The 57,376-nt window shown below is 73.7% G+C and carries 45 protein-coding genes and 1 pseudogene (2 of these 46 running past the window's edge); 23 read left to right on the top strand and 23 right to left on the bottom strand.

Going from position 1 to position 57,376, the window contains the following annotated elements:
- Together MET2598_RS0106435 and MET2598_RS36045 are read right to left on the bottom strand one after the other, a co-directional pair.
- Positions 1-1,744, bottom strand: the 5' portion of a protein-coding gene (locus tag MET2598_RS0106435) for a TonB-dependent siderophore receptor (protein WP_018260268.1). The gene continues 740 nt to the left of window position 1, outside the view; only the first 1,744 of its 2,484 coding nucleotides appear in the window; its start codon is at positions 1,742-1,744; its stop codon lies beyond the left edge, outside the window.
- Between the two features lie 249 nt (positions 1,745-1,993).
- Positions 1,994-4,072: a S8 family serine peptidase gene (locus MET2598_RS36045; protein WP_018260267.1), complete on the bottom strand. Its 2,079-nt coding sequence runs from the start codon at positions 4,070-4,072 to the stop codon at positions 1,994-1,996.
- 349 nt (positions 4,073-4,421) lie between these two features.
- On the opposite strand from MET2598_RS36045, the gene hemA reads away from it, so the two are divergent.
- The 3 genes from hemA (at position 4,422) to MET2598_RS0106415 (ending at position 7,935) form a co-directional block, all read left to right on the top strand.
- Positions 4,422-5,723, top strand: coding sequence for a 5-aminolevulinate synthase (hemA, locus tag MET2598_RS0106425; RefSeq protein WP_012333227.1), 1,302 nt, complete (start codon positions 4,422-4,424; stop codon positions 5,721-5,723).
- 67 nt (positions 5,724-5,790) lie between these two features.
- Positions 5,791-6,480, top strand: a complete 690-nt coding sequence (locus MET2598_RS0106420; RefSeq protein WP_012333228.1) for an NnrU family protein — start codon at positions 5,791-5,793, stop codon at positions 6,478-6,480.
- Positions 6,481-6,561: 81 nt separating this feature from the next.
- Positions 6,562-7,935, top strand: a complete 1,374-nt coding sequence (locus MET2598_RS0106415; protein WP_018260266.1) for a molybdopterin molybdotransferase MoeA — start codon at positions 6,562-6,564, stop codon at positions 7,933-7,935.
- A 117-nt stretch (positions 7,936-8,052) separates the two neighbouring features.
- Here MET2598_RS0106415 and MET2598_RS0106410 read toward each other — a convergent pair whose 3' ends face one another.
- Positions 8,053-8,379, bottom strand: a complete 327-nt coding sequence (locus MET2598_RS0106410) for an antibiotic biosynthesis monooxygenase family protein (protein WP_018260265.1) — start codon at positions 8,377-8,379, stop codon at positions 8,053-8,055.
- Positions 8,380-8,869: 490 nt separating this feature from the next.
- Here MET2598_RS0106410 and MET2598_RS0106405 point away from each other — a divergent pair, with 490 nt between their 5' ends.
- Both MET2598_RS0106405 and MET2598_RS0106400 read left to right on the top strand, forming a co-directional pair.
- Positions 8,870-11,023: a TonB-dependent hemoglobin/transferrin/lactoferrin family receptor gene (locus MET2598_RS0106405; RefSeq protein ID WP_018260264.1), complete on the top strand. Its 2,154-nt coding sequence runs from the start codon at positions 8,870-8,872 to the stop codon at positions 11,021-11,023.
- Positions 11,024-11,655: 632 nt separating this feature from the next.
- Positions 11,656-11,931, top strand: a complete 276-nt coding sequence (locus tag MET2598_RS0106400; RefSeq protein WP_012333232.1) for a hypothetical protein — start codon at positions 11,656-11,658, stop codon at positions 11,929-11,931.
- Positions 11,932-11,962: 31 nt separating this feature from the next.
- Here MET2598_RS0106400 and MET2598_RS0106395 read toward each other — a convergent pair whose 3' ends face one another.
- Positions 11,963-12,817 (bottom strand): alpha/beta hydrolase, encoded by an 855-nt coding sequence (locus MET2598_RS0106395; protein ID WP_012333233.1) that lies wholly within the window; start codon positions 12,815-12,817, stop codon positions 11,963-11,965.
- Between the two features lie 103 nt (positions 12,818-12,920).
- Positions 12,921-13,226 (bottom strand): annotated as a pseudogene (locus tag MET2598_RS0106390) (LLM class flavin-dependent oxidoreductase); the annotation flags it as partial.
- Between the two features lie 253 nt (positions 13,227-13,479).
- Between MET2598_RS0106390 and MET2598_RS0106385 the strand changes: the two are divergent.
- The 6 genes from MET2598_RS0106385 to MET2598_RS0106360 all read left to right on the top strand — a co-directional run bounded on the left by MET2598_RS0106385 (position 13,480) and on the right by MET2598_RS0106360 (position 19,177).
- Entirely contained in the window at positions 13,480-14,511 is a 1,032-nt protein-coding gene (locus tag MET2598_RS0106385; protein WP_012333234.1) for an ABC transporter substrate-binding protein, read from the top strand.
- Between the two features lie 13 nt (positions 14,512-14,524).
- On the top strand, positions 14,525-15,391 hold the full coding sequence (locus MET2598_RS0106380; protein ID WP_018260261.1) for an ABC transporter ATP-binding protein: 867 nt from the start codon (positions 14,525-14,527) through the stop codon (positions 15,389-15,391).
- On the top strand, positions 15,388-16,260 hold the full coding sequence (locus tag MET2598_RS0106375; RefSeq protein WP_018260260.1) for an ABC transporter permease: 873 nt from the start codon (positions 15,388-15,390) through the stop codon (positions 16,258-16,260). Before MET2598_RS0106380 ends, MET2598_RS0106375 begins: the two co-directional genes overlap by 4 nt.
- A gap of 40 nt (positions 16,261-16,300) precedes the next feature.
- Positions 16,301-17,644, top strand: a complete 1,344-nt coding sequence (locus tag MET2598_RS0106370) for an LLM class flavin-dependent oxidoreductase (protein WP_012333236.1) — start codon at positions 16,301-16,303, stop codon at positions 17,642-17,644.
- A gap of 83 nt (positions 17,645-17,727) precedes the next feature.
- On the top strand, positions 17,728-18,894 hold the full coding sequence (gene metB, locus MET2598_RS0106365) for a cystathionine gamma-synthase (RefSeq protein WP_012333237.1): 1,167 nt from the start codon (positions 17,728-17,730) through the stop codon (positions 18,892-18,894).
- Positions 18,895-18,943: 49 nt separating this feature from the next.
- Positions 18,944-19,177 carry a hypothetical protein gene (locus MET2598_RS0106360; protein WP_018260259.1) on the top strand — a complete coding sequence of 78 codons (234 nt, stop codon included), beginning with the start codon at positions 18,944-18,946 and terminating at the stop codon, positions 19,175-19,177.
- Between the two features lie 124 nt (positions 19,178-19,301).
- On the opposite strand, the gene MET2598_RS0106355 is transcribed toward MET2598_RS0106360, so the two are convergent.
- The 7 genes from MET2598_RS0106355 to MET2598_RS0106325 form a co-directional block, all read right to left on the bottom strand.
- Positions 19,302-19,604, bottom strand: coding sequence for a hypothetical protein (locus MET2598_RS0106355; protein WP_026190555.1), 303 nt, complete (start codon positions 19,602-19,604; stop codon positions 19,302-19,304).
- Positions 19,605-19,747: 143 nt separating this feature from the next.
- A complete protein-coding gene (locus MET2598_RS0106350) occupies positions 19,748-20,506 on the bottom strand; it encodes an ABC transporter ATP-binding protein (protein ID WP_012333240.1) in 759 nt (252 codons plus the stop codon).
- Positions 20,494-21,249: an ABC transporter permease gene (locus MET2598_RS0106345; RefSeq protein ID WP_018260257.1), complete on the bottom strand. Its 756-nt coding sequence runs from the start codon at positions 21,247-21,249 to the stop codon at positions 20,494-20,496. The genes MET2598_RS0106350 and MET2598_RS0106345 overlap by 13 nt, the downstream gene beginning before the upstream one ends.
- Positions 21,246-22,283 carry an ABC transporter substrate-binding protein gene (locus MET2598_RS0106340; protein WP_018260256.1) on the bottom strand — a complete coding sequence of 346 codons (1,038 nt, stop codon included), beginning with the start codon at positions 22,281-22,283 and terminating at the stop codon, positions 21,246-21,248. The genes MET2598_RS0106345 and MET2598_RS0106340 overlap by 4 nt, the downstream gene beginning before the upstream one ends.
- Positions 22,284-22,496: 213 nt before the next feature.
- Positions 22,497-22,907, bottom strand: coding sequence for a carboxymuconolactone decarboxylase family protein (locus MET2598_RS0106335; protein ID WP_012333243.1), 411 nt, complete (start codon positions 22,905-22,907; stop codon positions 22,497-22,499).
- Positions 22,908-22,987: 80 nt separating this feature from the next.
- The gene (locus tag MET2598_RS0106330; RefSeq protein ID WP_012333244.1) at positions 22,988-23,959 is read right to left on the bottom strand and encodes a D-2-hydroxyacid dehydrogenase; all 972 of its coding nucleotides are present in this window, start codon (positions 23,957-23,959) and stop codon (positions 22,988-22,990) included.
- A 22-nt stretch (positions 23,960-23,981) separates the two neighbouring features.
- Positions 23,982-24,560, bottom strand: a complete 579-nt coding sequence (locus MET2598_RS0106325) for a TIGR00730 family Rossman fold protein (protein WP_012333245.1) — start codon at positions 24,558-24,560, stop codon at positions 23,982-23,984.
- Positions 24,561-24,740: 180 nt separating this feature from the next.
- On the opposite strand from MET2598_RS0106325, the gene MET2598_RS0106320 reads away from it, so the two are divergent.
- The gene (locus MET2598_RS0106320) at positions 24,741-25,220 is read left to right on the top strand and encodes a RidA family protein (RefSeq protein WP_018260255.1); all 480 of its coding nucleotides are present in this window, start codon (positions 24,741-24,743) and stop codon (positions 25,218-25,220) included.
- Between the two features lie 111 nt (positions 25,221-25,331).
- On the opposite strand, the gene MET2598_RS0106315 is transcribed toward MET2598_RS0106320, so the two are convergent.
- Both MET2598_RS0106315 and MET2598_RS0106310 read right to left on the bottom strand, forming a co-directional pair.
- Positions 25,332-26,333, bottom strand: coding sequence for a 4-hydroxyproline epimerase (locus MET2598_RS0106315; RefSeq protein ID WP_018260254.1), 1,002 nt, complete (start codon positions 26,331-26,333; stop codon positions 25,332-25,334).
- Between the two features lie 25 nt (positions 26,334-26,358).
- Positions 26,359-27,600, bottom strand: coding sequence for an NAD(P)/FAD-dependent oxidoreductase (locus tag MET2598_RS0106310; protein WP_026190554.1), 1,242 nt, complete (start codon positions 27,598-27,600; stop codon positions 26,359-26,361).
- Between the two features lie 359 nt (positions 27,601-27,959).
- Here MET2598_RS0106310 and MET2598_RS0106305 point away from each other — a divergent pair, with 359 nt between their 5' ends.
- Entirely contained in the window at positions 27,960-29,093 is a 1,134-nt protein-coding gene (locus MET2598_RS0106305) for an iron-containing alcohol dehydrogenase (protein ID WP_018260252.1), read from the top strand.
- Positions 29,094-29,156: 63 nt separating this feature from the next.
- Here the strand turns inward: MET2598_RS0106305 and MET2598_RS0106300 are convergent, their stop codons facing one another.
- Positions 29,157-33,221 carry a PAS-domain containing protein gene (locus MET2598_RS0106300; protein ID WP_018260251.1) on the bottom strand — a complete coding sequence of 1,355 codons (4,065 nt, stop codon included), beginning with the start codon at positions 33,219-33,221 and terminating at the stop codon, positions 29,157-29,159.
- 337 nt (positions 33,222-33,558) lie between these two features.
- Positions 33,559-34,080 (bottom strand): hypothetical protein, encoded by a 522-nt coding sequence (locus MET2598_RS0106295; RefSeq protein WP_012333251.1) that lies wholly within the window; start codon positions 34,078-34,080, stop codon positions 33,559-33,561.
- Positions 34,081-34,242: 162 nt separating this feature from the next.
- On the opposite strand from MET2598_RS0106295, the gene MET2598_RS0106290 reads away from it, so the two are divergent.
- From MET2598_RS0106290 to MET2598_RS0106255, 8 genes are all read left to right on the top strand, one after another.
- The gene (locus MET2598_RS0106290; RefSeq protein WP_018260250.1) at positions 34,243-35,034 is read left to right on the top strand and encodes an aldolase; all 792 of its coding nucleotides are present in this window, start codon (positions 34,243-34,245) and stop codon (positions 35,032-35,034) included.
- A gap of 67 nt (positions 35,035-35,101) precedes the next feature.
- Entirely contained in the window at positions 35,102-36,382 is a 1,281-nt protein-coding gene (locus tag MET2598_RS0106285; protein ID WP_012333253.1) for a replication initiator protein A, read from the top strand.
- Positions 36,383-36,506: 124 nt separating this feature from the next.
- Positions 36,507-36,890, top strand: a complete 384-nt coding sequence (locus MET2598_RS0106280; protein WP_018260249.1) for a hypothetical protein — start codon at positions 36,507-36,509, stop codon at positions 36,888-36,890.
- An 81-nt stretch (positions 36,891-36,971) separates the two neighbouring features.
- Positions 36,972-38,666: an efflux RND transporter periplasmic adaptor subunit gene (locus MET2598_RS0106275; RefSeq protein WP_012333254.1), complete on the top strand. Its 1,695-nt coding sequence runs from the start codon at positions 36,972-36,974 to the stop codon at positions 38,664-38,666.
- A 13-nt stretch (positions 38,667-38,679) separates the two neighbouring features.
- On the top strand, positions 38,680-41,811 hold the full coding sequence (locus tag MET2598_RS0106270; RefSeq protein WP_018260248.1) for an efflux RND transporter permease subunit: 3,132 nt from the start codon (positions 38,680-38,682) through the stop codon (positions 41,809-41,811).
- A gap of 41 nt (positions 41,812-41,852) precedes the next feature.
- Entirely contained in the window at positions 41,853-42,248 is a 396-nt protein-coding gene (locus MET2598_RS0106265; RefSeq protein WP_012333256.1) for a hypothetical protein, read from the top strand.
- Complete coding sequence (locus MET2598_RS36040) at positions 42,235-42,612, top strand: hypothetical protein (RefSeq protein ID WP_018260247.1); 378 nt, start codon at positions 42,235-42,237, stop codon at positions 42,610-42,612. The genes MET2598_RS0106265 and MET2598_RS36040 overlap by 14 nt, the downstream gene beginning before the upstream one ends.
- Before the next feature lie 511 nt (positions 42,613-43,123).
- Positions 43,124-45,217 carry a methyl-accepting chemotaxis protein gene (locus MET2598_RS0106255; protein ID WP_051086504.1) on the top strand — a complete coding sequence of 698 codons (2,094 nt, stop codon included), beginning with the start codon at positions 43,124-43,126 and terminating at the stop codon, positions 45,215-45,217.
- Between the two features lie 688 nt (positions 45,218-45,905).
- Here MET2598_RS0106255 and MET2598_RS0106250 read toward each other — a convergent pair.
- The 6 genes from MET2598_RS0106250 to MET2598_RS0106225 all read right to left on the bottom strand — a co-directional run bounded on the left by MET2598_RS0106250 (position 45,906) and on the right by MET2598_RS0106225 (position 53,903).
- Positions 45,906-47,555: a porin gene (locus tag MET2598_RS0106250; RefSeq protein WP_026190551.1), complete on the bottom strand. Its 1,650-nt coding sequence runs from the start codon at positions 47,553-47,555 to the stop codon at positions 45,906-45,908.
- 288 nt (positions 47,556-47,843) lie between these two features.
- Positions 47,844-48,431: an MFS transporter gene (locus tag MET2598_RS42040; RefSeq protein ID WP_198293000.1), complete on the bottom strand. Its 588-nt coding sequence runs from the start codon at positions 48,429-48,431 to the stop codon at positions 47,844-47,846.
- Positions 48,314-49,048, bottom strand: coding sequence for an MFS transporter (locus MET2598_RS42035; RefSeq protein ID WP_198292999.1), 735 nt, complete (start codon positions 49,046-49,048; stop codon positions 48,314-48,316). Before MET2598_RS42035 ends, MET2598_RS42040 begins: the two co-directional genes overlap by 118 nt.
- 69 nt (positions 49,049-49,117) lie before the next feature.
- A complete protein-coding gene (locus tag MET2598_RS0106240) occupies positions 49,118-51,232 on the bottom strand; it encodes an acetate--CoA ligase family protein (RefSeq protein ID WP_026190550.1) in 2,115 nt (704 codons plus the stop codon).
- A gap of 347 nt (positions 51,233-51,579) precedes the next feature.
- The gene (locus MET2598_RS0106230; RefSeq protein WP_018260241.1) at positions 51,580-52,431 is read right to left on the bottom strand and encodes a p-hydroxycinnamoyl CoA hydratase/lyase; all 852 of its coding nucleotides are present in this window, start codon (positions 52,429-52,431) and stop codon (positions 51,580-51,582) included.
- Positions 52,432-52,457: 26 nt separating this feature from the next.
- Positions 52,458-53,903 carry an aldehyde dehydrogenase gene (locus tag MET2598_RS0106225; protein WP_018260240.1) on the bottom strand — a complete coding sequence of 482 codons (1,446 nt, stop codon included), beginning with the start codon at positions 53,901-53,903 and terminating at the stop codon, positions 52,458-52,460.
- 83 nt (positions 53,904-53,986) lie between these two features.
- Here MET2598_RS0106225 and MET2598_RS0106220 point away from each other — a divergent pair, with 83 nt between their 5' ends.
- Complete coding sequence (locus MET2598_RS0106220) at positions 53,987-54,430, top strand: MarR family winged helix-turn-helix transcriptional regulator (RefSeq protein ID WP_012333264.1); 444 nt, start codon at positions 53,987-53,989, stop codon at positions 54,428-54,430.
- A gap of 1,127 nt (positions 54,431-55,557) precedes the next feature.
- A complete protein-coding gene (locus MET2598_RS0106215) occupies positions 55,558-56,721 on the top strand; it encodes a mandelate racemase/muconate lactonizing enzyme family protein (RefSeq protein ID WP_018260239.1) in 1,164 nt (387 codons plus the stop codon).
- Between the two features lie 29 nt (positions 56,722-56,750).
- On the opposite strand, the gene MET2598_RS0106210 is transcribed toward MET2598_RS0106215, so the two are convergent.
- Positions 56,751-57,376: the 3' portion of a DUF6328 family protein gene (locus MET2598_RS0106210; protein WP_012333266.1), read on the bottom strand. The gene runs 343 nt beyond the window's last position; 626 of the gene's 969 nt are visible here — the last part of the coding sequence; its start codon lies beyond the right edge, outside the window; its stop codon occupies positions 56,751-56,753.

Below are 57,376 nucleotides of genomic sequence, written 5' to 3'. Positions count from 1 at the left end.
CATTATCCTCGGTATGTCTGTCCGAGCTGTAAAAATCCTGCATGACCGATCCCAGAATATGAAGACGATCAAATAGATCAATTTTATCTTGAAATGCCAATCCGATGTCTTCCGATCCGAGATGAACTCGCGTCTTGAAATTCCGCCCAAGAGATCCCTGCCGATTCGGCAAAGGCAGCGTGAGCGGCGGATTTCTGGGATCGATCAAGCCGGCAGGATATTCCACGAGGTTATAATTGACAAGATAATCATTCGTGTAGTCAATTCCGAATCTGGCCGTCTGCTTGTAATCCTGGAACGTGTGAACTGCGATCAGGTCGGATTGCGTGACGAACTGCCGCTCGGTCGCCGAGGTGAAGCCTCCGCCGAGCGGGACGGCCGCCGCACTCCGACTGGGCACGAATATATAACCAGAGGACACGTAATTATTCGCGAAATATCCGGTCCTGTTCCGAAACGTGAAGTCGAACGAACCGAAATTTGCTGTATCGATGGCATCGAATCTGTGCTCGACGTCCACATAGGGGTTGAAGGCTCGGAACGACGCCCCGGCCTCGGGGGTGCCGATCGGCTTCTCGCGATCGACCCGGAGCGGGCGGAAGTGGAGGGAGGGTATCCCGATCGTCATCGGCGGCAGCCCGCTGAGCTGGTCGAAGTAACGAACCCCGGCGGTCACGATCGTGGCGCCGTCGTCCCAGCGGATCTTCGGGGAGATCAGCCCTTCGTGGGGAGATCTGTCGCCGCCGAACGACGTGTCGGCCGTATTGCCCGAGAGGTTCAGCCGGTAGGTGAGGCCCTCGGCCCCCTCCACCGGCCCGCCGAGGTCGAAGGCGAGCGTGCGGTAGAATCGGCTGCCGAGGGTGAACTGCGCCTCCCGGATCGGATCGGCACTCGGCGCCTTGGGGATGATGTTGATCCCGCCGCCTTCGAGGCTCACCCCGGTCAGGTCGGTGGTCGGGCCCTTGATCACGTCGACGCGCTCGACGTCCTGCACGGGCAGGTTCATGCCCCGCGGACCGACGCGCCCGCCCACCATCACGTTCTGCACGCTGAAGCCGCGGATGGTGTAGCTCGGGATGCCGCTGCCCTGGCCGGCGCCGTAATTGACGGTGACGTTGCTGGCGTTGGTGGCCGCTTCGAGGATCGAGGTGGAGGCCTGCGCCTTGATCACCTCGCGGGTCACGCCGACGACGGAACGCGGATTCTCCTTCTGTGGGAAATTGAGCCGGTCGGAGGTGACGGTGGAGCCGGAGAGGAAGCCGCGATCCCCGGTGCTCCCCGCGAGGTCGGCCACGTCGATGGCGGCGATCATCCCGTCGCGGCTCGGGACGACCGCGCTGCTGCCCTGGCCGCGGCGGATGGTCAGCGAGCCCTGCGCGCTCGGCGTGGCCACGAGGCCCGAGCCGGCGAGCGCGCGGTCGACCGCGTCGCGGACGGTCATGCGGCCGATGATCGGCCCAGCCGCGCGGCCCTGCGTCACGTCTGCCGGGAAGGCGATCGTACGGCCGCCGGCGCGCCCGATCTGGGCCAGGACGCCGCCGAGATCGCCGGCCGGTATGGCGAAGTCGACGAGATCCTGAGCGGAGGCCGGCAAGACCAGCGGCGGCAGCACGCTCGCCGCCGAGGCCGTGGACAGAAGGAGGGCGACCAGCCTCCAGCGGCGGCTGCGACCGCCCCTGACCGGCCCTGGCCCGCGCGACCGGTCCGCCTCGGATCCGGCCGTCATCCTCTGCGCCATCGTCATCGCGACCCCCTGTGCGTCTGCGGTTCGGTCCGCTTTCACCTTCTGTGACGCTCGGGCCGCCGAAAGCGTCAGTCCGGGCGCGAGGTTTTTTGAAGAATTCGCGATCCCGGAGCATTCGCTGACTTGGAGTCGGATTCCGCGATCATGCCTCACTCTAAGTCAGGCGGACCGGCGACCGGAGCACGGCGCGTCGGCTCGGCGCGAGCGGGGCGGGCCGAGCCGCGGAACGACGGCCCGGCCGGCGCGCGTTCAGACCAGGAGCATGTCCGGCGTCAGCAGGAAGGCGGGCACGCCGACCAGTTGCACCTGGCCGCCCCCCGACAGCGTCAGCAGCCCATCCCCGTTCTCGGCCGCGCCGATGCTGAGGGACTGCCCGTCGAGGAGATGGATGCGGTCTCCGCTCGCGGCGGAGACGCCGAGGATCAGGTCCGACCCCGATCCGGCGCCGAACACGAAGGTGTCGGCCCCCTCGCCACCCTCGAGCATGTCGTCCCCCGCGCCCCCGTCGAGGGTGTCGCTCCCCTCGCCGCCGATCAGGAGGTCGTCGCCCCGATCTCCGTGCAGGACGTCGTTCCCGCCCGCCCCCGTCAGCGTGTCGGCCCCGCGTCCGCCGAACGCGATGTTGTCGCCCTCGTTTCCGATGATCAGGTCGTTGCCGTCGCCGGTGATCGCGTTCTCGATCCCGCCCTGGCCGAGTCGGATGAGTTCGGTATTGCGGACACGCGAGATCGCCCCCGGATTGAGGTCGAGGACCACGTCGCCGGTCATGGAGGCGGCCTCGATCCAGTCGCTGCCGCCGTCGCGGTCGTCGAGGACCCGGCGCGACGGATCGAGGGCCGCCATGTCCAGGAACTCGTCGGTGTAGTGATAGACCTCGTCGGAAGAGGGCGCGGACCCGTAGGCCGTCAGGCTGATGCGGCCGAGGGTGCCGCGGTCCCAGGGCATCGCGTTCTTGATGCGAACCGTCCATGTGCCGGCGCTGCGCTCGCCGCGGAGCCCATCCACCCCGAACGTCCAGGTGAGCCCCGCAGCGGCGTCCGGAGGGTGCCCGCTGCCGTCGTAGAGCTGCACGGCCGTGCCGGCAGGCGAGATCAGCGTGATGCGCAGATCCCGATAATCGCCGACCGCGATCGCCGCCTTCAGGTCGACATGGTCGAGCACGACATCGTCCGTGAGATCGAACGTGTAGGCGAGGGTTCCCGAGTCCGGGATCGCCTCGCCGACGAAGAGTTCGCCGGAGCGCACCGTGATCTCGTTCGCGGAGGTCTGCGCGGGGGCGCCGATGGCGTGCCACGCCTCCGCCATGCGGACCGCACCGAAGACGTTGACCATCCCGTAGCCGAAATCCGTGTGGACGTGCATGCCGCCACCGTTCCAGGTCGTGGCGCGGTTGATCTGCCAGACCCCGTGCTCCCAGCCGTTCGGCCAGGCCTGTCCGATCGCGCTGCCCAGATGGGTCGCGGAGGCGGCCAGGATGGTCTGGACGTCGCGCCAGCCGAGCCCGGGATTGGCCTGGAGCATCAGGGCGACCACGCCGGAGACGACCGGCGCCGATGCCGAGGTCCCGGTGAACGCCATGTAGGAGCCAGGAGAATCGCCCTTCGAGCCCGGCATGTCGGTCGTGATCAGGCCGGTGCCCGGGGCCGTGACGAGGACGGAGGACCCGTAGTTCGAGAACTCGGCCCGCCTGTTCGAGAAATCGGTCGCCGCGACCGTCACCGTGTAGCGGGAGGCGTTCCCCCCGCTGCCGTTCGCGTTGATGCCGTCGTTGCCGGCGGATTGGATGATCGGGGTTCCGAGGCCGCCGCGGCCGGTGCGCGAGACGACGTCGAAGGCTTGATCGAACCGCGCCGTGTCGCTGGTCGGATCGTTGAGGTTCGCGTTCGGGTTCAGCCAGAGCGGCGAAGGCTGCCCGCTGAAATTGATCACGTCGTACTGGGCGCAGGCCCGCATCGCCGCGATGACGCCGTCGACGTCGTGGGGCACGCCGATCGGCGGTCCCCACCGATTGAGGTCGATCTGCGTCAGGGCGGCGCCGTAGGCCACGCCGACGCCGCCCTCGCCGTTGTTGCCCGAGGCGGCGATCACGCCCGCGACTTCCGTGCCGTGCCAACCGGAATACGTGGTGACGCCGTCATACGGCCCGGGGACCAGGATCGGCCGACTCCGGTCCTCGCGCTCCTTCAGGTCGGGATGCGTGAAGTCGATGCCGTCGTCGAACACGCCGACATGGACGTCGGTCCCGTCGTAATCGTCCCAGATCGCTTCGATGTTGCCGATCGCTCTCAGGTACCATTGCTGAGCGTAGTAGGGGTCGTTCGGGTGCATGACGTCGCCTATCCTTCGCGTGGGCAGGGCCGAGCGAACCTGTCCGGACGGTCGCGCGGCGTCCGTGCGGAGGGAATGCGGCAGCCCCCACCGGCCTTGTCGGACGGGCGGGCGCAAGCGACAGAGACCCGGCCGGGATTCGGCGCGGTCCGGCCCGGGCGGCCCCCGGCCCCCGGCCGGGGAGATTGACCGACACCGCAGCACCGATTGATCGACATCAACGCGGGCGCGGCGCGCGGCGGTCAGGATCCGCTCTCGGGGTCCCCGGCTCGGGCGAGGCCGTGGCGGCGCCCCCGCCCGGCCCGCCCCTCGGGCCGAGCGGCCCGGCCGCCCCATCGAGGAGAACGCAATGCCCTACGCGTCCGTGCACGCGACGAGTGCCCGCCCGGCAAGCCCGCCGCGTGCCGGGAGCGGCCCGGACTACCAGGCCATCTTCCGCTCCGCCGTGGACCGCCTGCACGACGAGCGCCGCTACCGCGTCTTCGCCGACATCGAGCGCGTCGCCGGCCGCTTCCCGGTCGCCCGCCGGCGCCTGCCCGACGGCAGCTGCCGCGACATCACCGTCTGGTGCTCCAACGACTACCTCGGCATGGGCCAGCACCCCGACGTCGTCCAGGCCCTCACCCGGACCGCCGCCCGCTGCGGCGTCGGCGCCGGCGGCACCCGCAACATCGCCGGCACCTCCTCCCCGCTGGTCGACCTCGAGCGCGAACTCGCCGACCTCCACGGCAAGGAGGCCGCCCTGGTCTTCACCTCCGGCTACGTCTCCAACCAGACCGGCATCGCCACCCTGGCCCGGCTGATCCCCGACTGCCTGATCCTGTCCGACGCCTACAACCACAATTCGATGATCGAGGGCGTGCGCCAGTCCGGCTGCGACAAGCGCGTGTTCCGCCACAACGACCTCGCCCATCTCGAGGCGCTGCTGGCCGAGGCCGGCGCCCGGCCCAAGCTGATCGCCTTCGAGAGCGTCTACTCCATGGACGGCGACGTCGCCCCGATCGCGGCGATCTGCGACCTCGCCGCGCGCTACGGGGCGATGACCTACATCGACGAGGTGCACGCGGTCGGGCTCTACGGGCCGCGCGGGGCGGGGATCGCCGAGCGCGACGGGGTGATGCACCGGCTCGACGTGATCGAGGGCACCCTGGCCAAGGGCTTCGGGGTGGTGGGCGGCTACATCGCCGGGAGCGCGGTGCTGTGCGACGCGGTGCGCAGCCACGCGCCGGGCTTCATCTTCACCACGGCGCTGCCGCCGGCGATCGCGGCGGCGGCGACGGCCTCGATCCGTCACCTGAAGCGCTCGGGGGCGGAGCGGGCGGCGCATCAGCGCCAGGCGGCGCGCACGAAGGCGGCGCTGGCGGGGGCGGGTCTTCCGGTTCTGGCGACGCCGACGCACATCGTGCCGGTGATGGTGGGGGATGCGGAGCGCTGCAGGGCGGCGGCGGACCGGCTGCTGGAGCGGCACGGGATCTACATCCAGCCGATCAACTACCCGACGGTGCCGCGGGGGACGGAGCGCCTGCGGATCACGCCGTCGCCGTTCCACGACGAGGCTGACATCGCGCGGCTGACGGCGGCGCTGGTGGAGGTCTGGGACGCGCTCGGCCTGCCCCGGGCCGGCACGGCCTTCGCCGAGGCGGCCGAGTAGCGGAGCCGCCGATGCGCGCCGCGCGACCGGAATCCGCCGCGGCCCCCGGCGGAGGAGCTGTGCCGTGATGGAATTCGCCGCCGCCCTCGCGACCTTCCTGGTGGCCCACTCGGTCCCGGCCGTCCCGCGCCTGCGCGGCCGGCTCGTGGCGCGCCTCGGCCGCCGCGCGTACCTCGTCGCCTATTCGGCGCTGTCGCTCGCCCTGCTCGCGTGGCTGATCGTCGCCGCGCGGCGCGCCGGGACGGTGGCGCTGTGGGAGCCGGCGCGCTGGCAATGGGCCGTGCCGCTCGCCCTGATGCCCGTCGCGCTCTTCCTCATCGCGGCCGGGCTCTTCGCCGCCAACCCGCTCTCCGTCTCCCTGCGCGCCGGGGCGGAGCCGGGCCCGGTGACGGCGGTGACCCGCCACCCGCTGATGTGGGGCTTCCTGATCTGGGCCCTGGCCCACATCCCGCCCAACGGCGACCTCGTCTCGGTGGTCCTGTTCGGCGGGATGGCGGCGTTCTCGCTCGCGGGCTTCGCCCTCCTCGACGCGAAGGCGCGGCGCCGGCTCGGGGCGGAGCGGTGGCGGGCGCTGAGCCGGGGCACCTCGGTCGTCCCCTTCGCGGCCATCCTGGCCGGCCGCGCGCGCCTCGGACCGGTCCGCCCGCTGCTGCCCGCGGCCGCCGCGGCCCTCGCGGCCTATGCGTGGTTCCTGGCGCAGGGGCACGCCCTGCTGATCGGGCCCGACCCGCTGGCCTCCTTCCGGGCCCTCGGCTGACCGGGCGCGACGCCCCCCGCGGACGCGGCGTCGAGCCCCCGCGTCCCGGCCATGGATCCTGCGCGACGAGGAGACCGCACGATGATCGAACCAGCCCGCGCCGAACCCGCCCCGTACCGGGGCCCCGCGGACGAGCGCGCCGGCCGCGTCGCGCCGGCGGGCGCCCGGCCCGCCCGCCCGGCGGCGCGCGCCAAGGCCGCGCGGCCCCGCGCGGGCGCGGACGGCGCAGCCGCGCCGGCGGCGCTGCTGCCGCTGGAGGAGGCCTGCGCGCGGGCCGCCGCCGCCTGCCGCCCGGTGACCGAGGCCGAGACCGTGGCGCTGGCGCTGGCCTCGGGCCGGGTCCTGGCCGAGCCCGTCCGGGCCGCCCGCGCCTGCCCGCCCTCCGACCGCTCGGCCATGGACGGCTACGCGGTGGCGGCCGGCCAGGGCCTCGCGGCCGGCACGGTCCTGCGGGTGCGCGGACGCATCGCCGCGGGCGAGGCCGGCGAGGCGCTCGCGCCCGGGATCGCCGCGCGCATCTTCACGGGCGCCCCCCTCCCGCCCGGAGCCGACGCCGTCGTGATGCAGGAGCATGCGACGGTCTCGGGGGACGCCCTCCGGCTCGGCGGGACCGTGGCGCCCGGCGATCACGTGCGCCGCCGGGGCGAGGACGTGATGCCCGGCGACGGGCTCGCGGCGGCGGGAACCCTGCTCGACCCGCGCCGCATCGCGCTCCTGGCGGCGCAGGGCATCGGGACGGTGCGCGTGCGGCGCCGGCTCCGCGTCGCGGTGCTCTCGACCGGCAACGAGCTGCGCGGGCCCGGCGAGGACGGGCGCGAGGACAGCGGCACCTTCGACACGAACCGGCCGATGCTGATCGCGCTCCTCGGCGGCATGGGCCTGGAGGTCGTGGACGGGGGCCGGGTGCGGGACGAGCCCGCCGCGCTGGCGCGGGCGCTGCGCGACCTGGCGGCGCGGGCCGACCTCGTCGTGACGACGGGCGGGGCCTCCGTCGGCGAGGAGGACCACGCGGCGGGGTCGCTCCGGCTGGCCGGCGGGACGGGGGAGACGCTGGCGCTCGACCTGAAACCGGGCAAGCCCGCCGTGGTCGGCCGGATCGGCGCGGCGGCCTGTCTCGGCCTGCCCGGCAACCCGGTCTCGGCCCTGGTGTCCTTCTCGCTCCTCGGACGCGCGATGCTGGCGCGGCTCGAGGGCCGCGACTTCGCGAGGCCGCAGGGCCTCCCGCTGCCGCTCGCGCACGCGTTCCGGCGCAAGCCGGGCCGCACCGAGTTCATGCCGGCGCGCCTCGTGCCCGGCCCGCAGGGTCCGGCGCTCGCCCTGCTCGGGAGCACCTCGGCCCGCCTCGCGCCGCTCGTGGAGGCCGACGGCTTCGTCGAGGTGCCGGCCAGCCTCGCTTCGGGCGCCCCGGGCGAGCCCGTCGCCTTCCACCCCTTCGGCGGCCTCCTCGGCGCCTGAGCGTCGGCCGCGGCGGGCCGGGCGGCGGCGCCCGGCTCCGGGCGGGCGCACTCCCCTCCCCCGCCGGCGGCGCACCCGCGACCGCCCGGGCGCCGTCGTCCCCGCCGTGCCGGGCCGTCACGCGGCCGGGCCGCGGGCGGCCGGATCGGCGAGGGTCCGGACGACCTCGACGCCCTCGAACTCGGGATGGAAGAGGGTCAGCGGCTGCGCCCCGGCCTCCCGGGCATGGGCGAGGCGGAACGGCTCGGAGCGCGTCCAATCCTCGAACGCGGCGCGCGACGCCGAGGCGGTGTGGGACGCGGAGAGGATGTGGTCCTCGCGCACGAGGCCGCGCAGCATGTGGAGGGCGACGAAGCCCGGACGCTCGCGGAGCCTGCTCTCCCGCGTCGGCCACACCTGCTCGAAGGCCTCCGCCCGATCCTTCGGCACCTGGAACCGGTTCATGGCGATGATTGTCGAGGAGCACCGTCCGATCCGCGGCGCCGCATCGGCCCCACGCGCGGCCCAGCTCAACTTGCCCGGCGAGGAAAGATCTCGCCGAAACAGGCGAGATCGCCATCCTATCTTTGAAGTAGATCCATTCTCAACTGCGAACCTTCTCGACGATGTCTCGCTGCCGGAACGCGGCAAGGGCCCGGCGGGACGAGGAGGACGGGTCGGGCACCGACGGCACCCCAGGGGATGAGCCGGCCACGCGGATGCGGACGCGGCGGCATCACGCCTTGCCCTGGCGCAACGGCGCGACGATGCCGATCTTTATCCTGGAAAGATTCCAGTCTTGCTCAGAAGATGTTTCGGATTGCATCAAGTCGATGCACGCGGACATTAATTGACTTTAGGGCATGGAAGTCCGCATGTCGGCGCCGGCCCGCCGGCGCGCCTTCCCGCAGCGGGCCGGCCCCATGCCTCTGCGTCATGCTTCGCGGAACCCGTGATGATCGTCCGCTGCCTTCCGTCCCGCCGTTCCGGTCTCGCGGCCGGCCTCTCCCTCCTCGCCGTCGCGTCCGCTCAGGCGCGGGATGCGGCGGCGCCCGCCCCGGCGGCCCGGACCGATGCCCCGATCGCCCTCGACACGATTTCGGTGACCTCCACGAGGACCGAGGCGCCGGCCATCGCCGCCCTGTCGGGGACGAGCGTGGTCACCCGCGCGCAGATCGACCGGATCCAGCCGAGCCGCCTGTCCGACCTGCTGCGCGACGTGCCCGGCGTGACGACGCAGGAGAACCAGAACGATCCGGCCCAGGCGATCAACATCCGCGGGCTGCAGGATTTCGGGCGGGTCAACGTGCTGGTGGACGGCGCCCGCCAGGATTTCCAGACCTCCGGGCACAGCGCCAACGGCGTGTTCTACCTCGATCCGGAACTCGTCGGCGGGGTCGACGTCACGCGCGGGCCCGCCTCCACCCTCTACGGCTCCGGCGCGATCGGCGGCGTGGTCGCGTTCCGCACGCGCGCGATCGACGACATCCTGACGCCGGACGAGACGATGGGCGCGGTGCAGAGATGGGGGTTCGGCGGCAACGGGCAGCGATTCGTGAGCACGACGGCGCTCGGCGCCCGCATCGGCCCGGCCGCGGACCTGTTCGGCCAGTTCGTCTCGCGCCACGCCGATCCCTACCGCGACGGTTCCGGCACCCTGGTGCGCGACACCGGCAGCGCGCTGACCGCGGGCCTCCTCAAGGCCAATCTGCGGCCCGCCGAGGGCCACGAGATCAGCGGCACCGCCCTGATCCAGGATTTCGACTTCGCCAATGCCGGTACCGGCCAGGCGGGGGCCCGCTTCGCCAACAGGGTGCAGGCCGACACCTACACCTTCGGCTACCGGTTCGCCCGACCTGACGTGCCGCTGATCGACCTCGACGCCAAGGTCTACCGGACCTCGACGCACGACCTCCTGACCTTCCTCTCCGACGCGCCGAGCGGCCTCTACGGCGGTCTCGGCGCGCGTCCGGGCAATCGCATCGACTACGACATCGCGACCTCGGGCCTCGACATCCACAACTCGGCCCGATTCGACACCTGGGCGCTGAGCCACCGGCTGACGCTGGGAGGGGATTCCGTGCTCGACCGCGTCGAGACGGACGACCGGGCGGGCGGCTTCGGGGCCGCCTTCACCCCGTCCGGCACCCGCAGGCTCGCGGGAGCGTTCGTCCAGGATGAGGTGGGCTATTCCTCGTGGCTGCGCGTGGTCGGGGCGCTCCGCTACGACCGCTACGCATTGTCCGGCGGCGCCGTGCACGCCCGCGGTGAGCGCCTCTCTCCGAGGATCACGGTCGGCGTCACGCCCCTCACCGGGATCACGGTCTTCGGGACCTACGCGGAGGGCTATCGCGCCCCCTCGATCACCGAGGCCCTGGTGCAGGGCATCCACCCCTTCCCGGCCTTCACCCTCCTGCCCAATCCGGCGCTCCGGCCGGAGGTGGCGCGCACCATCGAGGGCGGCGTCAACCTCGCCTCCGGCGATCTGCTTCGGCCCGGCGACACGTTCAGGGCCAAGCTCAGCGTGTTCTCGACCGGCATCGACGATTTCATCGCCGTCGGGCCGGTCGGCCCGACCTATCTCGTGCCGGCGCTTCCCGGCCTGCCGGCCTCGGCCTGCGCGCGCGGCGCGGGGCGGTTTCCGTGCGTGATCCCGGTTCGGTCGCTGCAGTACCGCAACGTCGCCCGCGCGGACCTCTCCGGCGTCGAGCTGGAGGGCGCCTACGATTGGGGCGGGGGCTTCGTCTCGCTCGCGGCGACCCACACCGACGGGCGCGACGCGGCGACCCGCGAGACGCTCCTGACGGTGCCGCCGGACCGGATCAGCGCGACCCTGGGACTGCGCTTCCTGGGCGAGCGCCTCACGCTCGGGGGCCGCCTCACCGTCGTGGAGGCGCGCCGGGCCGTGCCGGCCGGCGCGACCATCCTGGCGACGAAGGGCTACGGCGTCGTCGACCTCTTCGCCTGCTACCGCTTCGACGATCGCGTCCGGGCCGACGTCATCGTCCAGAACGCGCTCGACAGGCGCTACACGCAATACCTCAACCTGCTGCAGAGCCCGGGCCTGACCGCCAAAGCCGCGCTCACCATCGCGTTCGCCACGCGCTGATGCCGACGGTCACGTCTCATCCGCCATCCGGTTGATGGCTTCGCCATCTCCCATTTCGGCCATGCGGATGTCGGCGTCGCTCAGGCGCCGCGCAGGCGCGTGAGCCGGGATCCGCTGCGATCAAGCGGAGCCCGGACCATGCCCGTTCGCATCGATCGCGAATCTCATCAATCGGCAGTTGCAACACGGGCCGCGCCCGCCGGGCGCCCGGTCCCGCGCGGGCACGGCGCGCGGGAACAGCCACGCTGCCCATGCATGGCTGACCTACACCAACGTCTGATTGATTTTGTGCGCCGCAACGTGGCATACTAAGACTCGCACGGCCGCGATGGCGTCGCGGCCGTGCTGCCCTCCTTGGGCGTTTCCTCCCTAGACTTCGGGCCGCTCGCGAGGGCGGCCTTTCTTTTGTCCAGGTGAGCGGAGCCTAGCGGCCTTTCCCCCGCCTCCAAGCCGGCTTGGTAGAAAATTGTGCAGGTAGCCTCGTTCGGGAGCATTTTGCCCCCGAGCTACCGCTTCGGCCGGTGCGATGGCCGGGTCCGGGCGTCCGGGAGATCCCGACCGCGCGCTCCTCCGGCGGGACGGCGAATCGCTATCATCGGCACGGCATCGCGCGCCACGGACCGGACCAGCTCATGATCGACCCTGTGATCGCCCTCGGCGTCGTCGCGGCGACCGCCGTCACGGACGCGGCCTACGTGTTCTTCAACGCGGCCGTGGTGGCGAGGCGGCGCGTCCAGGCGGCCAATTGGAGTGCGGCCTGGTACCTGCTCTCGGCCTTCGCGGTCATCAGCTACACGGAGAACCCGGTCTACGTGGCGTTCGCGGCCCTCGGCTCCTGGCTCGGGGCCTACGCCTCGGTCACCTGGCTGGTGCGGCCGGAGCGGCCGGAGCGGCACCCGCCCGCCTGAGCGGCGGGCCGGGCGCGCCGCGGCCCGCCGCTCAGAGCGCCTCCACGAAGGCCCGGACCAGGCTGCCGTCGGGCTCGCGCAGGCTGAGCGCGATGTCGAAATGGTGGTAGCCCGGCATCGCGACCTCGCGCAGGCGGTGGCCCGCCGCGCGCCACGCCCCGGCATAGGCGGCGGTCTGCTCCTTGAAGGCGTCGCTCTCCAGGCCGCCCACGGCGGGCAGGAGCAGCGCCCGGGTGCGGCGCGGGATCAGGTGCAGGGGGCTGTTGCGCCGGGCGGAGGCGGCGTCGAGCCCCATCCAGGCATTGATGTGGGTGTGGCGCAGCGGCTCCAGGTCCATCAGGCCGGAGAGCAGCAGGGCCGAGGCGACGACGTCCGGCGGCAGCCCGAACCGGTCCTGCCAGCCCTCCGCCAGCAGCATGCCGCCGAGATGCCCCCCGGCCGAGGAGCCCCCGACATGGATGCGCCGGCCGTCGAGGCCGAACCGGGCGGCCTGGCCGTGCAGCCACGCGACGGCGGCGCGGGTCTGGCGCACGATCTCGTCGAGGCTGACCGCGGGTGCCAGCGCGTAGTTCAGCACCGCCACCGAGACGCCGCGCGGGACGAGGCCCGAGGCCGCGAAGGCGTTGTCGTCCTTCGACAGGGCGCGCCAGTAGCCGCCGTGGATCCACAGGAAGACCGGCGTGCCGGGCCCGGCCGGGTAGAGGTCGAGCCGCTCCCCGGAGACCGGGTCGTAGGTCAGGTCGGGGATCCGCTCCAGGGTGGAGACCGCCTCCTCGCTGGCCGCGACGTAGCGGGCGTACTCGGCCTCGAAGCTCGGGACGCTGGCGCGGGCATTGTACTCCCGGTCGAGCCGCGCGCGCGTCGCCTCGGTGATCGCAAGGGTCATGTCCGGTCCTTCCCGCGGCCGCGCCGGCAGGTCCGGGCGCGTCGCCGACGCGGCCCCGACCTGAACCCGTTCGCCGCCCGGGACAAGCCCGCGGGGCCCGCCCTCAGGCGCTGCGGCGCCGGGCGAGGGCGTAGCCGCTCTCGGGCCGCGGCAGCCCGTAATGGTCGCGCAGGGTCGCCCCCGCGTACTCCTCGCGGAAGAGGCCGCGCCGGCGCAGGATCGGCACCACCTCGGCGGCGAAGACCTCGAAGCCGCCGGTGAGCCAGGGCGGCATGATGTTGAACCCGTCCGCCGCGCCGGATTCGGACCAGGTCTGGATCGCGTCCGCGACGCGCTCGGACGTGCCGGCGCGCACCCAGTGCCCGCGCGCCCCGGCGAGGCGCCGGATCAGCATGGCGGGGGCCTCGCGGCAGGGTCAAGGGAAGCGTTTTTTAAAACGCACGCGTGCCAGGAAGGAAGATCACCGCGCATCGATCATCCGGGCGATGAGATGATGACGTCGTCGGCATGCGGCCGGAAAATTCTCTCCACATTGCCGGAGAGAGAGCATTCATCTCACCGATCGTGTTCTTTAAAAAGAACGTTCTCGTTGACCTTGAGGGACCGGGGAGCCAGAGTCCGCGTCACCGAGCGGCCGCCGGGCGCTCTCCGGAGACGTGACGATGATCAGACGCACCCTGCTCTCGCGGCGGCGGGCGGCCGCCCTGCTCGGCGGCGCCCTCCTGGCCGGTGCGGCCGCGCCCGGCCCCGCCGCCGCGGCCGAGGGCCGGCTGCGCATCGCCAAGCAGTTCGGCGTCGTCTACCTGCTCCTCGACGTGGCCCTGGAGCAGCGGCTGATCGAGAAGCACGGCCGGGCCGCCGGGCTCGACATCGCGGTCGAGCCGGTGCAGCTCTCGGGCGGCGCGGCGGTCAACGACGCGCTGCTGTCCGGCAGCATCGACATCGCCGGGGCCGGGGTCGGCCCGCTCTTCACCCTGTGGGACCGCACCCGGGGCCGGCAGAACGTCAAGGGCGTCGCCTCGCTCGGCAACTTCCCCTACCTGCTCGTCAGCAACCGGCCGCAGGTGCGGTCGATCGCCGACCTGACCGAGGCGGACCGGATCGCGCTGCCCGCGGTCGGCGTGTCGGTGCAGGCGCGGATCCTGCAATGGGCCGCCGCCAAGCAATGGGGCGAGGCGGATTTCGCCCGGCTCGACCGGATCAGCGTCGCGGTCCCGCATCCCGAGGCGGCGGCGGCGATCATCAAGGGCGGCACCGAGATCAGCGCCCATTTCGGCAACCCGCCCTTCCAGGAGCAGGAACTGGCCGAGGCCCCGGATGCCCGGGTGATCCTCAATTCCTACGAGGTCCAGGGCGGCCCCGCCTCCTCGACGGTGCTGTACGCGACGGAGACGTTCTACCGCGACAGCCCCAGGACCTACCGGGCCTTCCTCGACGCCCTCGACGAGGCGGCGACCTTCGTGGCCGCCAACCCGGACCAGGCCGCCGAGATCTACCTGAAGGCCAACGGCAGCCGGATCAGCCGCGATCTCCTGCTCAAGGTGATCAGGAACCCGGACGTGACCTTCAAGATCGCGCCGCAGAACACGCTCGGCCTCGGCCGGTTCATGCACCGCGTGGGCGCGATCCGCAACGAGCCGAAGGCGCTCGCGGATTACTTCTTCGCCGATCCGCGCGTGGCCGCGGGCAGCTGAGCGGGGGACGCGCATGACGCTCGTGGCCGACCGCACCGCCCCGCCGGAAGCCGCGCTCCCGGAGCTCCAAAGCGGCGAGGCGCCCGCCGCCCTGCCGGCGCCGCTCCTGCGGATCGCGGGCGTCTCCCTGGAATACCGTACGCCCGAGCGGGTGGTCCGGGCGACGCACCGCATCGACCTCGACATCCACCGGGCCGACCGCTTCGTGCTCCTCGGCCCCTCGGGCTGCGGCAAGTCCACCCTGCTCAAGGCCGTGGCGGGCTTCCAGACGCCGGTCGAGGGCGAGATCGTCCTCGACGGGCGGCCGGTGCGCGGCCCGGGGCCGGACCGGATCGTGGTGTTCCAGGAATTCGACCAGCTGCCGCCCTGGAAGACGGTGCTGCAGAACGTCGCCTTCCCGCTGCGGGCCTCCCGCACCCTCGGCCGGCGCGAGGCGGAGGCGCGGGCGCGCCACGTCATCGACAAGGTCGGCCTGTCGCGCTTCGCCGGCAGCTACCCCCACCAGCTCTCGGGCGGGATGAAGCAGCGCGTCGCCATCGCCCGGGCGCTCGCCATGGAGCCGAAGGTGCTGCTGATGGACGAGCCCTTCGCGGCCCTCGACGCGCTGACCCGCCGCCGCATGCAGGAGGAGCTGCTGGCGCTCTGGGACGAGGTCCGCTTCACCCTCCTGTTCGTCACCCACTCGATCGAGGAGGCGCTGGTGGTCGGCAACCGCGTGGCCGTGCTGTCGCCGCATCCGGGCCGGGTGCGGGGCGAGTTCAACAGCCACGCCTTCGACCTCGCGAGCGTCGGCAGCGCCGCCTTCCAGGCCGCCGTGCAGCGCCTGCACCAGCGGCTGTTCGACTCATCGCCCGCCGCAGGAGCACCCGCCCCCCGATGAACGCGCCGCTCCTCCCCCCGATCCGCCCGGAATACGAGCGGGCGCTGCCGCCCTTCGTCGAGGCGCCGGTGTCGCGGGACCTGCCGCTCGCCGCCCGGATCGGGCAGACCGGCGCCCTGCGCCGGGGCCTGATCCTGCTCGCCCTCGCCCTCGCCTGGGAGGGCCTCGCCCGCTGGCAGGACAACGACCTGCTGCTGCCGGGCTGCCTCGCCACCCTCTCGGCCCTCGCCGAGGGGCTGGCGAGCGGCGAACTCGTCGCGCGCGCGCGGATCTCGCTCGGCGTGCTCGCCCAGGGCTACGCGGCGGGGGTCGGGCTCGCCTTCCTGCTGACGACGCTCGCGGTCTCGACGCGGGCGGGCCGCGACCTGCTCACGACGCTCACCGCGATGTTCAACCCGCTGCCCGCCATCGCGCTGCTGCCGCTGGCCCTGCTCTGGTTCGGCCTGGGCAACGGCAGCCTGATCTTCGTCCTGATCCACGCGGTGCTGTGGCCGCTCGCGCTCAACACCTTCGCGGGCTTCCAGGGCGTGCCCGAGACCCTGCGGCTCGCGGGCCGCAATTACGGGCTCACCGGCCTCGCCTACGTCTGGCAGATCCTGATCCCCGCCGCCCTGCCGGCGATCCTGTCCGGGTTGAAGATCGGCTGGGCCTTCGCGTGGCGCACCCTGATCGCGGCGGAACTCGTCTTCGGCGCGGCGTCCGGGCGGGGCGGCCTCGGCTGGTACATCTTCCAGAACCGCAACGAGCTGTATACGGATCGGGTCTTCGCGGGCCTGCTCCTGGTCATCGCGATCGGCCTCGCGGTCGAGACGATCGTGTTCGCGACGGTCGAGCGCGCGACCACGCGGCGCTGGGGTATGGTCCGGTAGGGACTGGGTGACCGGAGCACCGCACCGAAGGGAACGTCCGATGGGACAGGGCACGTTGCGCCTCGGCGCCTTCTTCTACGCCACCGGCCACCACGTGGCGGGCTGGCGCCACCCGTCGAGCGAGGCCGACGGAGGCCTCGTGCTCGAGCGCTACGTCGGCTGGGCGAAGGCCGCCGAGGCGGCCCTGTTCGACCTCCTCTTCCTGGAGGACGGGACCGGCATCCGGGACGCCAACCTGCGGTCGAGCGAGCGCACGGCGCGCTCGACGCATTTCGAGCCGCTGACCCTGCTCTCGGCGCTCGCCGCCGTCACCAGCCGGATCGGCCTCGTCGGCACGACCTCCACGACCTTCAACGAGCCCTACAACGTCGCCCGCCGCTTCGCCTCCCTCGACCACCTGAGCGGCGGGCGCGCCGGCTGGAACCTCGTCACCTCCGCCACCGACCTGGAGGCGGCCAATTTCGGCAACGACAAGATCGCCCGCCACGCGGACCGCTACGAGCGGGCGGAGGAATTCGTCGACGTCGTGCTCGGCCTGTGGAACACCTGGGACGACGACGCCGTCCTGATCGACCGGGCGAGCGGCCAGTTCTCGAAGCCGGACGGGTTCCGCCCCCTCAACCACAGGGGCAAGCACTTCGAGGTGCGCGGGCCCCTCAACATCTCGCGCACGCCCCAGGGGCAGCCGGTGATCGTGCAGGCCGGCTCGTCGGGACCGGGCAAGGACCTCGCGGCGCGCACCGCCGAGGTGGTCTTCACCGCCAACCAGACCCTCGCGGAGGCGGTCGCGTTCTACGGCGACCTCAAGGGGCGCATGGGCCGCTTCGGCCGGGCCCCGGACGACCTCAAGATCATGCCGGGCCTGTTCCCGGTGGTCGGGCGCAGCGAGGCCGAGGCGCGGGCGAAGTTCGAGGAGCTGCAGGCGCTGATCGACCCGGCGGTCGGCCTCGCGCTGCTGGAGCGGATGGTGGGCGGCTACGACCTGTCCGGCCACGATCCCGACGGGCCGGTGCCGGAACTGCCCGAGGCCAACGGCGGCAAGTCGCGCCAGCAGCTGATGTTCGATCTCGCCCGGCGCGAGGGGCTGACGCTGCGCCAGCTGTATCTGCGCATCGCGGGCGCGCGCGGCCACTCGCAGATCGTCGGGACCCCGGCCCAGATCGTCGACGAGATGGAGGAGCGGTTCCGGGCCGGCGGCGCGGACGGCTTCAACATCATGCCGGCGACCCTGCCGGGCGGGCTCACCGACTTCATCGACCTCGTCCTGCCGGAGCTGCGCCGGCGCGGGCTGGTCCGGGAGGCCTACGAGGGGCGGACGCTGCGCGCCCATCTCGGCTCGCGCCCGCCCTCCGGGTTCGGGCCGCGGGCCGCCCCCGGGGCGTGACCGCCCGGGACGTTCCATTGAAAGACCGGAACGTTCGGTATAGAGAACACGCCGGCAATGGGGCGCGCAGCAGGAGGATCGCGGTGGCGGCACAGCGCAGGGCGGCAGAGACGATCGCGGCGGCGAACGGGATCGGAGCCGACGCGGCTTTCGGCGCCGTCGCCCCGCCCCTCTACCTCTCGACCACCTACACCTTCGCGGAGTTCGAGACGCCGCGCGGCTACGATTACGCGCGCCTCGGCAATCCGACCCGCGACCAGCTCGCCGACACCATCGCCAAGCTCGAGGGCGGCGCCCGCGCCGTCGTGACGGCGAGCGGCATGGCGGCCCTCGACCTCGCGCTGTCGCCGCTGTCGCCCGGGGACCTCCTGGTCGCCCCGCACGATTGCTACGGCGGCACCCACCGGCTGCTCTCCCTGCGCGCCGCCAAGGGGCATTACCGCGTCGCCTTCGTGGACCAGACCGACGCGGCGGCCCTGTCCGCCGCCCTGGCGGAGCGGCCCCGCATCCTGCTCACCGAGACCCCCAGCAACCCGCTGATGCGGATCGTGGATCTCGGCCGCACGGCCGCCCTCGCGCGGGAGGCGGGCGCCCTCTTCGTGGTCGACAACACCTTCCTGTCCCCCGCCCTGCAGCAGCCGATCGCGCACGGGGCCGACCTCGTGGTCCATTCCACCACGAAGTTCATCAACGGCCACTCGGACGTGATCGGCGGCGCCGTCGTGGCGGCGCAGGCCGCCCTCGGCGAGGAGCTCGCCAACTGGGCCAACACGATCGGCGTGACCGGCTCGCCCTTCGACGCCTACCTGACCCTGCGCGGCCTGCGCACGCTGTTCGCGCGGCTGGAGCGCCAGCAGCAGAGCGCGGCCGTCGTCGCGTCCTTCCTGGCGGCGCATCCGGCGGTGGCCCGGGTCCATTATCCGGGCCTGCCCGACCACCCGGGCCACGCGGTCGCGCGCGCGCAGCAGCGCGGGTTCGGCGCCATGCTGAGCTTCGAGCTCGCCGGCGGGCGCGAGGCCGTCCGCACCCTCGTCGGGGCCCTGCGGGTGTTCACGCTGGCGGAATCGCTCGGCGGGATCGAGAGCCTGATCGCCCATCCGGTGAGCATGACGCACGCCGCCATGGCTCCCGAGGCGCGCCGGGCGGCGGGCGTCGGCGACGGGCTGCTGCGGCTCTCGGTCGGGCTCGAGGCCGAAAGCGACCTCCTCGCCGACCTCGCCGTGGCCCTCGACGCCGCCGCCCGCGGCTGACCGGGCGCCTCGCGCCCGGCTCGCCATCCCGCCCGAGGCGTGGCATACCATGCGCCAACTCGAGGTGGCGATGATCTACACCCTTCACTGGACCGCGCCGTCCGGCGCGACGACCGAACGGCACGACCTGGGCACCCGGGCGGCCGAGAGGGCCATGACGTTCGTGAGCATGGGGGCGTCGAACGTGCACGTGGTCACCGGGGACGGGCGCGTCTTCCGGGCGCCGTCCGAGATGTCCGACCTGGTGGAGTACGCGCGGGCGCACGATTCCGGGCGCGGCTGAGGGCCGGACGCGCGAACGCCCGGCCGGGGGTCTCGGCCGGGCGCGTCGTCGCGGTCGGACCCGGGCGACCTGCCGCGCCCGGGCCGCCCGGGGCCTCCTTGATCGAGGCCTCCTTGATCGAGGCTTACTTGCCGCCGCCGCCCGCGCCACCGCCGCCGCCGCCGCTCCCCTGGGGGATCGGGCGCGACGGGTGACCCGCATTGCTGCCGGCCGCCGCGTCGGTGCTGATCTGCGAGGCTCCGGTCCCGCCCGGAGCGGCGAACACGTCGGGCTCGTTGCCGGTCGTCCCGGGGGCCCGGCCGACCGTTCCGGTGGTGGCCGGACCGGGCGCGGCCGGCGCGACGGTGGCGTTCGGGGCCTGGGCGGAGGCGCTGTCGGCCGCCGACAGGGCCAGCGCGGCGAGGAGAGCCGTGGAGAGCAAACGCATCGTTCGTCCTTCTTGGGTGTCCGATCGAGATTGCTCTCCCAACGCGGCAGGCCGCGGGCCGGTTCATCGCCGCGGGGCCCGGTGCGGCCGAGCTGGGCGGCCGGGGCTGGGGCCGGCGCCCGGCCGCGGGCCGGGGCCCGGCCTCAGGCCGGCGCCCGCTCCCGGCCGGCGAGGTCGCGGCGGATGCGCTGCGCCGTCTCCTGCAGGGCGCTCGCGGCGCGGTCGCGCGGACGCGGCGCCGCGACGACGTGGGTGGCCGCGATCCGTCCGGGCGCCCCGGCCAGGACCACGACCCGGTCGGCGAGGTAGACCGCCTCCTCGATGTCGTGGGTCACGAACAGCACGGTCTGGCCCGAGCCGCCGCAGAGCCGGGCGAGTTCGTCCTGCAGGGCCTCGCGGGTGAGCGCGTCGAGGGCCGAGAACGGCTCGTCCATCAAGAGCACGTGCGGCTCGACCGCCAGCGCCCGGGCGAGGGCCACCCGCTGGCGCTGCCCGCCGGAGAGCTGGAACGGCCAGCGCCGGGCGAGGTCGGACAGGCCGACCCGGGCGAGGGCCCGCGCCGCCCGCCGCCGCCGCTCGGCGCGGGGGATCCGCAGCTTCTCCAGCCCGAACCCGACATTGTCGAGGATCCGCCGCCAGGGCAGCAGGCGGGCATCCTGGAACACCAGGGCGACCGCCCGGCGGCCCGGGGCGGGCGGGCTCACCGTCACGATGCCGGCGCTCGGGCGCACGAGGTCGGCGACGACGCGCAGCAGCGTCGACTTGCCGACCCCGGAGGCCCCGACGATGGCCAGGAACTCGCCGGGCGCGACGTCGAGGTCGAGCCCGGCCAGCACCTCGGTGCGGCTCGCCTCGCGCACGAAGCTCAGGGCGATGCCCCGCAGGCTGATCAGGCCTGCCATCGCAGCACCCGGCGCTGGAGGGCCGTGAAGCCGGCGTCGAACACGCCGTAGAGGAGCGCCATGGTGAGCATGTAGACGACCACGATGTCGGTCGCGAGCAGCGTCGAGGCCTGCATCATGCGCTGGCCGAGCCCGGGCACGCCGAAGATCTCGGCCGCCACCACCGCCATCCAGGCCTGGCCGATCGCCGTGCGCACCCCGACGAGGACGCCCGGGGTCGCGGCCGGCCAGACCACCTTGAGGAGGCGCTCGGGGGCGGAGCGGAAGCCGAAGGCCTGCGCCACCTCCACGAGGTCGCGGTCGACGCCCCGGATCGCCCCGTGGCTCGCGAAGTAGACGATCCAGAACACCCCGACCGCGATGATGAACAGGGCGGCGGCCGGGCTGACCCCGAACCAGATGATCGCGAAGGGCACCCAGGCGAGGCCGGGCACCGGGCGCAGCACCCGCACCACCCAGGCGCTCAGCGCCTCCGCGGTCGGGAACAGCCCCGTCAGGGTGCCGGCCGCGATGCCGAGGCCGACCCCGATCGCGAGCCCGGCCACGTAGTGGCCGAGGCTGTCGCCGATGGCCGCGAGCCAGAGGCCGGAGCGCCATTCGCGCAGGAAGGCTTCGGGGAGGGCCGAGGGCGGCGGCAGGAAGGCCGGGTTGACGAGGCCGGCCCGCGGCACCGCCTCCCAGAGGGCGAAGAAGGCGGCGAGGCCGGCGAGCGGCCGCAGCGCCGCGGCGCGGCGCGGCCTCACCGGGAGGCCGCGGCGCGCGCGTAGAGGCGCGGCTCGAACAGGCCGTCGAGGGGGACCTCGCGGTCGAGGGCGCCGAGCTTGACCTGGTAGCGCTGCATGGCGGCGGTGGCCTCCACGATCGCGCCCGGATCGGCGGTGAAGCGCGTCGCCGGCGAGGCGAGGGCCCGGCGGATCGTGGCGAGGTCGACGAGTCCCTTGCCGAGGGCGGCCTCGACCACCGGCGCGACGCGGTCGGGCTCGCGGCCGATCAGGTCGACGGCGCGGACGATCCCGGTCACCACCGCCTGCGCGGCCTCGGGCTCCCGGTCGAGGAGCGCCCGGGTCAGGGCCACCACGGTGCCGGGCTGGCCGGGGAACATCGCGCCGCCCAGGGCGGCGAGGCGGATGCCCGAATCGCGGCCGGTGACGATCGACACGGCCGGCTCGCGCAGGGTCCCGCCCTCGACGGCGCCGACCAGGATGGCCTGCTGGGTGGCGTCGATGCCCATCGACACGAGGGTGACGTCCTTGGGATCGGCCTTGGCCACCTCCCACAGCCAGTGCTGCAGGGTGATGTTGGGCACCGAGCCGAGCGGCTGGGTGGCGAGCCGGGCCGGCGCGCCGGCGGCGGCGCGGTAGCGCCGGAACGCCTCCGCGGGCGCGAGGCCGGGCTCGAAGTGGCGGGCGAGCCGCGATCCCGCGACGAAGACGTTCTCCTCGACCGCGGTCGCGGTCACGACCTTGACGTCGATGCCGCGCGCGCGGGCCACCCCGAGGGGCGCCACGCCGGCCACGTAGACGTCGAGCGTGCCCGAGGCCAGGGCCTGGATCATGTTCGGCCCGGATTCGAAGGTGGTGATCCCGAGCGTGAGACCTGCCTCCTTGAGCCAGCCCTCCTTCTCGGCGACGAAGATCGGCGCGGCGGCGAGGATCGGGATGATGCCGACCCGCAGGGGCGCCGCCCGGCCCTGCGCCCGCGCGCGCCCCGCCGCGGCGAGCGCCGCGCCGCCGAGGAGCGGGGCGGCGCCGAGGAAGGTGCGTCGGGTGAAGGTCATGGCGGGCCCGGGACAGCAAAGGACGCCGCCGGCTTAGAACATCCTTGCGCCGCCGCGCAACAACGCGCCGGAAAGAGGATGATCTTTCTCCAGCCAGGGGAATATCGGAGTTTTATCTTCCCTTAGCGATGGATCCCGGGGAATGTTCTGCGGCACCGTCCCGGCGGCGCCGGATCCCGCGCCGGCGCCCGCCCGCGCGGGTCCGGCGCGATCTCACGCCGGCCCGGCGGCGTCCTCCTCTGGCAGGGCGCCCTCGGCCTTCAGGACCTCGTGGGCGGCCTTGAAGGCGTCGAGCCCGGCCGGGATGCCGCAATAGACGGTGGCGTGGAGCAGGATCTCGCGGATCTCCTCCGCGCTGACGCCGTTCGTCAGGGCGCCCTTCACGTGCAGCCGCAGCTCCGCGGGCCGGCCGAGGGCGGTCAGCATGGCGAGGTTGAGCATGCTGCGGGTGCGCCGGTCGAGCCCCTCGCGCGTCCAGGCATAGCCCCAGCACCACTCGGTGGTGATGCGCTGGAAGGCCATCATGAAGGCGTCGGCCCGGGCGAGGCTGCCGTCGACGTACTCCGCCCCGAGCACGGCGCGCCGCACCTCCAGGCCCTTCTCGAAAATCTCACTCTCCGCCATCTGCACCTCGCGCGGCCGGTGGGGCGCCAGCCTCGGGTGCGGCGCCCGCCCCTGTCAACCGGGCGGGACCGCGCCGCCCCTCAGACGACGCCGTTGCGCAGCGCGGTCTCCCCGCGCCCGAGGCGGGCGAGGTTGTCGAGGAGGAGGTCGACCACCCTCGTCTCGTGGTGGCGGGTCTCCCCGGCGCTGTGGGGCGTGACGATCACCTGCGGCAGCGCCCAGAACGGCGAGTCGGGCGGCAGGGGCTCGTCGTGGAAGCAGTCGAGGCCCGCCCCCGCGAGCCGCCCCTCCCGCAGCGCCCGCAGCAGGGCGGCCTCGTCCACCACCCGCCCGCGCGCCACGTTGACGAGGAGCGCGCCCGGCTTCAGGGCGGCGAGGGCCGCCTTCCCGATCAGGCCCTCGGTCTCGCGGGTCAGCGGGCAGGTCAGCGCGACGATGTCGGCCCGCGGCAGCACCGCGAGGAGGTCGCCGGGCGGCACCACCGCGTCGGCCTCCGGGCAGGGGACGGCCTGCCGCCGCACGCCGACCACCCGGAAGCCGAAGGCGCGGGCGAGCCCGGCGAGCCGCCGCCCGATCCCGCCGAGCCCCACGATCACCAGGGTCCTGCCGGCGGATTCCTCCTCGCGCGCCGCCCGGTCGGCGATCATCGGGCGCCAGTGCCGGGCCGCCTGGTGGTCGCGGGCGCGGTGGAGCTGGCGCTGCAGGCTCAGGATCAGCGCCATGGCGTGCTCGGCCACCGCGCCGGCATTCGCCCCCTGCGCGCTCGCGAGCCGGATCCCCGCCGCGGCGAGGCGGTCGCGGTCGAACTGGTCGGTGCCGGCGCTGACCGACTGGATCAGGCGGAGGCGCGGCGCGGCCGCGATCATGTCGTCGTGCCAGAGGCCGGACACGACCAGCACGTCCGCCTCGGCGAGGCGCGCCCGCAGGGCGGCGCGGCTCTCCACCGCGAAGGCGCGGGCCGGGTGGCCGCGCGCGGCGAATTCCTCGTGCAGGCGGTAGGCCGGATGCGCGAAGCCGATGGTGAGCGCCTCGGGGGGCGGCAGCGGGGCCATGGGATTCCGGCTCCGGGGTCGATCAGCGCTCGGACCCCGAGACCCACTTGATCACGCGCGGGGGCTCGTAGGCGCGGATGCGGGCGAGCAGGTCCTCCGGGGCGTCGCCCGCGAGCAGCATCGCCCGGTGCGGCGCCCGCACGAAGCCCTGCCCGGTGACGTGGTCGAGGAAGGCGAGCAGCCCGTCGTAGAAGCCGCCGACATTGAGGAGCGCGACGGGCTTGGGATGGTAGCCGAGCTGCGCCCAGGTCCAGATCTCGAACAATTCCTCGAAGGTGCCGAGGCCGCCGGGCAGGGCCACGAACCCGTCCGCCAGATCGGCCATCATGGCCTTGCGCTCGTGCATCGAGCCGACGACGTGCAGGGTGGTGAGGCCCGGATGCCCGATCTCCTTCTCGACGAGGGCGCGCGGCATCACGCCGATCGCCTCGCCGCCCTCCTCCAGGATCGCGTCCGCCACCGCCCCCATCAGCCCGACCTTGCCGCCGCCGTAGACGAGGCCGACGCCGCTGCGGGCGAGGTGCCGCCCGAGCGCCGCGGCGCCCTCGCGATAGAGGGGGAGCGCGCCGTCGCTCGAACCGCAGAACACGCAGAGCCGCATGGGAATCCCTCGCCGAGGCCGCGAACGGCGCCGCGCGATGCCTGCCCAAGCCCGGCGCCGCCGTCAATCGGCGCGACGGAATGGTCTGCGGCGAGGTCCTTGCCATCCCGGTCCGGCTCGCCTTCTCTGGCGGCGGCGCCCGACGGCGCCGCCTCCCGTGACCCGCCAGCGGACGCCGCCATGCCGACCCAAGAAGAGCCGACCCCCGAAGACGCGCTCGCCGCCCTCGGCCTCTCCCTGCCGGAGGTGCCGGTGCCGGTGGCGAACTACGTGCCCTACCGCCTCGTCGGCGAGTGTCTGTACCTGTCCGGCCAGGGGCCGAAGCGGCCCGACGGCACCTACCGCACGGGCCGGCTCGGCCGCGACACCACCGTCGAGGAGGGCTACGCCGATGCCCGCCTGGCCGGGCTGCAGCTGCTCGCCGTCGCCAAGGCGGCCCTCGGAGACCTGTCGCGGGTCACGGCCGTGGTGAAGCTCCTCGGCATGGTCAATGCCGAGCCCGACTTCGCCGACCACCCGAAGGTGATCAACGGCTGCTCGGACCTGTTCGTCGCGGTGCTCGGCGAGGCCGGCCGCCACGCCCGCTCGGCCGTGGGCATGGGCTCGCTGCCGAACGGCATGACGGTCGAGGTCGAGGCGATCCTGCAGGTCTCCCGCTGAGCCGGGCGGGCGCCGCGCAGCCTCCCTCATCCGACATGCGGATGTCGGCTTCGCTCAGGCGCCGCGCAGGCTTGCTGAGACGGGATCCGCTTCGATCAGGCGGATCCCGGATCAGGCGAGCTGGAAGCCGTGGGCCAGGGGATCGCGGTCGTCGACGAAGATCGTGTTGTGGCCGATGATGCGCGCCCAGCCGGCGACGCTCGGCAGGATGGCCGGGCGGCCGCCGACCTCCGCCGCCGCCTCGACGCGGCAGTCGAACATCGTGCCGATGATGCTCTCGTGCACGAAACTCTGGCCGACCGACAGGCGCCCCTTGGCGGCGAGTTGCGCCATGCGCGCCGAGGAGCCGGTGCCGCAGGGGGAGCGGTCGAGGGCCTTGTCGCCGTAGAACACGGCGTTGCGCGCGTCGGCGCGCGGGTTCCGGGGCGCGTCGCACCACATCACGTGGCTGGCGCCCCGGATGCGGCCGTCCTCGGGATGGACCGGAGCGAGCGCCGCCTGGGCGGCCTGCCGCACCAGCGGGCTCAGCCGCACGAGGTCGCTCGGCGTCACCGCGTCGAGGCCCGGCCAGGTCGCCTGCGGCTCGACGATGACGTAGTAATTGCCGCCATACGCGAGATCGACCCGCAGGGGGCCGAGCCCCGGCACCGCGATCTCGGCATCGGCGGCGTGCAGGTAGCTCGCGACGTTGAACAGGCGCACCTCCTCCACGAAGGCGCCCTCCCGCCGGTACGTGATGGCGACGCGCCCGGCCGGGGCCTCGATGGCGAGGCGGCCCTCCTCCCGCGGCACCACCAGTCCCTCCTCCAGCGCCACCGTCACGGTGCCGATGGTGCCGTGGCCGCACATCGGCAGGCAGCCGCTCACCTCGATGAACAGCACGCCGAGGTCGCAATCCGGCCGGGTCGGCGGATACAGGATCGCGCCCGACATCACGTCGTGGCCGCGCGGCTCGAACATCAGGGCGCGGCGGACCCAATCGTGCTCGGCGAGGAAGATCTGGCGCTTCTCGGCCATCGGCACGTGCGGGAGGAGCGGTCCTCCCCCGGTGACGACCCGGACCGGGTTGCCGCAGGTATGGGCATCGACGCAGAAGAAGGTGTGGCGCGCCATCGGGGCCGTCCTCGTCCGGCTCAGGTCATCGGAAGCGCTCGACCGCGTAGGGCCGCAGGTCGATCGGTGCCGGCCGCTCGCAGAGCAGGTCGGCGACGAGGCGCCCGGTGGTGGCCGCCTGCGTCAGGCCGAGATGGCCGTGCCCGAACGCGTACACGATTCGCCGGTCCCGCGCCGAGGGGCCGATCACCGGCAGCGAATCCGGGGTGGCCGGGCGGTGACCCGCCCACGCGGTACCGCCCCCCTCGGGCAGTCCCGGCAGGTAGAGGCGGGCGAGCGTCGCCAGCGCCCGCGCGCGCCGGAAATCGGGCGGGGCGCCGAGGCCGCCGAACTCGGCCGCGCCGCCGACGCGCAGGCCGCAGGCGAGCGGGGTCGCCACGAACTTGCGCTCGGCGAAGACGATCTCGCGGCCGAGCGCGAGGCCGGGATCCGGGAAGGTGGTGTTGTAGCCCCGCTCGCTCTCGAGGAGCACCGGGTCGCCCAGGCGGCGCGCCAGCAGCCCGGACCACGCGCCCGCCGCCACCACCACCCGGTCGGGCACGATGCGCCGCCCGTCCGTCAGGCCGACCCGGAGCGCCCGCGCGTCCTGCACGCCGAGTTCGGCCACCTCGCCGGCGATCATCGCCGCGCCCTCGCGCAGCAGGGCGGCGCGCAGGCCCTCGACGATCCGCCTCGGGTCGCCGACATGGGCGGATTGGGGCGCGAACACCGCCCGCACCACGCGCGGGCCGAGGGCGGGCTCCAGCGCCCGGGCCTCGTCGCCGCCCATCGCCTCGAAGGCGATGCCGTGGTGGCGGCGCAGGTCCCATTCGGGCCGGTCGCGCGCGAAGCCGGCCTCGCTCTCGTAGACCGTGAGGGAGCCGGTGCGGCGCAATTCGCCCGCGAGGCCGGACGCGGCGAGCATGGGCAGCAGGTCGTCGTAGGTGCGCGCGTTCAGGGCCGCGAGGGCCGCGGCGATCCGCGCGACCTCCCGCGGGCGCCCGGCCCGGACGAAGCGGATCAGCCAGGGGATCAGGCGCGGGGCGTGGGCGGGGCGCAGGGCCAGGGGGCCGAGCGGGTCGAGGAGCCAGCCGGGGACCCGCCACGCGACGCCGGGCCCCGAGGCCGGGACGATCTCGGTCACCGCGATCACGCCCGCATTCCCGTGCGAGGCCCGGTCCCCCTCGGGGTCGCGGTCGATCAGCGTCACGGCGAACCCCTCCCGGCGGAGGTGGTGGGCCGCCGCGAGGCCGATGATCCCGGCCCCGATCACAACCACGTGCGTCACGTCCCGCACACCTTCCTGCCGGCGGCTCGGGCCGGGCCGGTCCTCCGGCGGGCCCTCGCCCGGCGGGCCGCCGGGAGACCGGCCCGCTCACGGCATCGTCGCCTCGCGGCCGGGCAACCTTGCACGGGCACGCGGGAGCGACAAGGCGCCCGGGGAGCCCGGCGCCGCGGGCCGGAGCGCCGCCCGCGCGGGGCCGATCCCGCCAACGGCGGCCAAGGGCCGCGCCGCCGTCGGTCCCGGCCCGGCCCGCACGGGCCGCGCAAGCCGACGCTCGCGCCCGGGCCGGCGACGGCGCCGCCGCGGGATGCTAACCCGGTCGGGAGCCGGCGCCGGACGCCGGCCGGGAGGAGCATCGCCGCATGGGCCTGATCACCTATCTCACCCGCATCCAGTTCGAGCGCGGCGCGATCCGCCTGATCGACGAGGAGCTGGCGCTCCTCGGGGCGAGGCGGCCGCTCGTGGTGACCGATCGCGGGCTCGTCGCGACGGGGCTGATCGGGCGCCTCGCCGCGGCGAGCAGGGCGCTCGCCGACGCGCCGGTCTTCGACGGCACGCCCGAGAACCCGACCGAGGCGGCGGTGCTGGCCGCCCGCGACCTGCTGCGCGCCCGCGATTGCGACAGCGTCGTGGCGGTGGGCGGCGGCTCGCCCCTCGACCTCGCCAAGGGCGTCGCGCTCCTCGCCACCCACGCGGAGCCGCTCGGCCAGTACGCGGCGGTGCTCGGCGGCATCCCCCGGATCCGGGCCGACCAGCCCCCGGTCGTGGCGGTGCCGACGACGGCCGGGACCGGCAGCGAGGTCGGCCGCGCCGCCCTCCTCACCCTGGCGGACGGCCGCAAGCTCGGCTTCATCTCCCCGTTCCTGATCCCGAACGTCGCGATCTGCGACCCCGACCTCACCGTCGGCCTGCCCCCGCGCCTCACCGCGGCGACCGGCATGGACGCGCTGACGCACTGCATCGAGACCTTCCTGAGCCCGCGCCACAACCCGCCCGCCGAGGCGATCGCCCTCGACGGGCTGCGGCGGGCGATGCGCGCCCTGCCCCGGGCCGTGCGGGACGGCAGCGACGTCGAGGCCCGCGAGGACATGATGATGGCCGCCCTCGAGGGCGGCATGACCTTCCAGAAGGGGCTCGGCGCGGTCCATTCCATGTCGCACGCCCTCGGCGGCCGGCAGGCCCGGCCCCTCCACCACGGCACCCTGAACGCCGTGCTCCTGCCGCACGTCCTGCGCTTCAACGCCCCCGCCTGCGGCGAGAAATTCGCGGCCCTGCGGGAGGCCATGGGTCTCCCGCCGCAGGCCGACCTCGCCGCCGCGATCGCGGCGCTCAACGCCGAACTCGGCCTGCCCGCCAGCCTCGCGGCGATGGGCGTGACCGCGCAGGAATGCGAGGCGGTGCTGCCCTGGGCGGTGGCGGACCACTCGACGGCGACGAACGGCCGCCCGCTCGGCGCGGAGGAGTTCCGGCGCCTGTTCGCGGAGGCCCTCGGCTGAGGCCCGGCCGAGGCGGGCTCAGGCGGCCTAGGCTCAGGCGACCTGAGCTCAGGCGACTTAAGCTCAGGCGACCTGGGCCCGCTCGATCTCCGCCAGGGTGGCGTCGCGCGCCTGCATCAGCCGCGCCAGGACGTCGTCGAGGTCCCGGCGCGCGTCGCAGGCGCGCTCGACTTCGCGGCAGACCTCGGCGAGCGCCGGGAAGCCGAGCAGGCCCGCGAGCGAGACGATCTCGTGCGCCTCCCGGGCCAGTCGGTCATGGGCGAGGTCCGGCGAGAACCGCGAGCGCAGGTCCGCCGCCAGCCGCGCCCGCAGGGCCCGCAGCGCGTCGGGACCGAGCCGCCCGGCCTCGCCGGCGGAGACCGGCTCCGGGGAGGCGCCCCCCGCCCCGGTCCAGCGCTGCACCACGGCGAGAAGGTCCTTCTGCCGGAACGGCTTGCCGATGTGATCGTCCATCCCGGCGGCCCGGAACTCCGCGATCTGCGAGGGCAGCACGTTCGCCGTCATGGCGATGATCGGCAGCCGGCCCGCCGCCCCGCTCAGCGTGCGGATGCGCCGCGTCGCGGTCAGGCCGTCGACCACCGGCATCTGCACGTCCATCAGCACGATGTCGAAGCCGCCGGCCGCCGTGGCCTCGACCGCGGCCTCGCCGTGGGGCACCGCCACCACCGCGTGCCCGGCCGCCTCCAGCACGCGGCTGGCGATGTCGCGGTTGATGTCGCTGTCGTCCGCCAGGAGGATGCGGGCGGGCCGGGCCAGCTTCGGGTCGCGCTCCGGAGCGAGCGGCAGGGGCGGCGCGGCGCGCAGGAGCCGCAGCGTGAACCAGAAGGTCGACCCGCGGCCCGGCACGCTCTCGACGCCGATCCGCCCGCCCATCGCCTCGACGAGCGCCTTCGAGATCGCGAGGCCGAGGCCCGTCCCCCCGAATTCGCGCCGGATCGAGCCGTCCGCCTGGCTGAAGCGCTGGAAGAGGCGCCCGAGCTTGTCCTCCTCGATCCCGACCCCGGTGTCGCGCACCGCGAAGCGCACCGTCAGCGCCTCCGCGGCGATCCGGTCCGGCGCGACCGAGAGCGTCACCGAGCCGGCGTGGCAGAATTTCTGGGCATTGGCCGCGAGGTTGAGGAGCACCTGGCGGACGCGGCCCTGGTCCCCGACCAGCCAGTCCGGCACGGCCGGGTCGATCTCGGCGGCGAGCGTCAGGCCCTTGCGCTCGGCCGGCTCGCGCACGATCGCCACCACCTCGCCGATCAGGGCGCGCAGCGCGAAGGGCCGCGGATCGAGGGCGACCCGGCCCGCCTCGATGGCCGAGAAGTCGAGGACGTCGTTCACCACCGCGAGCAGCGCCCGCCCGGCCGTGCGGATGTGCTCGACCTGCCGCTGCTGCTCGGCCGCGAGGAGCCCGCACTCGGTGAGCAGGTCCGCGTAGCCCAGGATGCCGTGCAGGGGCGTGCGGATCTCGTGGCTCATCATGGCGAGGAACTCGGACTTGGCGGTGCTGGCCGCCTCCGCCTCCTCGCGCGCCTGCTCGGCGAGCCGCGTCGCCTGTTTCAGGGCCCGCTCGGCCCGCATGCGCGGGGTGACGTCGAAGTCGAGGCCGACGATCCGGACCGGGGCGCCGCTGCCGTTGCGCATGATCCGCCCGTGGCCCTCGATCCAGCACTCGACCGCGCCGCCGCCGCCGCGCGCGGCGGGCCGGAAGGTCACCGCGTAGTTCTGCCGGGTCGCGACCGCCTCGTGCACGGCCTCCCAGACCCTCCCGGCATCCTCGGGATGGAGGAGCCGGGTCCATTCCTGCGAGGTGAGCGTGACGACCGCGTCGGCCGCGTCCACCTCCAGCCCGTAGCGGCGGGCGCTGACGCGCGACAGCAGCACGAGGCCCGCCTGCATGTCCCATTCCCAGACGCCGGCGCCGGCCGCCGTCTGGGCGAGCTGCAGCAGGTCCTTGGACTGGCGGACCTGCTCCTGGGCCGTGATGATGTCGTCGATGTCGAGGGCGGTGCCGAGCCACTCGGTGATGACGCCCTGGGTCAGGAGCGGCACCATCACCAGCCGGTGCCAGCGGTAGACGCCGTCGTGGCGGCGCAGGCGGCCCTCGACCGTGAGGGGCTCGCTCGCCCGCTCGGCCCGCGCCCAGGCCTCGGCCATGCGGGCGCTGTCGGCCGGGTGGTTGTGGGCGAGCCGGTCGGCGACGGCGTTCGAGATCGGTCCGTAATAGCGGTCGAACTGGGCGTTGCGGTAGAGGGCCTCGCGGGTGTCGGGCCGCACCGTCCAGACGAGCTGCGGCAGGGCCTCGGCGAGGGCGCGGTAGCGCGCCTCGCTGAGGCCGATGGCGCGCTCGCGCTGCCGGTGGGCGGTGACGTCCGAGAAGGTGCGGATGGCGCCGCCCGAGGCGAGGCGCACGGTGCGCACCTCGATCACCGTCCCGTTCGGGCGGGAGCGCTCGTAGACCTTCGGGGCGCCGAGCAGGTCCCCCTTGAGCTTGAGCCAGGGGTCGTGATCCTCGGTGGCCCCGCTGAACTCGCCGGTGCGCTGCTGGTAGGCGACCAGGGCCGCGAAGCTCGGCTTCTCGGTGGCGAAGGCCGCCGGGAGGTCGAGGAGCGCCAGGGCGCGCTCGTTGCACAGCTGGACGATGCCGTCCTGGTCGATCACCAGCACGCCCTGGTCCATATGCGCCAGGGTGGCGTCGAGGAGGGCGGTCTTCTCGTGCAGGGCGGCCTCGGCGCTGCGCCGGGCGGTCACGTCCGTGCAGGTGCAGACCACGCCGCCCTCGGGGAGCCAGGTGCTGCGGATCTCCAGCACCCTGCCGTCCGGGAGGGTGCGCTCCGCGAGGGGCGCCGGGCCGGCATGCGCCCCGCCCGGCTCCGCCTCGCTCCAGGCGGCCCGCAGGAGGTCCGGCACGCGGGCGTGCGGCGCGCCCACCAGCGCGTCGGAGGCGAGGCCGAGGAGTTCCGCCGCGCGCCGGTTGGCCACCGCGACGGTGCCGCGGCCGTCGATCATGACGAGGCCCTGGTCCATGGCGTCGAGGGTGGTGCTGAGCAGAGCCTGCTGGGCGGCCACCTCCCGGGTGCGGCGCTCCACCATCTGTTCGAGGTCGCGGTTGATGGCGCGCAGGGCATCCGCCTGGTCGCGCAGGCGCGCGGAGGCGACGGCGAGGGCCGCGCCGACCTCGTCGACCTCGCTGAAGGAGGAGCGCGGGACGGGGATCGCCTCCCCGGACCCGAGGGCCCGCGCCGCCTCCGCCAGGCGATGCTGGGCCGCCACGATGCGCCGGCCCACCATGGCCGAGGCGACGAGGGCGACGAACATCAGCGCCGCGATGATCGGGACCAGCACGGAGAGCGAATCGGTGAGCGGCTCCTGGAGGGCCGAGCGCTCGATGCCGATGCTGACGAGCCAGCCCGCCACGCCGGAGCGCTGGTAGGTGGCGAAGACCGGAACCCCGAGCAGGTTGCGCCCCGACCACGTGCCCCGCTGGCCCTTCACGGCGGCGAAGCCCGGGAGCGGCCTGCCGGTGGCGTTGGCGCTGTCGACCGACCGCCCGATGATGGTGCCGGTGCGGTCCGTGATCGAGCCGGAATACGGGGCGGCGACGCCCGCATCGGCGAGGAGCTGGCCGAACAGCGCGGCGCTGTAGCTCGCGCTCAGCAGGTAGGCGATCCGCCCGCCGCGGGTCACCGGGACGCCGACGCGGATCATGGGCTCGCCGGAGACCGCCCCGACGAACAGGTCCGAGACGGTGGGCTTGCCCGATTCGAGCACGTTCCGGTCGATGTCGCGCAGCAGGTTCGGCAGCGCCGTGCCGTAGGGCAGGCGCGTGTTGATCAGCTGCTGGCCGTCGCGGCCGCGCAGGATGATGTTGACGCCCTGCAGGGTCACGAGTTCGCGCGCCTGCGCATCGAAGCGCGCGAGGTCGCCGGTGTCGAGGGCGGGCGAGGTCGCCAGCGCCTGCAGCATCGCGATCTGCCCGGACAGGAAGCGGTCGACCTGCGCGACCGCGTAGGCGTTGATCGCGACCGTGGCGCTCTCCAGGCGCTGCTGCTCGGCCGCGACCCAGCGCCATGCCAGCAGGCCCGAGATCGCGACGCTCGGGATCAGCAGCACGAGCGTCAGGGCCACGATGGAGTAAGACAAGGGCCGTGGCCGCCGCCCCGCCACGCGGTCTCCGGACAATGACGCGACTGTCGTGCTCACCCTCTCGGCCCCCGTCTGATCTTGGTTAGCACAGGGACGAGCCGATCCGGCAGCCGGAGGCGGCATAGGTCTTTCGGCGTAAGAGTGGGGGACGGGGCGGCCGAGCTGGAGGATCGCGCCGCAACCGGTGCGCCGGGCGGCGCGTCATCCGACATCCGGTTGATGGCTTCGCCATCTCCGATTTCGGCCATGCGGATGTCGGCTTCGCTCAGGCGCCGCGCTCAGGCGCCGCGCGGGCTCGTGATCCGGGATCCGCGTCGATCAAGCGGATCCCGGATCAGTCGCGGCGCAGAATGTCCTCGGCGCGCTTGAGCTGGACGAAGCGCGATTGCGGCGCCTCGACCCTGTAGCCGAGGGATTGCGCCGTGCCGCGCAGGTCCCGCACCGCCGCCTTGCCGGCCTCGGTCCCGTGGCAGATCGAGAAGTAGAGGGCGACGAAATTCGCGTTCCGCCGCACCGTCTCGCGGGAATCCGCGCCCGCGAAGGGCGCGATCATCAGCGCGACGGTGCGGCCGTCCTGCTCGGAGAGGATGGCGGGCCGGGTCGGCGAGCAGAAGACGTAGCCGTTCTCCTCCGGCCCCTCGCTGCGGCCCTGGGCGCTCGCGTGGAAGGTCTTGACCCGCGTCCGGTTGAGCACGCCCTCGGCGCTGCGCGTCACCGGCTCGGCCTTGACGACGCTGAATTCGTCGCAGCCATCCTTCTGGCACAGGCCTCGGACCAGGTCGGGGCGGGCGTAATCCTGCTGCGCGAGGGCGGGGACGGCGAGGAATGCGAGGAGCGCGACGGTGCGGATCAGCATCTGACCTCTCGGATCATGACCGGAACCGCGCCGATAGCGCCCGAACCGCGGCCGGATGATGACGCCCCGGCGCCTGTACGCGGTGCCCCCGATCGGCCATGACGGCGGGGCCGCGCGCGGCGCACCAGCAGCGCGCGGCGCGCGCCAGCAGGGGAGGACGCCATGGCCCACGCCTTCACGCATTCCGGAACGGCCCGCGGCGGGACGAACGGGCCGGATCTCGACGCCGAAGCGGTGCGGGAGGCGCGCCGGGACCTCGCCGCCTGCTTCCGGATGGCGGCCCGCTACGGCTTCGAGGAGGGGATCTGCAACCATTTCTCGGCGCTGGTGCCCGGCCACGACGACCTCTTCCTGGTCAATCCCTACGGCTACGCCTTCCGCGAGCTGACGGCCTCGCACCTCCTCGTCTGCGACTTCGACGGGAACGTGATCGCCGGGGACGGCCGGCCGGAAGCCACCGCCTTCTACATCCACGCCCGCCTGCACCGGGCGCTGCCACGGGCGCGGGCCGCCTTCCACACCCACATGCCCTACGCGACGGCGCTCAGCATGACGGAGGGCGAGCCGCTCCTCTTCGCCGGCCAGACCGCCCTCAAGTTCTACGGCCGCGTCGCGGTCGACCGGGACTATAACGGGCTCGCCCTCGACGCCCGCGAGGGCGACCGCATCGCCGCCTCGGTGGGCGGCGCCGACATCCTGTTCATGAGGCATCACGGCGTCATGGTGCTCGGGCCCAGCATCGCGGAGGCCTTCGACGACCTCTATTACCTGGAGCGCGCCTGCGAGGTGCAGTGCCTCGCCCTCGCCACCGGGCGGCCCGTGCGCCCGGTCGATCCGGTGGTCGCCGCGGCGGCGGCGCGCCAGATGCGCGAGGGCGACCCGGAATCGGCGCGCCTGCACCTCGCGAGCCTGCGCCGCCAGCTCGACGCGGAGGAGCCGTCCTACCGCGCCTGACCCCGAAGGCGCAGTTTTCTGTGGATCGTGCAGTGCCTGGTAAGGCCGGGCGGAGTAGGCTCCCGGCATGGCCAGGGTCCGCCTTCACCTGAAGAGCCGCGAGGATTTCGCGGCGCTCTCGCTCCACGAGAAGAACGCCTACCTGCAGGACGTGGCCGAGCGCGTCATGAAGGTGCGCGGCGAGGAGCACGTGCCGCTGTCCAAGGACGCGCTGTCGCGCCTGCGGCGCTTCTACATGCGCCGCTCCTTCGCGGACCTGAAGCGGGAGGAGATCGAGGACGAGGGCATGCGCCACGCCCTCGACCGGATGGCCGAGGCGATCCGCGCCGACGAGGTGCAGAAGGTCATCGAGCACGAGCTGCCGAGCCCCCGCAAGACCGCCGGCCCGGAGGCGCGGCGGATCACCCGGCCGCCCCCCGACACCGACGCCCAGCTGATGTTCTGGGTGCCGGCGGTGTTCGACGCCCCCATCAAGGACGACATGAACCTGATGGACGTCGCGCCCTTCGCCCTGTCGAAGACCGCGGGCGAGGGCATCATCCGCTACGAGCTCAAGGACGCCATCATCACGATCGAGGGCGGCGCCGAGGTCGGGCTCGCCACCGCCTACGATTACGACATCGTCATCAACATGATCTCGCACCTCGCCGAGGCGGTGCGGGTCTACCGGATCGAGGAGGCGAAGGGCCGCCGCCCGAGCCTGCCGGGCCGGGTCTACCGCCCGGCCGCCGCCGAGATCCTGAAATTCTGCCGCCGCGACCTCGGCGGCAAGCAGTACATCGACCTCGAACGCGCGCTCGACCGGCTTCAGGCCACCCGCGTCAAGATCACCAACCTGCATGGCGGCAAGCGCCGCGAGACCCAGTCCTTCCCGCTCATCGGCCGCTACAAGGTGGTGAGCCGCACCGTCCAGGACCGGATCGACCAGATCGAGATCGAGATCCCGAACTGGGTCTACGAGGGCATCGTCAAGCCGGACGGCAAGCCGACGATCCTCACCCTCAACGCCGACTACTTCCTGATCAACCGGCCGATCGCGAAGTTCATCTACCGGCTGGCGCGCAAGGCGGCGGGCGAGACCGAGGCCCGCTACTCCCTGCCCGAGCTGCACAAGCGCTCCGGCTCGAAGCTGCCGCCGCACAAGTTCCGCCAAGCCGTCGAGGACATCGTCCAGGACGCGCAGCTGAGCCCGCTGCCCGATTACGACCTGATCCTGGAGAAGAGCGAGCGCTCGACGGTGCTGCGGATGCGCCGCCGCGCCGCCCGCCGCGAGGGCGCCGAGTCCTCCGGCCGCGAGTCCCCCGCCCGCGAGTCCCCCGCCCGCGAGGCCGCCCCCGCCCGCGACTGATCCCGCGGCCCTGCCGGATGCGCCCGGGCGGGCATCCCCGGGCGGGGAGCGCGGAGGAGCCGCGGGCGCCGCGTCGCGCCGGGCCGTCTTGTCCCAGCGTCATCCGGCGTGCTACGATTTCGGCATGCTCCGGGTGCGGTCCTTCCTGCAGGTCTTGGTGGCGATCGCGCTGATCGCGGCCGGCCTCGCGTCGTCGGCCGCCCATGCCCGGTCCGCGCATGGCCACGAGGGCGCGCGCATGGCCGCGTCCGCCGCGCCGGCGGCGGCGATCCGGGATGCCGCGATCCGCCTCGGCGGCGACCATCACGGCGAGGCCGGCAGCACCGATGCCGGCACGGCCCACCCGGTCTGCTGCTGCGGCAGCACCTGCTGCGCCGCCCTGGCCAGCCCGGCCGGGGTTCCGGTCCGGGCCGCCCGCGCGGCCCGCCCGCTGAGGCCGCCCGGCGAGCGGCCCCGTCCCGACGCCCTGTCGGAAGCCCTGCCCCGTCCCCCCCGATCCCTCGCGTGACCGGCGCGCCCGCGGGCGCGTGACGCCACGCCGTCGTGCCGGCGGCTGGCCCGAGTTCCACGACGAAGGACCGATCCTCCCATGCGTACCCTGTTTGCCGCGGCCCTCGGCCTCGCGGCCCTCGCCCTGTGCGCCGGCGGCGCCCCGGCCCACGAGGGCCACGATCACGGCAGCGAGCCCCCGGCGGCGGCCACCCAGGCGCCGCGCGGCCATTCCAGCTCCGAGCGGTTCGAGCTCGTCGCGGTCGCCCGGCAGGGCGTCCTCGCGGTCTATCTCGACCGCGCGGCCACGAACGAGCCGGTGACGAACGCCGTCATCCAGGCCGAGACCCCGGCCGGACCGGCCACCGCCGCCCCGCAGCCGGACGGCAGTTTCCGGCTCGACGCCGCCTGGAGCGAGGCGCCGGGCGAGTACGAGGTCGTGTTCACCGTCGAGGCCGACGGGGCCTCCGAGGTGTTCCCGGTGGCGCTGGACGTTCACCCGCCGGCCGCCCCCGAGCCGGGCAAGGCGGCGAGCCGGGCGGCCGCCTGGGCCGCGGCCCTCGACGTGGCGCACGACCTGCGCCAGCACCTCGTCCAGCGCGACCCGGTCGCGCTGCTCATCGGCGGCGGGGGCTTCGTGCTCGGCGGCCTCACCGTCCTGCTGATCCGCGGGCGCCGGCCGGCGATCCCGGCCATCCTGGTGCTGGCGGGCGCCGCCGCCCTGCTCTCCCCCGGCGCCGCGCGCGCGCACGAGGGCCACGGCGACGAGAGCGCCGCCCTCGCGGCGCCGGGCGGGCGCGACCTCGCCCGGCGCCAGGCGGATGGCAGCGTGTTCGTACCCAAGCCGACCCAGCGGATCCTGTCGATCCGCACCGCGATCACCGCCACGGCGCGCCTGCCGCGCACCGTCGAACTGCCCGGCCGGGTCATCCCGGACCCGAATGCCAGCGGGGTGGTCCAGTCGGCGGTCGGCGGGCGCCTCGCGCCGCCCCCCGGCGGCTTCCCGCGGCTGGGCACGCCGGTGCGCAAGGACGACGTCCTCGCCACCGTGACGCCGCCGCTGCAGCAGATCGACGTCTCCGACATGCGCCAGCGCCAGGGCGAACTCGACCAGCAGATCGCGATCGTCCAGCGCCGCGTCGAGCGCTACCAGCGGCTCACCGTCAGCGGCGCCGTCGCCCAGGTGCAGCTGGAGGAGGCCCTGGACGAGCTGCGCGGCCTGAAGGACCGCCGGGCGGCGCTCGACCGGGTGCGCCAGCAGCCCGAGGCGCTGGTCGCGCCGGTCGACGGCGTGGTCGCGGAGGCGAATGCCGTGGCCGGCCAGATGGCGAGCCCGGGCGCCCAGGTCTTCCTGATCGTCGATCCGCTGCGCCTGTGGGTCGAGGCGCTGAGCTTCGACGCGCTCTCCCCGGCCCAGACCGCCTCCGCGCGCCTCGCCGACGGCCGCACCCTGGCCCTCGCCTATCGGGGCGCGGGCCTCGCGGATCGCAACCAGGCCGTGCCCGTCCAGTTCGCCGTGGCGGAGGGCAACGGCGACCTGCGCACCGGGCAGTTCGTGACCGTGCTCGCCAGCATCTCGACCCCGCAGGAGGGCTTGGCCCTGCCGCGGGCCAGCGTGGTGCGCGGCGCCAACGGCCAGAGCCTCGTCTACGAGCACACCAAGCCCGAACTCTTCGAGCCGCGCGAGGTGCGCGTCGAGCCCCTGGACGCCGAGCGCGTGCTGGTTCTCTCGGGCCTCGCGGCCGGACGGCGGGTGGTGACGCAGGGCGCCGAACTGCTCAACCAGGTTCGCTGAGGGCAGGCCCGCGATGTTCACCTTCCTCGTCTCCGCCTCGCTGCAGAACCGCCTGCTCGTCCTCGCGCTCGCCGTCGTGCTGGTGATCTACGGCGGCCTCACCGTCACCAAGCTGCCGGTCGACGTGTTTCCGGACCTCAACCGGCCGACCGTCACGATCATGACCGAGTCCGAGGGCTTGGCGCCCCAGGAGGTCGAGCAACTCGTCACCTTCCCGATCGAGACGCAGATGAACGGCCTGCCGGGCGTGAGCCGGGTGCGCTCGGTCTCCGGCGTCGGCCTGTCGGTGACCTACGTCGAGTTCGACTGGGGCACCGACATCTACCGCAACCGCCAGCAGGTCGCCGAGCGGCTGGCGATGGTCCGGCCCCAGCTGCCCGACACCGTCGCGCCCTCGATCGGCCCGATCTCCTCGATCATGGGCCAGATCCTGATGGTCGCGGTGACCGGCGACGCGGTCGCGCCGATGCAGCTGCGCGAGGTCGCCGACTTCACGATCCGGCCGCGGCTGCTGACCGTCCCGGGCGTCGCCCAGGTGATCCCGATGGGCGGCGAGGTGCGCCAGTTCCGGGTGGCGCCGAACCCGGCCGCCCTGCGGGCGCTCGGCGTCACCTACGAGCAGGTCGAGCGGGCGCTCGCCCAGTTCGGCAGCAATGCCGGCGGCGGCTTCACCGACCAGAACGCCCGCGAGTACCTGATCCGCAACATCGGGCGGACCACCAGCCTGGACGACCTGCGCAGCCTCGTGGTGGCGACGAACGGCACCCGCCCGGTCTTCCTGCGCCAAGTCGCCGAAGTGTCCTTCGCCGCGCGGACCAAGCGCGGCGACGCGGGCTTCATGGGCCGGCCGGCGGTGATCGTCTCGGTCGAGAAGCAGCCCGGCGTCGACACCGTGCGCCTCACCGAGACCGTCCAGGCGGCCCTCGCCGAACTCGCCCCCGGCCTGCCGAAGGGCGTGCGGGCCGAGCAGCTGATCTTCCGCCAGTCCGACTTCATCGAGACCTCGATCGGCAACGTCGAGAAGGTGCTGCTGGAGGCGATCGCGGTGGTGGCCGTGGTGCTGTTCGCGTTCCTGCTCAACCTGCGCACCACGCTGATCTCGCTCACCGCCATCCCGGTCTCGATCCTGGTGACGGCGATCGTCTTCCACCAGCTCGGCCTGTCGATCAACACGATGACGCTGGGCGGCCTCGCCATCGCGATCGGCGAACTCGTGGACGACGCGGTGGTGGACGTCGAGAACATCTTCCGACGCCTGCGCGAGAACCGCGAGCAGGGCAATCCGCGCTCGGTGTTCGACGTGGTGGTCTCGGCCTCGCAGGAGGTCCGCTCGGGCATCGTCTACGCCACCATGGTCATCGTGCTGGTCTTCGTGCCGCTCTTCGCCCTGTCGGGCATCGAGGGCCGGCTCTTCGCCCCGCTCGGGCAGGCCTACATCGTCTCGATCCTCGCCAGCCTGGCGGTGTCGATCACCCTGACCCCGGTGATGGCCTACTACCTGCTGCCCGGCCTCAAGCGGCTCGACGAGCACGAGAGCGGCCTCGTGCGCCTGCTCAAGCGCGGCAACCGGGCGCTGCTGCGCGGCGCCTTCGGCCGTCAACGGCTGGTGATGGGCCTCGCCGCGACCGGGGTGCTCGCCGCGGCCGTTGCCGCCTCGTTCCTGCCCCGGGCCTTCCTGCCGCCCTTCAACGAGGGGTCGTTCACCGTCAACATGACCTTCAACCCGGGCATCTCGCTGGCCGAGAGCAACCGGGTCGGCCTGATCGCCGAGCGCCTGCTGATGGAGATGCGGGACGTGCGCGCGGTCGGGCGGCGCACCGGCCGCGCGGAGCTCGACGAGCATGCCGAGGGCGTCCATTCCTCCGACCTGGAGATCGCCCTGAAGCCGGGCGCCCGCCCCAAGACCGAGCTCGTCGCCGAGATCCGCGACCGGCTGGCCGCGCTGCCGGTGAGCGTCAATGTCGGCCAGCCGATCTCGCACCGGCTCGACCACATGCTCTCCGGGGTGCGCGCCGAGATCGCCCTCAAGATCGTCGGCGACGACCTCGACACGCTGCGCCGCCTCGCGGAGGAGCTGCGGGGCCGGATGGCCGGCATCCCGGGCATCGCCGACCTGCAGGTCGAGAAGCAGGTGCTGATCCCGCAACTGGAGATCCGCGTCGATTACGGGCGCGCCGCCCTCTACGGGGTGCAGCCGGCGGCCTTCGTGGCGCAGCTCAGCAAATTGTCGAACGGCAGCGTGGTCTCGCGGGTGGTCGACGGCTACCGGCGCTTCGACGTCGTCATGCGCCTGCCCGACAGCATGCGCACCACCCAGAGCCTCGGCGACCTCCTGGTCGAGACGCCGTCCGGCTGGGTGCCGGCCCGTCAGATCGCCGACATCCGCGAGACCGACGGTCCCAACCAGATCCTGCGCGAGAATGCCCGCCGGCGCATCGCGGTTTTCGCCAACACCGACGGCAAGACCGACATGGCCGCGATCGTCGCGGGGATCCGGGCGCAGGTCGCGGCGGCGAACTGGCCCGAGGGCTACGCGGCGAGCCTGGAAGGGTCGTTCCAGGCCCAGGCCGAGGCCAGCCGCACGATCGGCGCGCTCTCGCTGCTCTCCCTGGGGCTGATCTACGCGATCCTGTACAGCCGCTACCGCTCGGCGGTCTTCACGCTGATCATCCTCGGCAGCATCCCGCTCGCCCTGATCGGCTCGGTCGCGGCGCTCTGGCTGTCCGGTCAGCCGCTCAGCGTGGCGTCGATGATCGGCTTCATCACCCTCACCGGCATCGCCACCCGCAACGGCATCCTGAAGATCAGCCATTACCTGAACCTCGCCCTGCACGAGGGGCTGGCATTCGGGCCCGACCTGGTGATCCGGGGCAGCCTGGAGCGACTGACGCCGGTGCTGATGACCGCCCTGTCGGCCGGCGTCGCCCTGGTGCCGCTGCTCACCGGCGCCGATGCCCCGGGCAAGGAGATCCTGCACCCGGTCGCCGTGACCATCTTCGGCGGCCTGATCAGCGCGACCCTCCTCGACACGGTGCTGACCCCGGTCCTGTTCCTCCGCTACGGCCGCAAGTCCCTGGAACGGCTGATCGCCGCCCGGGACAGCAACCCCACCTCCGGCGCCGGGGCGCCGGTCGAGGCGTTCTGACCCCCCTCCCCCCTCCGACCCCCCTTCGAGGAGCCACGACCATGCGTACCCCCGCCCTCGCCCCCACCCTCGCCACCCTGCTCGCCCTCGCGCTCGGCGGTGCCGCGCTCGCGCCGCTCACCGCCGCGCGCGCCCAGGAGGCCGGCCCGAACGGCGGCCAGGTCTCCGTCGCGGACGGCCACCCGATCGAGATGGTCGCCGCCGGCACGGCGCTGACCTTCCACCTCCTCGGGGAGGACGGCAAACCCGTCGACACCAAGGGCCTGAGCGCCCGCGCCTTCGTGCAGAGCGGCGGCCGGACCGAGACCGTCGCCCTCACCCCGGCGGCGCCGAACAGGCTCGTCGGCACCCTCGCCGCCCCGCTCGCCGCCGGCAAGGTGGTGCTGTCGACCAGGATCCACGGCCACGCCCTCCAGGCCCGCTATGAGACGAAGTAGCGGCCGCGCGGGGGCGCGGGCGGTCGTCACCCTGGCCGCCGTCGCCCTGACCGCCGTCCCCTTGGCGGCCGTCCCCTTGCTGGCCGTTCGCTTGGGGGCCGTCCCCTGGGCCGCCGCCCTCCTCGCCGCCGCGGCGCCGGCCGCCACCGCCCTGGCCGAGCCCCGGTCCCAGCTCAAGCAGGCCCTGCAGCTGGCCCGTTGCATCCCGCGCGCCGTCGCCGTCACCCTCCGCGAGGGTGCGATGACGGTCTACGACGTGGCCTGCCTCGGGCCGTCGCCCGATCGCGTGGTCGTGGTCTGCACCGGCCGGGTCTGCCTGCCCGACGACCCGGACCATCACGACGGCCCGGACGAGACGCCCTGACGGGCCGCGGCCGCCGCGATCCCCGCCACGGCCGCGGCGGCCCAGAGGCCGCGGCGGCCGGGCGCCCTGACAAAAGTCCCGTACTTCGCTCCGCGCCGGTTTGACAAAAATCCCGTACATGGGACTCCGCGGTTTTGGCACCCGACCGTACTTCGGTCCGCCCGCGCGTGACAAAATCGGACCGCCCGCCCCTCGCGCCGGGCTGACGGATTCGCCGTACTTCGCTCCGCCTCCCCGTGACAAAACCGGCGCCCGCGCCGGGCGGCCCGGTCGCACGGCCGGCGCGGGGATCCGTGCGGGCCGCGCTCGTCGCCGTCCCCGCTGCCCCGCCGGAGCGGAACAGTCGCGCCTCTGCAAGGTCGGAGCCGGACCGGATGCGGCGCCGGTCGGACCGGTGCACGAGCAGATCAAGACTTGCTCGACCTTCTCTATCACAAGTCACGACCGGCAATGATAATCACGCTTTCTTAGGGAAGCGGTCCTACCGTTGGGTCACGTGGGAGGATCGATGATGAGGTTGAGCATCTCGGCGCTCTTGATGGGCGCGCTCGCGCTGATGGTGTGCACCGCAACGGTGCCGCTGCTGTACATGATGATGGAAGCGGGCGAGTCCTCCTCAGCGGCCGAGGACGTCTCGCGCTATGCCGGGCTCGACAAGGACCTGGTCACGGCGGCGCTCAATCTTCGCGTCGAGCGCGGGGATTCGGCGGCCGCCCTGCAACTTCCGCCCGAACGCAACACGGGCAACATCCCGAGCATCATGACCCGGCGCGCGGCGGTGGAGGCCGCGATGGGCCGCGCGCTCGCCGCGGCCGAGGGGATCGCCGCCGCGCCGCTGCGCGAGGCGTTCCGCAAGCTCGCGGCGGATTACGAGGGGTTCCGGACGCTGCGGCCGCGCATCGACGGGGAATTGACGCGCCCGCCGCGGGAGCGCGCGGCGGGACTCGCGCAGACGGTCCTCGCGCAGGGCGCGACGCTGCTCGACAGTTTCCAGGCGGCCGCGGCGGCGCTCGAGGCCGAGATCATCCGGCTCAACCCGGCCCTCGCGCCGGAGATCGCGCTGCGCGCCGCCACCGCGGCCATTCGCGCCGAGGTGGGGCGGGACGTCGTCCTGATCGTCGGCGCCGTCAGCGGCCAGCGTCCCCTCAGCGAGACCGAGGCGAGGGACCTCGCCGCGACGGAGACGCGGGCGGCGCTGCTGTGGACCCTGCTTCAGGAGGCCGCGGCGAAGCCCAGCCTCACCCCGGCCCTGCGCGACGCCGTCGCGGCGGCGCGGCAGGGTTTCGCGGAGGGCCCGCTGAAGCGCGAGCGCGACGCCATCCTGCAGGCGATCACGCGCGGCAGCCCGGCGGCGGCCACGCTCGACCAGTGGAGAGCGGTCGCCGTGCCGGCGCTCGACGGGGTCGACGCGGTCTCGCGCCTCGCGCTCGACCGCCTGGAGGACCACGCCCGCGAGGCGGTGCAGCGCGCGCGGATGATTGTCGTCCTCTGCGGCCTGGGTCTCGGCGCGGCGCTGCTCCTGTCCGGCGGCGTGATCGCGATCGTCCTCGCGCGCGTGGTGCGCCCGCTGCGGCAGCTCGCGCGGACCACGACGCGGCTGGCGGAGGGCGACGTCGCCGTCTCCGTCACCGGGACGGCGCGGCGGGACGAGATCGGCGCCATGGCCGGGGCGGTCGCGACCTTCAAGGCGAACCTGATCCGCACGCGGGAGCTCGAGGCGGAGGCCGCCGCGGCCCGCCTCTCGGCCGAGGAGCAGAAGCGGCTCGGCATGCGGCAGATGGCCCAGGCCTTCGAGCAGGCGATCGGCGGCATCGTGACGACGGTCTCCTCCTCCGCGACGGAACTGGAGGCGATCGCGCAGAGCATGACCGAGACCGCGTCGCGGACGGTCGTGCAGAGCGCCGCCGTGGCGGCGGCGTCGCAGGAGGCCGAGGCGAATGTCGGCACGATGGCCGGCGCGGCCGGCGGCCTCGGCAGCCGCGTGCGGGAGGTCGGCGCCCGGGTCGGCGAGGCCACGGCCATCGCCGGCAGCGCCGTGCGCGAGGCGGACGAGACGGGACGCCTGGTGGCGGATCTGTCCGAGGCGGTCGCCCGGATCGGGGACGTGGTCGGGCTGATCTCGGCGATCGCGGAGCAGACCAACCTGCTCGCTCTCAACGCGACGATCGAGGCGGCCCGGGCCGGGGTGGCCGGCCGCGGCTTCGCGGTCGTGGCCCAGGAGGTGAAGGCGCTCGCGACCCAGACCGCCCGGGCGACCCGCGAGATCGGCGACCAGATCACCCGCATCCAGGCGACGACCGGCCACGCCATCGCGGCGATCACCGGGATCACCGGCCGCATCCGCGAGATCGACGCGGTCTCCGCGGCGATCGCGGCGGCGGTCGAGATCCAGGACACGGCGGCCCGGGACATCGTGCGCACGGCGGCCGAGGCCGTGCAGGGTGCGAGCGGCGTGAGGTGCAGCATCGCGGAGGTCTCGGCCGCGGCCGACGACACCGGCGCCGCGGCGAGTCAGGTCCTGGCCGCCGCCTCCGAACTGTCCCGCCAGTCCGAGCACCTGAACAGCGAGGTCGGCCGCTTCCTGGCCACCATCCGGGCGGCCTGAGCGGCGGCGCCCGGACGGGGGTGCGGAAGGACCGCCCCCTCTCCCCTCGCCGCCCGGCCTCGCGGACCCTCCGCGGGGCCGCGCCACCTGCCCCCGCGTCCGGCGCCGCGCCTTCGGCAAGGTGCGAGCACTCCCCCTCGCTCGGTCCGTCGGGCACGGCTCGGCCGCCTTCCGCAACGGCCTCGGCTGAGGGGCCGGCAATCGATCGGTGTCCGGCGCGCCCGCCTGACGCAATCCCGATCGAGAGATCACGACACCCCGCAGCCTTTGCAGTCACGCACCCCCTCGCGCCGAGGCCCCGCAGAGCTGACAGGGCGGATCCGGGACGGTCCTCCGATCCGCTAGGATCACCGGTCGCGGTGCGCCGCGGCAGCCTGCCGGGCGATCTCCGATCGCCGGCCCCTCGACGGGGAGGATGCGCCTGCCAAGGGGGTGCGGAAGAGTTTGCCGGATGACAGGATCGCACGCCCTGCACCGGGGGAGCGAACGCGTCCTGTTCAGCCTCCGCGGCGGGACCTGCCCGGGCAGGACCGCGCCCCTGCCGGCACGACCGCCCGGTTCCCGGTCATCGGCCCGCGGCCGCGGAGGAACGTCCACCCTCGGGAGCGCGCCTAGGCCGGGCGCACGACGCCGAACGGGGCGGGAGCGATCGCCGCCCCGCCCCGCCTTCGACCGGTTCCGACCGCGATCAGAAATCGCGCTGCACGCGCATCCGGACCTGGAAAGTGTCCTGGCTCGCCACTGTCGGCGCGGCCTGGACCTGCGCCAGGGTCGGCCCGCCCGCGAGGCCCGCCGCCGCGAGGTTCAGGACGGACTTGTTCGGGTTGAGCACCCGCCCGCTGGCGACGGCGGTCCGCACGTAGACGCCCTCGACGCCGACATCGAGGTCCCGCACCGGCGACCAGATCAGGCTGGCGCCGGTCACGAGTTCGGTCGTGTCGCGCAGGACCGGGCTGATGGCGAGGGCGGCCGCCCCGGCCGCGCTGGTGGGGTTCGGAAGCCCGCCCACGCCGAACAGCGCGCTTCCGGCCCGCACCCCCTTGCCGAACTGCATCTCGCCGTAGTAGGCGAAGACGGCCGAGCGCCACTCCGGCACCCAGTAATGCAGCAGGGATGCGACGGCCGAGAAGGAGGTCGACGGGGTCATCCGGCCCGTGAGCGGGTCGACGACGGCGTCCGCGTAGGACGAGCTGAACAGGCCCGGGACCGGGAAGCTCGACGGCGTCAGGGCGCCGTTGTAGTTCGCGACGCCGACGTAGCGCTCGGCCCCCTCCCCGTAGGCGCCCTGGAGATAGAGCGCGTCCCCCGCGGCGAGGAAGGGCAGGCTGATCTTCACGCCGCCCTGGATCGCCCAGCCGTAGGCGCTCGCGGCCCGGCCCGCGGGCGCGGCGGCGCGCGGCAGCGCCGCGGCCTGCGCCGGCGTCAGGACCGTCAGGGCCGGGCCGCCAGCCGCGCCGAGCACCGGATTGCCGGCATTGAGCTCGTGCACCGCCGCGGAGAGCTGCGCGGCCCCCCAGGACCCGTCGTAGCGCAGAACGCCGACGACGTCGGGCATGCGCGAGCGCTGGACCGTGTCGAGCGAGGCGACGGCGACCGGAGCACCGGCGGCGTCCGTGACCACGAGGGGCGCGAAGCTGCCCGAGGCGGCGCTCGGGCCGCCCGCGAAGGTCCCGGCGGCCCCTCCGCCGAACAGCGGCGTCTTGCGGAAGTTGGAATCCTCGACCGAGAGCGTGGCCGTGACCCCCTGGCCGAGCGTCGCCGTGTAGGCCAGGAGGTTCGTGGAGGCGAGGCCGGAGCCGAGCGCGTTGCCGATGATCTCGAAATCGCCGCCGTAGAAATCGTAGAACGAGGCCGCGCGGCCGGCCGTGAGACCCGCGAACTGGATGAATGCCTTGTCGACGTTGACGAATTGCTGGACGCGACCGGCCGTGTCGACGCCGGTCGCCGAGAAGGCCCAGCCGAAGCGCTCGACGGTCGGCGCCTTGAGGTAGCCGCCCGTGCGGCTCGCGAGGTCGAAGCGCACGAAGGCCCGCAGGGTCCCGTAGCCCGTCGAGGTCCGGGCGTCGAGGTTGAGCCGGCCCAACCCGCGATAGCCGACCGTGTCGCCCCCGCTGCGCATCAGCGGCTGGATGACGGTCGCCTCGAACCGCGCGCGGCCACCGATCCGGATGCAGGTGTCGGTGCCCGGAACGGTGAAGAAGCCGACGCCGTGCGCCGTGCAGACCCTGACGTACTCGACCGGTGCCGCCTTCCTGACCGGGAGGTCGGCCGCCGACGCGCCGGCGACCCCCGTCAAGGCCGCGGCGGATGCCGGCAGCAGACTCCTCATCCTTCCCATTGCGTTTCTCCCGCGCTCGTGGCGCTTGCGCCGCCGGTCTAGGCAAGACGATGCGCAGCACCCTCCCGTGACGGCATTGCGGCATAGACCGGACTCGACACCTCGTCGGAAGCTGACCCCGACGTCATCTGTGCCGCTGGTCTTGTCCTGCCACGAATCAAGACTACGACGCGCCGTGCGAAGCCGGCAATCTGCAAATCCGCAACACCGGACCGAAATGATGACCCTAAGTCAGACCGGGATGGTCCGACGCCGTGCCGCACCGGTCCGGGCACCGGAAACGCGCGCTCAGGCGGGCCGGACGCGGCGGGCCAGGAGGGTGGCGGCGAGCCCCGACAGCGCGAAGAGCGGCACCAGGACCAGGAGCACCTCGATGGGGCTCTGCCCCGCCTTGAGCAGGACGCCCGCGAAGAGCGGACCGACGACCGATCCGAGGCGCCCCACCGAGACGGCCGCCCCGACGCCGGTGCCGCGCATCTCCGTCGGGTAGCAGCTCGGCGCGAGGGCGTAGAGGGCCATCTGCGCCCCGGAGGCGGTGGCCCCGATCAGGAACCCGGCAGCCATCATCAGGGCGAGCGAGGCCGGGACGGCGGCGAGCAGCACCAGGGCCGCGATGCTGCAGCCGAAGATCAGAGCCACCAACGCCGCCCGGTTCCAGCGGTCCATCAGCAGGCCGGTCGCGACGCTGCCGAGGGCGCCGCCGAGGTTGAAGGCGACCTGGACCCAGGACGCGTCGGCGCGCGGCAGGCCCCGCGAGATCAGCAGGGAGGGCAGCCAGTTGAGGAGGAGGTAGAAGACGAACAGCCCGAGCAGGAACCCGGTCCAGAGCAGGGCCGTGGCGACGGCCCTGCCCTCGCCGAACAGGGCGTCGGGCACGCTGCGGGCCGGCCCGGCGCGGCGGGGCCCCCGCCGGCGGGCAGCCACGCCGCAAGCAGCGGGATCACCGCGAGCGGGGCGACGCCGCCGAGGACGAAGATGCCCGACCAGTTCCCCGGATCGGTGTCCACCAGGGTGGCGAGACTCGCCAGGACGCCGCCGACCGGCAGGCCCGCGTAGAGCGCCGCCACCGCCCGTCCGCGATAGGCCGGCGACGCGGTCTCGGCGACGAGCGCGATCAGGTTCGGCAACGCCCCGCCGAGGCCGACCCCGGTCAGCAGGCGGGCCGCGACGAGCTGGTCGAAGCGCGCGGCGAGCCCGGTGAGGATCGACATCAGCCCGAACACCGCGACCGCGGCGAGCAGGGTGCGCTTGCGGCCCAGCCGGTCGGAGATCCGCCCGCCGAAGGCCGCCCCGACGAGCAGGCCCAGCGTGCTCGCGCTGAAGAACAGGCCGAGCTGGCTCGGGGCCAGGCCGAAGGCCGCCACCAGCCGCGGCGCCGCCACCCCGGCCGATTGCAGGTCGAAACCCTCGATCGCCGCCACCAGGCAGCAGAGCCCGAGGGCCGTCACATTCGCTCCCGACGCCTCGCGCGCCGGCACCACGGCACCCACCATGTCCAACCTCCCGATCGCAGCAGGATTTCTCGGGCCTCCGCCGACCCGTCGCGCGCGGCGGCGCCGGCCTCAGGCCGGCGCGACCAGCATCAGCGCGTCGAGGGCGAGCGCGCCCTCGCCGGCCGGGTAGACGACCACCGGATTGAGATCGATCTCGCGGATGCGCGGCTCTCCCGCGAGGGTGCGGCCGAGGGCGGCGGCCAGGCGGGCCACCGCCGCCACGTCGCACCGCGCCGCGCCCCGGAACCCGTCGAGCAGGGCCGCGCAGCGCAGGGCCATGATCTCGGCCGCGATCGCCGCCTCGTCCATGCCGGGCGAGAGCAGGCGCACGTCCTTCAGCACCTCCGCCTGCACGCCGCCGAAGCCCACGAGCACGACCGGGCCCCATTCGGGGTCGTTGCGGCCGCCCAGGATCAGTTCGACGCCGCGCGGGCCCATCCGCTCGACCAGCACGCCGTCGAGGACGAGGCCGGGCCGGTGGCGCGCGACGTTGGCCGCCAGGCGCTCCCAGCCCTCCGCGAGGGCCTGCGCGTCCCGCAGGCCGACGATCACGCCGCCCGCGTCGCTCTTGTGGGACAGCTCGGCCGATTGCGCCTTGAGCACGACCGGGTAGCCGAGGACCTCGGCGGCGCGCAGGGCCTCCGCCAGGGTCGTGGCCATGCGGCCCTCCGGGAAGGGCACCCCGAGCGGGGCGAGGGCCGCCTTGGCGGCGTATTCCGGCACCACCCCGGCCAGGTTCCGGGCCAGGTTCCGGGCCAGGGCCGGCGCGGCCGGCGCGGCCGCCGCGGTGGCGATCCGGCGGCCGGACCGCCGCGCCACCGCGGCGAGGGCCCGCACGGCCCGCTCGCCCGACGGGAAGCAGGGCACGCCGAGGTCGCGCAGGGCCGCGAGGCCGTCCGGCGGAACGGCCGCGCCCTCGTCGAGCCCGGCGAAGACCACCGGCTTGCCCGGCCGAAGCTCGCGCAGGGCCGCGATGATCGGCGGGAACTTGAGGCGCGCCGTGGTCTCGTCGGTCTGGATGATGCCGAGCAGGATCGCGCCGAAGCGGGGATCGTCGAGGAGCGCGGCGAGCGCGCGCCGGTAGAGGTCGGGGTCGACCAGCCCCTGGGCGGTCAGGTCGACCGGGTTGCTGACGGGCACGAAATCCGGCAGCGCGGCGCGCAGGCCCGGGCTGTCGGCATCCGCGATGGCCGGGAGGTCGAGGCCGACCTCCTCGGCGAGGTCGAGGGTCAGGGCCTTGTAGGCGCCCGACTCCACCAGCACGGCGCTCCCCCCGGACCCGGGCGGCGGGCAGCGCAGCAGGATCTCGGCGACGTCGGCGAGCTCCTCCAGGGTGGGCACCAGGCTCACGCCGGCGTCCTCGACCTTGAGGCGCATGAGGTCGTAATCGCCCGCGAGCGCCCCCGTATGGGTGGCGGCCGAGCGGCGGGCGGCCTCGCCGCGCCCGGGATGGAGCAGGACGACCGGCTTGCCGGCCGCGTGGGCCCGCCGGGCCGCCGCCAGGAACCGCGCGGGCTTGCGGAACTGCTCGACGATCAGGACGATCACCCGCGTGTCGGGATCCTCGACCAGGAACTCGACGTAGTCCTCGACGCCGCTCGCGGCCTCGTTGCCGGTCGAGACCGAGTAGGACAGGCCGAGCCCGCGCGCCTGCAGCGTCACGGCGAGCACCGCCGCCATGGCGCCGGATTGCGAGACGATCCCGATGCCCGGGCGGCTCGCGAGCCGGGTCCCGGGCAGTTCCACGAAGGTGAGGGGCACGCCGTCGACGAAATTGACGAGGCCCAGGCAATTGGGCCCCTCGACGACCATGCCGGCCTCGCCGGCGATCCGGGCGATCTCATCCTGCTCGGCGCGGCCGGCCTCGCCGCCCTCCGCGAAGCCGGCCGAGAACACCACCGCCGCCCCGGCCCGCCGCGCCGCCAGCGCCCGGATCGCCGGCAGCACGGCGGCGCGCGGGATGGCCAGCACGGCGGCGTCCACCCCGTCCGGCAGCGCCTCGACGCAGGGCAGGCAGGGCCGCCCGCCGATCTCCGCCCGGTTGGGGTTGACGAGGTGGATCGCGCCGCAGTACCCGGCGCGCTCCAGGTTGGCGAGGACCGAGGCGCCGAGCGCACCCGGCTTGTCGGAGGCCCCGACGATCGCGACCGAGGCGGGCCGCAGCAAGCGAGCAAGATCTGTCATGGATTGGGCGTCCCTCACGCGGCACGACGCGGCGTGCCCGGCTGTGCGCGGATCGGCTCACCCCCGTTCTTGACGCAGGGGAAGAACCGGGTCGAGGCGAGCGCCGTCCTCACGCTGCCGAGGCCGGAAGCGCGGGGTGGCGTGCCGATCGGTGGTCTCTGCCGCGGGGCGCACGACCCGTCGAGTCGGGCCGCAGCTCAGGTTCCGTGCGGGGCCCGCCTCCGTCGCCGCACCGGCCGCCGGGTCGGCGAGGAAGGCGGGTCCCGCACGGGCGAGGCCTCCTCCGCCGAGGGGATCACCGGCGAAGGGATCACCGGTGCGGCGCAGGCGTGGCCGGTCCTGCGGATTCAGGCAGGATTGGCGGAGGCGGTCCTGCGCAGGTCGTAGGCGCCGAGGCCCGGCTTGTAGGACTTCTCGTCGATGAACTGGCGGATGCCCTCCTTGCGGCCCTCGCCGTCGTAGCTGTTGGCCGCCTCCTGCGCCCGGACCAGGTAATCCTCGGCGTTGTCGTAGGTCATCTCGCGGACGCGGCGGATCGCGTCCTTGGTCGCCTTGAGGGCGGTCGGGTTCTTGGCGAGGAGCAGGGCCGCCACCTCGCTCACCCGGGCCCTGAGCTGCCCGGCCGGCACCGCCTCGTTGACGAAGCCCCAGGCCGCGGCCTTGCGGCCGTCGATCGTCTCGCCCGTCAGGGCGTGGTACATGGCGTTGCGGAACGAGGTGAGTTCCACCGCGACCTTGCTGGCGCCGCCGCCCGGCAGGATGCCCCAGTTGATCTCGCTCAGCCCGAACTGCGCCTCCTCGGCCGCGAAGGCGAGGTCGCAGGCGAAGAGCGGGCCGTAGCCGCCCCCGAAGCACCAGCCGTTGACCATGGCGATCGTCGGCTTCTGGTACCAGCGCAGGCGGCGCCACCAGCCGTAGCTCTCGCGCTGCGCCTTGCGGGTGCCGGCGAGCCCCTGGGCCTCGGTCTCGCGGAAATACTCCTTGAGGTCCATCCCGGCGGACCACGCGCTGCCCTCGCCGGTGAGCACCAGCACGCCGACGTCCTGGCGGAATTCCAGCTCGTCGATGACCTCCATCATGCGCCGGTTGAGCTTGGGCGACATGCAGTTCCGCTTCTCGGGCCGGTTGAAGCGGACCCAGGCCACCCGGTCGATCACCTCGAAGGCGACGGTGTCCCGCTCGCTGCGCTCCTGCGACATCTCTCTGTCCTCTCCTGGTGCCGAAATCAGATCGGGTAATGGCCGGGCTGGGTCTCGATCGTGATCCAGCGCAGCTCCGTGAAGGCGTCGATCCCGGCCCTGCCGCCGAAGCGGCCGTAGCCGGAGGCCTTGACGCCGCCGAACGGCATCTGGGCCTCGTCGTGGACGGTCGGGCCGTTGACGTGACAGATCCCGGAGCGGATGCGGCGGGCGACCCGCAGGCCCCGCGCCGTGTCGCGGGTGAAGACCGCCGCCGAGAGGCCGTAATCGGTGTCGTTGGCGAGGGCGACCGCGTGCGCCTCGTCCCGGGCGCGCACGATCGCCACGACCGGCCCGAAGCTCTCCTCCCGGAACAGCCGCATGTCCGGCGTCACCCGGTCGACCGCGTGGGCGGGCATCAGCACGCCCGCGGCCGGGCCGCCGGCCACGAGCACGGCCCCCTCGGCCAGCGCCGCCTCCACCAGGGCGCCCACATGCGCGACGGTGCGGCGGTCGACGACGGCGCCGAGCGGCGCGCGGCCGTCGCGGGGATCGCCCACCGCCAGGGTCTCCACCTTGGCGCGGAACCTCGCCACGAAGGCCTCCGCCACCGCGTCGACGACGATGATCCGCTCCGTCGACATGCAGATCTGGCCCTGGTTCATGAAGGCCCCGAACGCCGCCGCCCGCACGGCCTCGTCGAGATCCGCATCCTCCAGCACCAGGAGCGGCGCCTTGCCGCCGAGTTCCAGGAGGCAGGGCGTCAGGGTCTCGGCCGCGCGCTTGGCGACGACGCGCCCGACCGCCGTCGATCCGGTGAAGTTGACCCGGCGCACCGCCGGGTGGTCGATCAGGGCGCCGACGACCTCGCCCGCCTCCTCGGGCCGGTTCGCCACGTAGCCGACCACGCCCTCCGGCAGGCCCGCCGCCCGGAGCGCCTCGGCGATCAGCGCGTGGGTGCGGGGGCAGAGTTCGGACCCCTTCAGGATCACCGCGTTGCCGCAGGCGAGGGGCACCGCGACCGCCCGCACGCCCAGGATCACCGGGGCGTTCCAGGGCGCGATGCCGAGCACGATCCCGGCCGGTTCGCGCATGGCCATGGCGAGGCAGCCGGGCTTGTCGGACGGGATCACCTCGCCGCCGACCTGGGTGGTGAGGGCCGCGGCCTCGCGCAGCATGGAGGCGGCGAGCGTCACGTTGAACCGCGCCCAGCCCGCGGTGGCGCCGACCTCGCCCATCATCGCCGCGACGAAGGCCTCCGCCCTCGCCTCGATCTGCGCGGCGGCGCGCATCAGCGCGGCGCGGCGCGCGTTCGGTCCCAGGTCGGCCCAGGCCGGGAACGCCGCCGCGGCCGCGTCGGCCACCGCCACGGCCTCGTCCGGCCCGCAGGCCGGCACCCGGCTCGCCACCTCCCCGGTGATCGGATCGTGCCGCACGAGCACGCGCTCGGCAGCGGCGGCCACGCCGCCCGACACCCCGGCCATCGGCATCATCCCCCTCGTCGCTTCCCCTCGGTATTGTTATGGTTCATAGCATAAAATTTGCGGGCCGCAACGGGGTGCTCTAAGGGGCCGGGGTGACGTCGAAGCCCCCGCGCCTGCACAGCCCGCTCAACGACCTGCTCGGCTACCAGCTGCGCCGCGCGTCGAACGCCCTGATGGCCGAGCTGGGTCAGGATCTCGGCCGGCTCGGCCTGACGCCCACCGAGGCGTCGGTCCTGGTCCTCGTCGCGGCGAATCCCGGCGTGACGCAGACCGAGATCGGCAGCGAACTCAGCATCAAGCGCGCCAACATGGCGCCGATCACGGCGCGGCTCGACGCGCTCGGCCTGGTGCTGCGGCAGCCGGTCGACGGGCGGGCGCAGGGGCTGTTCGTCACCCAGGCCGGCGCCGCCCGCGCCGACGAGGTGCGCAACGCCATGACGGCGCACGACCGCAAGATCATGGCGCTGCTCCCGAAGGACCTCAGGGACGGGCTGCGGGCGAGCCTGCCGGTGTTCTGGCGCCAAGCCGGACGCTGAGCGTCCCGCGCCGCAGCCTTCCCCGGTCCGGCGGCGAAAATGTCGGGGGACGCGCATCCTCAGCGGACACGCCGCGCGCGCCGCCGCCGCGAGGGCCGGGCGAGCCCCGCTCCGGTCCGCGCGGCACCGACGAAAACCCCAACGCGTCCAGGAGCGTGCGCGGCGCCCGAGCGGCCCGCGAGGGCGGGGCCGCGCCTGCCGTCGCGGCCTGACAAAAACTCCGTACTTCGGTCCCTGCCCGGATGACAAAAACCGAGTTCCTGCCCGGTCTGTGGACAACCCCCCTGGCCTGTGGACAATTTCAAGGATTCGTCACGGGCCGCCGTACTTCGTTCCGGCTTGCCCCGTACATCGATCCGTCAACGCCGTACATCGATCCGTCAATCCCGTACATCGATCCGCGAATCGCGGCTTAACCGCTTGATGCCGCGGCGGGATTCGGACCTGAAACTCAGATTCTAAAACCTTTAAAACAGATTCAAAACGCCTCCGGCGGGGGTTTCGCGAGAAATTCGAAGAAGGAGGGCGTCGCGCGCGAATCAACAGCCGCGGGCTATGTTCGGGATGGTGATGGAACAAGAGTCGTTGCGAATCGATGACCGGCGAGAGACAAGCGGAAACGGGGGTGCGCGGCACCCGAGGACTCGCTGACGCCGACGATGCCGATGGTTCACACCCACTTCCTGATCACCGGACCGCTCGCGGCGGCGCAGCGCGGCGCGCCGGGTTCCGGACCCGGTCGAAGGCCGCCCCGAGTGCCCGGCGCGGGGCGGGCGCGCGCGCCTCTGGGTCCGGTGAGCCGTGCCCGCAGCGCGTCCGCCGCGTGCCTGCGGTGCGCGAGCGAGCGGAACAGCCGCATGTCGAGGGGGATGTCGGCCTCGGCGGGCCCCGCGCGGGCGCGGCAGCCGGGCGAGCCCGTGACCGTCGCGCGCCATGCCCTGCGGCGTCGCCGCGAGGTCGAAGGTCGGGACCGTTTCGCCGCCGGCGAGGTCCGCCCGCGCCGCCCGGCTGAGCCGAATGGCATCGGCAATCCGGCTCAGCCTCGTCTCGCATCATCGTTCGCCGCCGAACCGGTGACCCCTTCGGCGAATGTTGCTTAGCTGCGCGGCCCGACAGGAGGGCCGCGCATGCGCATCGTCGACGTCCGCGAGATCACCAAGCCGATCGCCTCGCCGATCCGCAACGCCTATATCGACTTCACGAAGATGACGACGAGCCTCGTCGCGGTGGTCACCGACGTGGTGCGCGACGGGCGCCGGGTCGTCGGCTACGGCTTCAACTCCAACGGCCGCTACGGCCAGGGCGGGCTGATCCGCGAGCGCTTCCGCGACCGCCTGCTGGAGGCGCCCCCCGAGAGCCTGCTGAGCGAGGCCGGGGACACCCTCGACCCGCACCGGATCTGGGCCGCGCTGATGCGCAACGAGAAGCCCGGCGGCCACGGCGAGCGCTCGGTGGCGGTGGGCACCCTCGACATGGCGGTCTGGGACGCGGCCGCGAAGATCGCCGGCAAGCCGCTCTTCCGGATGCTGGCGGAGCGGGAGGGCCGGGAGGCCGACCCGCGCGTCTTCGTCTACGCGGCCGGGGGCTACTACTATCCGGGCAAGGACGACGCGGCGCTGCGGGCGGAGATGCGCAGCTACCTCGACCGCGGCTACACGGTCGTGAAGATGAAGATCGGCGGCGCCTCCCTGGCCGAGGATCGCCGCCGCATCGAGGCCGTGCTGGCCGAGATCGGCGGTCAGGCGCGGCTCGCCGTCGACGCGAACGGGCGCTTCGACCTCGAGACCGCCATCGCCTACGCCAAGATGCTGCGGGACTACCCGCTGTTCTGGTACGAGGAGGCGGGCGACCCCCTCGACTACGCCCTGCAGGCGGCGCTCGGCGGCTTCTATCCGGGGCCGATGGCGACGGGCGAGAACCTCTTCTCGCACCAGGACGCCCGCAACCTCCTGCGCTACGGCGGGATGCGGCCGGACCGCGACTGGCTGCAATTCGACTGCGCCCTCGCCTATGGGCTCGTCGAGTACCTGCGCATCCTCGACGTGCTCGCGGAATTCGGCTGGTCGCCCGCCCGCTGCATCCCGCATGGCGGGCACCAGATGTCGCTCAACATCGCGGCGGGGCTCGGGCTCGGCGGGAACGAGAGCTATCCGGACCTGTTCCAGCCCTACGGCGGCTTCCCGGACGGGGTGCGGGTCGAGGACGGGCACATCGTCATGCCCGACCTGCCGGGCATCGGCTTCGAGGGCAAGGCGGAGCTGATCCGGGTGATGCGGGACCTGGCGGAGTAGCGGGGCCGGCCCGGCGCGGCCTCATCCCCTCATGCCGGCCCGCCGGGCTCCCCGGCCGCGCGCGGCGCGTCGCCCCGCCCGGCGCCCGCGGCCCGGCGGCGCAGCACCAGCGGCGCCGCGTGCCAGAGGCCGAGGAGGCCGCACAGGCAGAGGATCCCGCCCGCGAGGCCCGCGCGACCGGATTCCAGCACCTTGGCGAGGACGACGCCGAGATCGGCCGCGATGCCGAGGGCCAGCGTCACGCTCGCGGCGAGCAGGAAGCGCGTCCCGAGGCGGTGGACCTCCGGCGCGTCCTCCCCCGCGTAGACGATGCGGTGGAAGGCGGCGGGGGCGACGAGCCAGATCACCGTGAGCGCGATCAGCCCGAGCGCCGCCATGTGGACGGCCCGGGCGGCGAAGGGCAGCGCCTCGAAGGAATCCGTGAAGGTGATGACGAGCTGGAAGCCGAGCAGCGCCTGCGCCCCGGGCAGCATCACCCGCGCCTCGGTCAGCATCTGCTCGAGCTTGACCTCGAGGGGCGTCGGGCCGGGCTCCGGCGCCCGCCGGGCCCGCTCGCGCTCGCGCGCGCCGGCCCGGCGGGCCCGCGCGGCCCCGAGCCCGAACCAGAAGGTCACCGCGAGGCCGAAGATCAGGAGGCCCGCCGGCAGCGCCGCCC

The sequence above is a fragment of the Methylobacterium sp. WSM2598 genome, from assembly GCF_000379105.1.
In the GTDB taxonomy this organism is placed as follows: domain Bacteria; phylum Pseudomonadota; class Alphaproteobacteria; order Rhizobiales; family Beijerinckiaceae; genus Methylobacterium.
The sequence above is the reverse complement of the archived record's forward strand: the minus strand, read 5'-3'. Positions and strand labels throughout refer to the sequence as shown.

Coding starts and splice junctions, on each gene's coding strand:
- MET2598_RS36045 (WP_018260267.1), bottom strand. CDS start 4,072: ATGCACCCGAACGACCCCTACTACGCTCAGCAATGGTACCTGAGAGCG.
- hemA (WP_012333227.1), top strand. CDS start 4,422: ATGCCCTACGCGTCCGTGCACGCGACGAGTGCCCGCCCGGCAAGCCCG.
- MET2598_RS0106420 (WP_012333228.1), top strand. CDS start 5,791: ATGGAATTCGCCGCCGCCCTCGCGACCTTCCTGGTGGCCCACTCGGTC.
- MET2598_RS0106415 (WP_018260266.1), top strand. CDS start 6,562: ATGATCGAACCAGCCCGCGCCGAACCCGCCCCGTACCGGGGCCCCGCG.
- MET2598_RS0106410 (WP_018260265.1), bottom strand. CDS start 8,379: ATGAACCGGTTCCAGGTGCCGAAGGATCGGGCGGAGGCCTTCGAGCAG.
- MET2598_RS0106405 (WP_018260264.1), top strand. CDS start 8,870: ATGATCGTCCGCTGCCTTCCGTCCCGCCGTTCCGGTCTCGCGGCCGGC.
- MET2598_RS0106400 (WP_012333232.1), top strand. CDS start 11,656: ATGATCGACCCTGTGATCGCCCTCGGCGTCGTCGCGGCGACCGCCGTC.
- MET2598_RS0106395 (WP_012333233.1), bottom strand. CDS start 12,817: ATGACCCTTGCGATCACCGAGGCGACGCGCGCGCGGCTCGACCGGGAG.
- MET2598_RS0106385 (WP_012333234.1), top strand. CDS start 13,480: ATGATCAGACGCACCCTGCTCTCGCGGCGGCGGGCGGCCGCCCTGCTC.
- MET2598_RS0106380 (WP_018260261.1), top strand. CDS start 14,525: ATGACGCTCGTGGCCGACCGCACCGCCCCGCCGGAAGCCGCGCTCCCG.
- MET2598_RS0106375 (WP_018260260.1), top strand. CDS start 15,388: ATGAACGCGCCGCTCCTCCCCCCGATCCGCCCGGAATACGAGCGGGCG.
- MET2598_RS0106370 (WP_012333236.1), top strand. CDS start 16,301: ATGGGACAGGGCACGTTGCGCCTCGGCGCCTTCTTCTACGCCACCGGC.
- MET2598_RS0106360 (WP_018260259.1), top strand. CDS start 18,944: ATGCGCCAACTCGAGGTGGCGATGATCTACACCCTTCACTGGACCGCG.
- MET2598_RS0106355 (WP_026190555.1), bottom strand. CDS start 19,604: ATGCGTTTGCTCTCCACGGCTCTCCTCGCCGCGCTGGCCCTGTCGGCG.
- MET2598_RS0106350 (WP_012333240.1), bottom strand. CDS start 20,506: ATGGCAGGCCTGATCAGCCTGCGGGGCATCGCCCTGAGCTTCGTGCGC.
- MET2598_RS0106340 (WP_018260256.1), bottom strand. CDS start 22,283: ATGACCTTCACCCGACGCACCTTCCTCGGCGCCGCCCCGCTCCTCGGC.
- MET2598_RS0106335 (WP_012333243.1), bottom strand. CDS start 22,907: ATGGCGGAGAGTGAGATTTTCGAGAAGGGCCTGGAGGTGCGGCGCGCC.
- MET2598_RS0106330 (WP_012333244.1), bottom strand. CDS start 23,959: ATGGCCCCGCTGCCGCCCCCCGAGGCGCTCACCATCGGCTTCGCGCAT.
- MET2598_RS0106325 (WP_012333245.1), bottom strand. CDS start 24,560: ATGCGGCTCTGCGTGTTCTGCGGTTCGAGCGACGGCGCGCTCCCCCTC.
- MET2598_RS0106320 (WP_018260255.1), top strand. CDS start 24,741: ATGCCGACCCAAGAAGAGCCGACCCCCGAAGACGCGCTCGCCGCCCTC.
- MET2598_RS0106315 (WP_018260254.1), bottom strand. CDS start 26,333: ATGGCGCGCCACACCTTCTTCTGCGTCGATGCCCATACCTGCGGCAAC.
- MET2598_RS0106305 (WP_018260252.1), top strand. CDS start 27,960: ATGGGCCTGATCACCTATCTCACCCGCATCCAGTTCGAGCGCGGCGCG.
- MET2598_RS0106295 (WP_012333251.1), bottom strand. CDS start 34,080: ATGCTGATCCGCACCGTCGCGCTCCTCGCATTCCTCGCCGTCCCCGCC.
- MET2598_RS0106290 (WP_018260250.1), top strand. CDS start 34,243: ATGGCCCACGCCTTCACGCATTCCGGAACGGCCCGCGGCGGGACGAAC.
- MET2598_RS0106285 (WP_012333253.1), top strand. CDS start 35,102: ATGGCCAGGGTCCGCCTTCACCTGAAGAGCCGCGAGGATTTCGCGGCG.
- MET2598_RS0106280 (WP_018260249.1), top strand. CDS start 36,507: ATGCTCCGGGTGCGGTCCTTCCTGCAGGTCTTGGTGGCGATCGCGCTG.
- MET2598_RS0106275 (WP_012333254.1), top strand. CDS start 36,972: ATGCGTACCCTGTTTGCCGCGGCCCTCGGCCTCGCGGCCCTCGCCCTG.
- MET2598_RS0106270 (WP_018260248.1), top strand. CDS start 38,680: ATGTTCACCTTCCTCGTCTCCGCCTCGCTGCAGAACCGCCTGCTCGTC.
- MET2598_RS0106265 (WP_012333256.1), top strand. CDS start 41,853: ATGCGTACCCCCGCCCTCGCCCCCACCCTCGCCACCCTGCTCGCCCTC.
- MET2598_RS36040 (WP_018260247.1), top strand. CDS start 42,235: ATGAGACGAAGTAGCGGCCGCGCGGGGGCGCGGGCGGTCGTCACCCTG.
- MET2598_RS0106255 (WP_051086504.1), top strand. CDS start 43,124: ATGAGGTTGAGCATCTCGGCGCTCTTGATGGGCGCGCTCGCGCTGATG.
- MET2598_RS0106250 (WP_026190551.1), bottom strand. CDS start 47,555: ATGGGAAGGATGAGGAGTCTGCTGCCGGCATCCGCCGCGGCCTTGACG.
- MET2598_RS42035 (WP_198292999.1), bottom strand. CDS start 49,048: ATGGTGGGTGCCGTGGTGCCGGCGCGCGAGGCGTCGGGAGCGAATGTG.
- MET2598_RS0106240 (WP_026190550.1), bottom strand. CDS start 51,232: ATGACAGATCTTGCTCGCTTGCTGCGGCCCGCCTCGGTCGCGATCGTC.
- MET2598_RS0106230 (WP_018260241.1), bottom strand. CDS start 52,431: ATGTCGCAGGAGCGCAGCGAGCGGGACACCGTCGCCTTCGAGGTGATC.
- MET2598_RS0106225 (WP_018260240.1), bottom strand. CDS start 53,903: ATGATGCCGATGGCCGGGGTGTCGGGCGGCGTGGCCGCCGCTGCCGAG.
- MET2598_RS0106215 (WP_018260239.1), top strand. CDS start 55,558: ATGCGCATCGTCGACGTCCGCGAGATCACCAAGCCGATCGCCTCGCCG.